The sequence below is a fragment of the Sphingorhabdus sp. genome, from assembly GCF_044239045.1.
Lineage (GTDB): Bacteria > Pseudomonadota > Alphaproteobacteria > Sphingomonadales > Sphingomonadaceae > Sphingorhabdus_B.
Map to the genome: position 1 here is coordinate 57,405 of NZ_JBIICD010000006.1, position 53,939 is coordinate 111,343.

53 protein-coding genes and 1 tRNA gene (1 of these 54 only partly in view) are annotated in these 53,939 nt (G+C 54.6%); 20 read left to right on the forward strand and 34 right to left on the reverse strand.

Annotation, left to right across the window (positions count from 1 at the left end; genetic code table 11):
- The 8 genes from purB to ACILP4_RS03780 form a co-directional block, all read left to right on the forward strand.
- Nucleotides 1-178: the 3' portion of an adenylosuccinate lyase gene (purB, locus tag ACILP4_RS03745; protein WP_395619407.1), read on the forward strand. It extends 1,133 nt beyond the left edge of the window; only the last 178 of its 1,311 coding nucleotides appear in the window; its start codon lies beyond the left edge, outside the window; it ends in the stop codon at nt 176-178.
- 101 nt (nt 179-279) lie between these two features.
- Nucleotides 280-579 carry a hypothetical protein gene (locus tag ACILP4_RS03750; protein ID WP_395619408.1) on the forward strand — a complete coding sequence of 100 codons (300 nt, stop codon included), beginning with the start codon at nt 280-282 and terminating at the stop codon, nt 577-579.
- Nucleotides 576-1,250 carry an orotidine-5'-phosphate decarboxylase gene (pyrF, locus tag ACILP4_RS03755; RefSeq protein WP_395619409.1) on the forward strand — a complete coding sequence of 225 codons (675 nt, stop codon included), beginning with the start codon at nt 576-578 and terminating at the stop codon, nt 1,248-1,250. Before ACILP4_RS03750 ends, pyrF begins: the two co-directional genes overlap by 4 nt.
- Nucleotides 1,251-1,369: 119 nt before the next feature.
- A complete protein-coding gene (locus ACILP4_RS03760; RefSeq protein WP_395619410.1) occupies nt 1,370-2,011 on the forward strand; it encodes a phosphoribosylanthranilate isomerase in 642 nt (213 codons plus the stop codon).
- The gene (gene trpB / locus ACILP4_RS03765; protein WP_395619411.1) at nt 1,998-3,239 is read left to right on the forward strand and encodes a tryptophan synthase subunit beta; all 1,242 of its coding nucleotides are present in this window, start codon (nt 1,998-2,000) and stop codon (nt 3,237-3,239) included. Before ACILP4_RS03760 ends, trpB begins: the two co-directional genes overlap by 14 nt.
- Before the next feature lie 97 nt (nt 3,240-3,336).
- Nucleotides 3,337-4,122, forward strand: coding sequence for a tryptophan synthase subunit alpha (gene trpA, locus ACILP4_RS03770; protein WP_395619412.1), 786 nt, complete (start codon nt 3,337-3,339; stop codon nt 4,120-4,122).
- 2 nt (nt 4,123-4,124) lie between these two features.
- Nucleotides 4,125-4,979, forward strand: a complete 855-nt coding sequence (gene accD, locus ACILP4_RS03775; protein WP_395619413.1) for an acetyl-CoA carboxylase, carboxyltransferase subunit beta — start codon at nt 4,125-4,127, stop codon at nt 4,977-4,979.
- 141 nt (nt 4,980-5,120) lie between these two features.
- On the forward strand, nt 5,121-6,461 hold the full coding sequence (locus tag ACILP4_RS03780; protein ID WP_395619414.1) for a bifunctional folylpolyglutamate synthase/dihydrofolate synthase: 1,341 nt from the start codon (nt 5,121-5,123) through the stop codon (nt 6,459-6,461).
- Here ACILP4_RS03780 and ACILP4_RS03785 read toward each other — a convergent pair.
- Nucleotides 6,446-7,999, reverse strand: coding sequence for an AmpG family muropeptide MFS transporter (locus ACILP4_RS03785; RefSeq protein WP_395619415.1), 1,554 nt, complete (start codon nt 7,997-7,999; stop codon nt 6,446-6,448). The two genes, ACILP4_RS03780 and ACILP4_RS03785, sit on opposite strands and share 16 nt — an antisense overlap.
- 107 nt (nt 8,000-8,106) lie before the next feature.
- On the opposite strand from ACILP4_RS03785, the gene ACILP4_RS03790 reads away from it, so the two are divergent.
- The 5 genes from ACILP4_RS03790 (at nt 8,107) to cysK (ending at nt 14,264) form a co-directional block, all read left to right on the forward strand.
- Entirely contained in the window at nt 8,107-8,952 is an 846-nt protein-coding gene (locus tag ACILP4_RS03790; RefSeq protein ID WP_395619416.1) for a pseudouridine synthase, read from the forward strand.
- A complete protein-coding gene (rsmD, locus tag ACILP4_RS03795; protein WP_395619417.1) occupies nt 8,952-9,500 on the forward strand; it encodes a 16S rRNA (guanine(966)-N(2))-methyltransferase RsmD in 549 nt (182 codons plus the stop codon). Before ACILP4_RS03790 ends, rsmD begins: the two co-directional genes overlap by 1 nt.
- An 89-nt stretch (nt 9,501-9,589) precedes the next feature.
- Nucleotides 9,590-11,893, forward strand: a complete 2,304-nt coding sequence (locus ACILP4_RS03800) for an ATP-dependent helicase (protein ID WP_395619459.1) — start codon at nt 9,590-9,592, stop codon at nt 11,891-11,893.
- Nucleotides 11,894-12,018: 125 nt separating this feature from the next.
- The gene (locus ACILP4_RS03805; protein ID WP_395619418.1) at nt 12,019-13,347 is read left to right on the forward strand and encodes an MFS transporter; all 1,329 of its coding nucleotides are present in this window, start codon (nt 12,019-12,021) and stop codon (nt 13,345-13,347) included.
- Nucleotides 13,344-14,264, forward strand: coding sequence for a cysteine synthase A (cysK, locus tag ACILP4_RS03810; RefSeq protein WP_395619419.1), 921 nt, complete (start codon nt 13,344-13,346; stop codon nt 14,262-14,264). The genes ACILP4_RS03805 and cysK overlap by 4 nt, the downstream gene beginning before the upstream one ends.
- Nucleotides 14,265-14,323: 59 nt before the next feature.
- Here cysK and ACILP4_RS03815 read toward each other — a convergent pair whose 3' ends face one another.
- The 3 genes from ACILP4_RS03815 to ACILP4_RS03825 all read right to left on the reverse strand — a co-directional run bounded on the left by ACILP4_RS03815 (nt 14,324) and on the right by ACILP4_RS03825 (nt 17,491).
- Nucleotides 14,324-16,123 carry an acyl-CoA dehydrogenase C-terminal domain-containing protein gene (locus ACILP4_RS03815; protein ID WP_395619420.1) on the reverse strand — a complete coding sequence of 600 codons (1,800 nt, stop codon included), beginning with the start codon at nt 16,121-16,123 and terminating at the stop codon, nt 14,324-14,326.
- Nucleotides 16,124-16,155: 32 nt separating this feature from the next.
- Nucleotides 16,156-16,608, reverse strand: coding sequence for a MerR family DNA-binding transcriptional regulator (locus tag ACILP4_RS03820; protein WP_395619421.1), 453 nt, complete (start codon nt 16,606-16,608; stop codon nt 16,156-16,158).
- Nucleotides 16,609-16,702: 94 nt separating this feature from the next.
- Entirely contained in the window at nt 16,703-17,491 is a 789-nt protein-coding gene (locus ACILP4_RS03825; protein WP_395619422.1) for a L,D-transpeptidase family protein, read from the reverse strand.
- A gap of 224 nt (nt 17,492-17,715) precedes the next feature.
- Here ACILP4_RS03825 and ACILP4_RS03830 point away from each other — a divergent pair, with 224 nt between their 5' ends.
- Nucleotides 17,716-18,336 (forward strand): murein L,D-transpeptidase catalytic domain family protein, encoded by a 621-nt coding sequence (locus ACILP4_RS03830; RefSeq protein ID WP_395619423.1) that lies wholly within the window; start codon nt 17,716-17,718, stop codon nt 18,334-18,336.
- A 2-nt stretch (nt 18,337-18,338) separates the two neighbouring features.
- On the opposite strand, the gene ACILP4_RS03835 is transcribed toward ACILP4_RS03830, so the two are convergent.
- On the reverse strand, nt 18,339-18,878 hold the full coding sequence (locus ACILP4_RS03835) for a superoxide dismutase family protein (RefSeq protein WP_395619424.1): 540 nt from the start codon (nt 18,876-18,878) through the stop codon (nt 18,339-18,341).
- Between the two features lie 72 nt (nt 18,879-18,950).
- On the reverse strand, nt 18,951-19,841 hold the full coding sequence (gene serB, locus ACILP4_RS03840; protein ID WP_395619425.1) for a phosphoserine phosphatase SerB: 891 nt from the start codon (nt 19,839-19,841) through the stop codon (nt 18,951-18,953).
- Between serB and miaA the strand changes: the two genes are divergently transcribed.
- The 5 genes from miaA to ACILP4_RS03865 all read left to right on the forward strand — a co-directional run bounded on the left by miaA (nt 19,834) and on the right by ACILP4_RS03865 (nt 24,961).
- Nucleotides 19,834-20,760: a tRNA (adenosine(37)-N6)-dimethylallyltransferase MiaA gene (miaA, locus tag ACILP4_RS03845; protein ID WP_395619426.1), complete on the forward strand. Its 927-nt coding sequence runs from the start codon at nt 19,834-19,836 to the stop codon at nt 20,758-20,760. The two genes, serB and miaA, sit on opposite strands and share 8 nt — an antisense overlap.
- Nucleotides 20,761-20,861: 101 nt before the next feature.
- Nucleotides 20,862-22,604 (forward strand): acetolactate synthase 3 large subunit, encoded by a 1,743-nt coding sequence (locus ACILP4_RS03850; RefSeq protein ID WP_395619427.1) that lies wholly within the window; start codon nt 20,862-20,864, stop codon nt 22,602-22,604.
- On the forward strand, nt 22,604-23,119 hold the full coding sequence (gene ilvN / locus ACILP4_RS03855; protein ID WP_395619428.1) for an acetolactate synthase small subunit: 516 nt from the start codon (nt 22,604-22,606) through the stop codon (nt 23,117-23,119). The genes ACILP4_RS03850 and ilvN overlap by 1 nt, the downstream gene beginning before the upstream one ends.
- A gap of 114 nt (nt 23,120-23,233) precedes the next feature.
- Nucleotides 23,234-24,253, forward strand: coding sequence for a ketol-acid reductoisomerase (gene ilvC / locus ACILP4_RS03860; protein ID WP_395619429.1), 1,020 nt, complete (start codon nt 23,234-23,236; stop codon nt 24,251-24,253).
- A gap of 78 nt (nt 24,254-24,331) precedes the next feature.
- Nucleotides 24,332-24,961: a YceI family protein gene (locus tag ACILP4_RS03865; protein ID WP_395619430.1), complete on the forward strand. Its 630-nt coding sequence runs from the start codon at nt 24,332-24,334 to the stop codon at nt 24,959-24,961.
- Between the two features lie 96 nt (nt 24,962-25,057).
- Here the strand turns inward: ACILP4_RS03865 and ACILP4_RS03870 are convergent, their stop codons facing one another.
- The 24 genes from ACILP4_RS03870 to rpsB form a co-directional block, all read right to left on the reverse strand.
- Nucleotides 25,058-26,029, reverse strand: a complete 972-nt coding sequence (locus ACILP4_RS03870; RefSeq protein WP_395619431.1) for an NAD(P)H-dependent flavin oxidoreductase — start codon at nt 26,027-26,029, stop codon at nt 25,058-25,060.
- A gap of 222 nt (nt 26,030-26,251) precedes the next feature.
- On the reverse strand, nt 26,252-27,922 hold the full coding sequence (gene leuA / locus ACILP4_RS03875) for a 2-isopropylmalate synthase (RefSeq protein ID WP_395619432.1): 1,671 nt from the start codon (nt 27,920-27,922) through the stop codon (nt 26,252-26,254).
- 235 nt (nt 27,923-28,157) lie between these two features.
- Complete coding sequence (locus ACILP4_RS03880; RefSeq protein ID WP_395619433.1) at nt 28,158-30,095, reverse strand: potassium transporter Kup; 1,938 nt, start codon at nt 30,093-30,095, stop codon at nt 28,158-28,160.
- A 129-nt stretch (nt 30,096-30,224) separates the two neighbouring features.
- Nucleotides 30,225-30,881 carry a tetratricopeptide repeat protein gene (locus ACILP4_RS03885; protein WP_395619434.1) on the reverse strand — a complete coding sequence of 219 codons (657 nt, stop codon included), beginning with the start codon at nt 30,879-30,881 and terminating at the stop codon, nt 30,225-30,227.
- A complete protein-coding gene (locus ACILP4_RS03890; RefSeq protein ID WP_395619435.1) occupies nt 30,878-31,279 on the reverse strand; it encodes a cytochrome c-type biogenesis protein CcmH in 402 nt (133 codons plus the stop codon). Before ACILP4_RS03890 ends, ACILP4_RS03885 begins: the two co-directional genes overlap by 4 nt.
- A complete protein-coding gene (locus ACILP4_RS03895) occupies nt 31,276-31,806 on the reverse strand; it encodes a redoxin family protein (protein ID WP_395619436.1) in 531 nt (176 codons plus the stop codon). Before ACILP4_RS03895 ends, ACILP4_RS03890 begins: the two co-directional genes overlap by 4 nt.
- Complete coding sequence (locus tag ACILP4_RS03900) at nt 31,803-33,734, reverse strand: heme lyase CcmF/NrfE family subunit (RefSeq protein ID WP_395619437.1); 1,932 nt, start codon at nt 33,732-33,734, stop codon at nt 31,803-31,805. The genes ACILP4_RS03895 and ACILP4_RS03900 overlap by 4 nt, the downstream gene beginning before the upstream one ends.
- Before the next feature lie 10 nt (nt 33,735-33,744).
- Nucleotides 33,745-34,194 (reverse strand): cytochrome c maturation protein CcmE, encoded by a 450-nt coding sequence (gene ccmE / locus ACILP4_RS03905; RefSeq protein WP_395619438.1) that lies wholly within the window; start codon nt 34,192-34,194, stop codon nt 33,745-33,747.
- Nucleotides 34,191-34,322, reverse strand: coding sequence for a heme exporter protein CcmD (gene ccmD, locus ACILP4_RS03910; RefSeq protein ID WP_395619439.1), 132 nt, complete (start codon nt 34,320-34,322; stop codon nt 34,191-34,193). The genes ccmE and ccmD overlap by 4 nt, the downstream gene beginning before the upstream one ends.
- Nucleotides 34,322-35,038, reverse strand: a complete 717-nt coding sequence (gene ccmC / locus ACILP4_RS03915; RefSeq protein ID WP_395619440.1) for a heme ABC transporter permease CcmC — start codon at nt 35,036-35,038, stop codon at nt 34,322-34,324. Before ccmC ends, ccmD begins: the two co-directional genes overlap by 1 nt.
- A 52-nt stretch (nt 35,039-35,090) precedes the next feature.
- Complete coding sequence (locus ACILP4_RS03920) at nt 35,091-36,122, reverse strand: Leu/Phe/Val dehydrogenase (protein WP_395619441.1); 1,032 nt, start codon at nt 36,120-36,122, stop codon at nt 35,091-35,093.
- Nucleotides 36,123-36,232: 110 nt separating this feature from the next.
- A tRNA-His gene (locus ACILP4_RS03925) sits at nt 36,233-36,309 on the reverse strand.
- Nucleotides 36,310-36,404: 95 nt separating this feature from the next.
- Nucleotides 36,405-36,632 (reverse strand): 50S ribosomal protein L31, encoded by a 228-nt coding sequence (gene rpmE / locus ACILP4_RS03930; RefSeq protein WP_125230382.1) that lies wholly within the window; start codon nt 36,630-36,632, stop codon nt 36,405-36,407.
- A gap of 241 nt (nt 36,633-36,873) precedes the next feature.
- Nucleotides 36,874-37,335: a 3-hydroxyacyl-ACP dehydratase FabZ gene (gene fabZ / locus ACILP4_RS03935; protein ID WP_125230383.1), complete on the reverse strand. Its 462-nt coding sequence runs from the start codon at nt 37,333-37,335 to the stop codon at nt 36,874-36,876.
- A 5-nt stretch (nt 37,336-37,340) separates the two neighbouring features.
- Nucleotides 37,341-38,033, reverse strand: coding sequence for an OmpH family outer membrane protein (locus ACILP4_RS03940; RefSeq protein WP_395619442.1), 693 nt, complete (start codon nt 38,031-38,033; stop codon nt 37,341-37,343).
- Nucleotides 38,033-40,654 (reverse strand): outer membrane protein assembly factor BamA, encoded by a 2,622-nt coding sequence (bamA, locus tag ACILP4_RS03945; protein ID WP_395619460.1) that lies wholly within the window; start codon nt 40,652-40,654, stop codon nt 38,033-38,035. Before bamA ends, ACILP4_RS03940 begins: the two co-directional genes overlap by 1 nt.
- Nucleotides 40,655-40,810: 156 nt before the next feature.
- A complete protein-coding gene (gene rseP / locus ACILP4_RS03950; protein WP_395619461.1) occupies nt 40,811-41,899 on the reverse strand; it encodes an RIP metalloprotease RseP in 1,089 nt (362 codons plus the stop codon).
- A gap of 22 nt (nt 41,900-41,921) precedes the next feature.
- Nucleotides 41,922-43,088, reverse strand: a complete 1,167-nt coding sequence (locus ACILP4_RS03955; RefSeq protein WP_395619443.1) for a 1-deoxy-D-xylulose-5-phosphate reductoisomerase — start codon at nt 43,086-43,088, stop codon at nt 41,922-41,924.
- 4 nt (nt 43,089-43,092) lie between these two features.
- Entirely contained in the window at nt 43,093-43,830 is a 738-nt protein-coding gene (locus ACILP4_RS03960; protein WP_395619444.1) for a phosphatidate cytidylyltransferase, read from the reverse strand.
- Entirely contained in the window at nt 43,827-44,543 is a 717-nt protein-coding gene (gene uppS, locus ACILP4_RS03965) for a polyprenyl diphosphate synthase (RefSeq protein ID WP_395619445.1), read from the reverse strand. Before uppS ends, ACILP4_RS03960 begins: the two co-directional genes overlap by 4 nt.
- Nucleotides 44,544-44,583: 40 nt before the next feature.
- Nucleotides 44,584-45,141, reverse strand: coding sequence for a ribosome recycling factor (frr, locus tag ACILP4_RS03970; protein ID WP_395619446.1), 558 nt, complete (start codon nt 45,139-45,141; stop codon nt 44,584-44,586).
- A 3-nt stretch (nt 45,142-45,144) separates the two neighbouring features.
- Nucleotides 45,145-45,870 (reverse strand): UMP kinase, encoded by a 726-nt coding sequence (gene pyrH / locus ACILP4_RS03975; RefSeq protein WP_395619447.1) that lies wholly within the window; start codon nt 45,868-45,870, stop codon nt 45,145-45,147.
- A gap of 143 nt (nt 45,871-46,013) precedes the next feature.
- Nucleotides 46,014-46,940, reverse strand: coding sequence for a translation elongation factor Ts (gene tsf, locus ACILP4_RS03980; RefSeq protein WP_395619448.1), 927 nt, complete (start codon nt 46,938-46,940; stop codon nt 46,014-46,016).
- Nucleotides 46,941-47,084: 144 nt separating this feature from the next.
- The gene (rpsB, locus tag ACILP4_RS03985; RefSeq protein WP_395619449.1) at nt 47,085-47,915 is read right to left on the reverse strand and encodes a 30S ribosomal protein S2; all 831 of its coding nucleotides are present in this window, start codon (nt 47,913-47,915) and stop codon (nt 47,085-47,087) included.
- Between the two features lie 333 nt (nt 47,916-48,248).
- Here rpsB and ACILP4_RS03990 point away from each other — a divergent pair, with 333 nt between their 5' ends.
- Nucleotides 48,249-48,488, forward strand: a complete 240-nt coding sequence (locus tag ACILP4_RS03990) for a hypothetical protein (RefSeq protein WP_395619450.1) — start codon at nt 48,249-48,251, stop codon at nt 48,486-48,488.
- 209 nt (nt 48,489-48,697) lie between these two features.
- Here the strand turns inward: ACILP4_RS03990 and ACILP4_RS03995 are convergent, their stop codons facing one another.
- The 4 genes from ACILP4_RS03995 to ACILP4_RS04010 all read right to left on the reverse strand — a co-directional run bounded on the left by ACILP4_RS03995 (nt 48,698) and on the right by ACILP4_RS04010 (nt 53,756).
- Entirely contained in the window at nt 48,698-48,970 is a 273-nt protein-coding gene (locus tag ACILP4_RS03995; protein WP_395619451.1) for an HU family DNA-binding protein, read from the reverse strand.
- A gap of 188 nt (nt 48,971-49,158) precedes the next feature.
- Nucleotides 49,159-51,558: an endopeptidase La gene (lon, locus tag ACILP4_RS04000; RefSeq protein WP_395619452.1), complete on the reverse strand. Its 2,400-nt coding sequence runs from the start codon at nt 51,556-51,558 to the stop codon at nt 49,159-49,161.
- A 153-nt stretch (nt 51,559-51,711) separates the two neighbouring features.
- A complete protein-coding gene (locus tag ACILP4_RS04005; RefSeq protein WP_295494387.1) occupies nt 51,712-52,047 on the reverse strand; it encodes a YbaB/EbfC family nucleoid-associated protein in 336 nt (111 codons plus the stop codon).
- Nucleotides 52,044-53,756 carry a DNA polymerase III subunit gamma/tau gene (locus tag ACILP4_RS04010; protein WP_395619462.1) on the reverse strand — a complete coding sequence of 571 codons (1,713 nt, stop codon included), beginning with the start codon at nt 53,754-53,756 and terminating at the stop codon, nt 52,044-52,046. Before ACILP4_RS04010 ends, ACILP4_RS04005 begins: the two co-directional genes overlap by 4 nt.
- Nucleotides 53,757-53,939: the final 183 nt, after the last annotated feature.

Consider the following 53,939-nt stretch of genomic DNA (forward strand, 5'->3'; position numbering starts at 1 on the left):
CGTGCAACGCAATGCGATGAAGGTGTGGGAGTCGGATGGCGCAGAGTCGTTGATGGAGCTGCTTAAATCTGACGCGGATGTCACCGCAAAAATGAGTGCATCGGAAATCGAGGATCGCTTCAATCTTGATTATCATTTCAAGCATATCGACACAATTTTCGAACGCGTATTTGGTTAAGTCCTCTTCCCTGTTTGAAGCATATTCGACGAAAAGACACTAACCCCTACCCAAAGGGGTAAAGTTTCCATAAGATATGCTTCAGAAGGAGAAGCCGCACGATGCGATTTCTAAAAACGCTGATTTGGGTGACGATCATTATCGGGTTGATTGTGTTCGCAACCAACAATTGGGCACCTGTGTCGGTCAGCCTTTGGGGCGGTCTTCGCCTCGATACCAAATTGCCGGCTTTAGTTGTTGTCGCATTCCTGCTTGGATTTTTGCCGTTATACCTTTTGCACCGAACACAAGTGTGGCGCCTGAAGCGACGCATATTGACGCTCGAGGGTAACCAGCACACATCATCTTTACCGCCACCAGCCGCTCCTCCCCCTGCTTACACTGCTGTGGATACGATATGACCAACCCGATTTTCGTTGCCATCGATACGCCCTATCTGGACGACGCGTTGGAATTAACCCGCCGTATCAAGGGGCAAGTTGGCGGGATAAAGCTCGGCCTCGAATTTTTCTGCGCCAATGGCCTTCATGGCGTGCATGAGGTTCAAAAACTTGGCCTTCCTATTTTCCTCGACCTGAAATTGCACGACATCCCCAACACGGTTGCCAAGGCGATGCAGGCGATTAACACGCTTGAACCAGCCATCGTAACCATCCACGCCGCGGGTGGCCGCGCGATGATGGAGGATGCCAAGGCGGCTGCTGGCTTGCATACCAAAGTGGTTGCGGTGACGGTACTGACCAGCCTGGACAACCATGACCTAAACCGTGTTGGCGTATCGGACAGCGCCGAGCTTCAAGTGGCCCGCTTGGCGGCACTCGCGCAGGAAGCTGGTCTTGATGGCATTGTCTGTTCAGGACATGAAGTTAAGGCCGCGAAAAAAGCGTGGGACGATGGTTTCTTCGTCGTCCCCGGCCTTCGCCCCGCTGGCGGAACCGCCGCCGACCAAAAACGCACTGTAACGCCCAGAGAAGCCCTTGACGATGGTGCGAGCATTTTGGTTATCGGAAGACCTATTACCAAAGCGGAGAGCCCTGACGACGCTGCACGGGCGATTATGGGCACATTATAGCAGGTACTGAGGAACCGTTACACCGAACTCGTTTCAGGATGACATGCGGCAACAGCCGTTCGCTATAGTAAAACAAGTTCAGCATGACGGGAGTGAAATGGTCGGCTATTGCAACTGGTATGCGCACACAAATCAAAATTTGCGGACTTAGAGACGAAAATGCTGTCGATGCCGCCGCCAAAGCAGGCGCATCGCATATCGGCCTTGTGCATTTCGAAAAAAGCCAGCGCCATGTTGGATTGGAACAAGCCGCCGCGTTGCGGATGCGCGCGCCAGCCTCGCTGAAAGTTGTTCTATTGCTGGTGAACGCCGAGCCCGGCCTTACCGCCAAGGCGATTGAGGTCGTAAAGCCTGATATAGTGCAATTTCATGGCTCTGAAACCGCGCAATGGCTCCGCGAACTGAAAAGCGCGGTGGATATTGAAACTTGGAAAGCCTTGGGCGTTCGGGATACGGCATCGCTCAAAAATGCCGATGAATATGTTGATGCTACTGATCTCATCTTGTTTGATGCGCCCGCACAGACCTTACCGGGCGGTACAGGCACGCGCTTTGACTGGTCGTTGCTCGCCGAGCATAAACATAAGCTGCCTTGGGGCCTTGCCGGCGGGCTGACCCCTGACAACGTAAAGGACGCTTTGGATCAAACGCGTGCAAAATTGGTCGACACATCGTCGGGTGTAGAATCCGCTCCGGGCATCAAGGATGTGGACAAGATTGCGGCCTTCTGCCAAGCGGTGCGGGACCATGACAATCGCTAAACCCATTCCGAACTCCCTTCGCAACCAACCCGACGAACGCGGCCATTTTGGTCAGTTCGGCGGGCGCTATGTCGCCGAAACGCTCATGCCGCTCGTGCTCGATCTGGAACGCGAATATCGCGCGGCGCAACAGGACCCCGCCTTTGCCGCGCAGTTCGATGATCTGCTGGAACATTATGTCGGCCGCCCGTCACCGCTTTATTATGCAGAACGCCTAACCGAAGAAGTCCGCAAGAACGCGCCAGCAGGCAAAGGCGCCCAAATCTGGTTCAAGCGCGATGAGCTGAACCATACCGGCGCGCACAAAATCAACAATTGCATTGGTCAGATTTTGCTTGCCATTCGTATGGGCAAAACACGGATCATCGCGGAAACCGGTGCTGGCCAACATGGCGTTGCCACGGCGACCGTTTGCGCCCGTTTTGGCCTGCCCTGCTTCATCTATATGGGCGCCAAGGACATTGAGCGGCAGCAGCCCAATGTGTTCCGCATGCGCTTGTTAGGCGCTGAGGTCATTCCGGTGACCAGCGGCGCAGGCACACTAAAGGACGCGATGAACGAAGGACTGCGCGACTGGGTCGCCAACGTCCATGACACATTCTACATTATCGGCACCGCGGCAGGCCCGCATCCTTATCCTGAACTAGTCCGCGATTTTCAAAGCGTGATCGGCAAGGAAGCGCGCGCACAAATGCTATCGCGCATCAATCGCCTGCCTGATTTGTTGGTCGCTGCCATTGGCGGCGGTTCAAACGCGATTGGCCTGTTCCATCCATTTTTGGATGACAAGGACGTTGCGATGCTCGGCATTGAAGCGGCAGGTCACGGCCTTGAAAAAGAACATGCCGCGAGTCTTGCTGGCGGTCGCCCCGGTGTACTGCATGGGAACAAAACCTATTTGCTGCAGGACGAAGACGGCCAAATTGCCGAAGCGCATTCAATTTCGGCAGGTCTGGATTATCCCGGCATCGGTCCGGAACATAGCTGGCTTAAGGAAATTGGCCGCGTTCGCTACGACAGCGTGACAGACACAGAAGCGCTGGCCGCGTTCCAATTGCTATGCCGCACCGAAGGCATCATCCCTGCGTTGGAACCGGCCCACGCGATTGCGGCCGTTGAGCGCGAAGCCAAGAAGATGGACCGTGACCAGATCATCCTCGCAAACCTTTGCGGACGTGGTGACAAAGATATTTTCACCGTCGCCGAGGCATTGGGGACGACGATATGAAAACTGCAATATTCGTCATCCCGAACTTGTTTCGGGATAACGTGGCGCCGTCGCGTGTTATCCCGAAACAAGTTCGGGATAACGAAAGGGAGGCAGTATGACCCGCCTCTCCGCCGCCTTTGCTAAATCCCACCCAGCGCTCGTCGCATTCATCACTGCGGGCGACGGCGACACTACAGCCAATCTCGACGCGCTTGTTGCGGGCGGAGCGGATGTGATTGAACTTGGCATGCCTTTTACCGACCCAATGGCGGACGGCCCTGCCATTCAAGAGGCGAATATCCGCAGCTTGAACGCTGGCACCAAAACGGCGGATATTTTTGCCCTCGCCACGGCCTTTCGCAAACGCCATCCCGATACGCCTTTAGTTTTGATGGGATATGCCAACCCCATGACAATCCGAGGCGGCGAATGGTTTGCGTCCGAATGCAACAAGGCTGGCGTCGACGGCGTCATCTGCGTCGATATTCCGCCTGAGGAAGACCCGGAGCTTGGTCCTGCTCTGCGCAATGCCGGCATTGACCTAATCCGCTTGGCGACACCCACAACCGACGCGGCGCGTTTGCCCACGGTCCTTACTGGCGCATCGGGTTTCTTATATTATGTCAGCGTCGCTGGCATCACAGGCCTGCAAGTCGCCGCACAGACGAGCATTGATGACGCTGTAGCACGCCTTAAGGCACATACTGATCTGCCTATCGCCGTCGGCTTTGGCGTCCGAACCCCCGAACAAGCCGCCAGTATCGCGCGCGTTGCCGATGGCGTTGTCGTTGGCTCGGCGATTGTAGAATTGGTCGCCAAACATGGATCTAGTGCCGCTGGTCCAGTTCGCGATTATGTCGCATCCTTAAAGCAAGCCATTGTTGCCGCCAGAAAGGTCTGAACATGAATTGGGTCACCCGCGTCCGTAACGCCATTCCCTTCATAACCAAGCGCGAGACTGCCGAAACGCTCTGGCACAAATGCAAAGGGTGTGAAGCGATGATCTTCCTGCGCGAATTTGAGGAAAATCAGTCCGTCTGTCCCAAATGCGACCATCATGGCCGCATTGGTCCTGCTGCACGTTTTGACGCTTTGTTCGATAACGAGAGCTATGACATTCTCAAGTCACCCGTCGTTGGCGAGGACCCGCTAAAGTTCAGAGATACGAAAAAATATGTCGACCGCATCAAGGCCGCGCGCCTTGCCACGGGCGAAAAGGATGCCATGAAAACCGCACGCGGCGAGATTAACGGACAAACCGTTGTCGTCAGCGTGCAAGACTTTGCCTTCATGGGCGGGTCCATGGGCATGGCGGTTGGTGAAGCATTTATCGACGCAGTAAAGGCCGCAATCCGGGCGAAATGTCCTTATATCATCTTCACCGCAGCAGGCGGCGCGCGTATGCAAGAGGGCATATTGAGCCTGATGCAAATGCCGCGTTCGACGGTCGCCATCCAGATGCTGCATGATGCAGGATTGCCGTATATCGTTGTGCTCACTGACCCAACCACAGGCGGCGTTACAGCTTCATATGCCATGCTTGGCGATGTGCAGATAGCAGAGCCTGGCGCGCTCATCGGTTTTGCTGGGCAGCGCGTTATTGAACAAACAATCCGCGAAAAACTGCCGGAAGGTTTCCAGCGCGCCGAATATTTGTTGGAGCATGGCATGATCGACATGGTGACCCATCGCCATGACCTGCGCGGTGTGTTGTCGCAGCTTATCGGCTATCTCGCGCCGGAGAAGAAGGCAGCTTGATAAAGCAGTTTGCAATGCCGCCCCATCGTCACCCTGAACTTGTTTCAGGGTCTATTTGGACGCATAGGCCGCCAGGTTTTTCCGCACGATGGACCCTGATACAAGTTCAGGGTGACCAGTTGCGATGTTCGGGGAGTAGGCATGCCTGACCACGCCACATCCACTAACCCTGCCGTCCAGGCGCAGCTTGACCGATTGACGATGCTGTCGCCCGGTAAGGACGTCTTAGGCCTTGAACGGATCGCAGCTTTGCTGGATCGGCTTGGCAACCCGCATCTTCATCTCCCGCCAGCCTTCCATGTATCCGGCACCAACGGCAAGGGTTCGACCTGCGCCTTCCTACGCGGTGCAATTGAGGCAGCAGGGTTTACGGCACATGTTTATTCCAGCCCGCATCTGGTGCGCTTTAACGAGCGTATCCGTGTTGCAGGGCAGTTGATTGACGATACCACTTTGTCTGCACTGCTTTCCGAAGTTCTCGACCATGCAGAGGGGTTGGAAGCGAGCTTTTTCGAAGTCACCACCGCCGTTGCCTTCTGCGCCTTTGCGCGAACCAAGGCCGATGCTTGTATCATTGAGGTTGGCCTTGGCGGACGGTTAGATGCCACCAATGTATTGGTTAAACCTGTCGCCTGCGGCATTGCATCGCTTGGTTTGGATCATGAGGCATTTTTGTTGGCTGCAGAGGACGGCGTGCCGGATATGCCGCCGCTGGACCGAATTGCGTTTGAAAAGGCGGGCATTGCCAAGTCCGGCGCACCATTAGTTACGCAAAAATATAGCGCGTCCATGGCAAAAACCGTTGCTGCGCAAGCGTCCTTGCATAACGCAATCTTACATGCGCGCGGCGAAAACTGGGACGCCGCGGTCTATGACGCGCGCCTCCATTACCGCGATGCCATAGGAAAGCTGAATTTGCCGCTGCCCCGCATGTCGGGCACGCATCAGGCTGATAATGCAGCCTTGGCGGTAGCGATGCTGCGCCATCAAACGGCAATCCAGATTCCAGAGGCGGCCTTGTCCGCCGCGATGGAGTGGACACGCTGGCCCGCACGGATGCAGACACTGGCAGCAGGTCCCCTGACCGAAATACTGCCCGAAGGTTCAAACATCTGGCTAGACGGTGGCCATAACCCCGACGCAGGGGCAGCCATTGCCAAAACACTCGAAAACAGTGCGTCCGTGAATGTCATCATAGGGATGTTGAAAAATAAGGATGCGCTTGGCTTCCTTGCGCCATTTGCATCCAAAATTGAAACGCTGACGGCGGTACCCATAGCGGGACATGAGCATCACACGCCAAGCGAACTATGCGACCTCGCGCGTTCCAAACTGCAGATCACCAATGCACAGGCAGCAGGCGACATTGTTGCGGCGCTGGAGTTGATGACTGGGCAGCAAGAACCAGCCCAAGTCCTCATCTGCGGATCTCTATATTTGGCGGGTGAAGTGTTGCGCCTGAACGATCAGGTGCCGGACTGAGGCAAGCGCGTCGCCTGCCCCTTCCAAGCAAGAAATCCGCCTGCCACCAGCAGAGCTGCGAATGACAATGTGATCTCATTTGCGAACTCTAATGGTTGTGAGAGGAGAAGCCCGATCAGACCCGCGACGACGAGCAAGAAGCCGAGGATGCGTATCGGCCCGACCGGGTCCTTCAACGCCTTTTCATCGACCGCTTCAACCTGATGGATGCTCTGGACAACATAACCTTTGCTCCACAACACCCAAAGCAAGATCATGCCCGGAATGGCGGCGACCACGGTAAAGCCCCAAAAGCCAACCCAACCGACATTTTCCGCCACAATGCCCGCTGGCCCCGCCATGAACGTCCGGCCAACGCCCGCAAAAGACGACAGCAACGCAAATTGCGTCGCTGTGTAAGCGATGCTCGACAGGCCCGACAAATAGGTGGCGAATACCGTCAAGCCGATGCCACTAGTAAAATTCTCCGTGCAAATGGCGGCAACCATCATCCAGTAATTATTGCCCGTAGCCGCCAAGATCATGAACATGACGTTGGAAAACATCATCAGCAGGCCCGAAATGAGCAAAGCGCGGCCCATGCCGAGCCACAAGATGAAGGGCGCGCCCAAGGCCGACCCCACAATCAACGCGCCGAAGCCCCATAATTTATTGGCCGAAATATAATCCAGATCAGAAAAGCCGAGATCGACAATCATAGGGCTTAACATCGCCTGCCCCATGGCATCACCCACCTTGTACACAAGGACAAAGCCGAGAATGAGGAAAGCCCCATGCCGCGTCAAAAATTCCCGGAACGGGTTGACGACAGCCTCGGTCAACCACTGCTTCGGCTTCATACCCTCCACATGGGCGAAACGATCCACAAATTTGCCTGGCCCCGCCCACAACGCGCCAATGATAGCTGGAATGATGCAAAATGCGGTCAGGCCATAGGCCGTCGACCAACCCAGACCCAATCCCTCTTGCGATGCAAAATAAATGGTCCCTGCGCCAGCAATCAAATTACCCGTGCGATAGCCGAATTGGTTTGTCGCCGTGCCGTGCGCAAATTCTTCTTCGTCCAGTATTTCGATGCGATAAGCGTCAATAACGATGTCCTGCGTTGCTGATAAGAACGCCGTAATCAATGCCCACACCGCAAACATACCCATGTCACCTGGCTGCGGATTGCTAGCGCCCAATTGCCAGATCGAAACGAACAGCAATGCCTGCACGAAGAACAGCCAGCTTCGGCGTTGGCCGAACAACTTGGTCAAAACCGGCAGATGCAGCTTGTCGACCAACGGCGCCCAGAGGAATTTTATCGTGTAAGGAATGCCCAACGCCACCGCAAAACCGATGGTCGCGGTGTCGATACCAACCTTTGCCAACCAAAATGTCATTGTTGCGACAAGTAAGGTCAGCGGAAAGCCACTCGAAATACCCAGCAGAAAGGTAATGACAGGGTTTTTACGTAAATATGGCCGGAAAGCCGGAACGGTCAGCGCGATCAATGGCAAAGCAAGCAAAATGCCTGCAAAAATAATAAAACGCATTAAATCGACCGACATTTGGACCCCTCCGTCATTATTGCGAAGATGACTAACGGCATTTTCCTGAATGGCCAGTGACTTTTAAAGCAATATGCGTCAAAGGCGCGGACATGGTTAAACCTCCGTCAAAAGCACCTGCCCGTCCTACCAAGCCACCGCGTCTGCGTTGGGACAGCAAACCGTCACGTAAACCCAACCCCAATGCTGGCCCAAGCAAGGGCGCTTTGGAGCGTAAGGATGGTGAAGAACGCATCGCAAAGCTGCTGGCGCGTGCGGGGATCGCGTCGCGTCGCGAAATCGAACGCATGATTGCCGATGGAAAGGTCACGCTGAACAATGAAAAGGTGGAGACACCCGCAACCTTGCTGAAATCGCTGCGCGGAGTCGCTGTGGATGGCAAAGCCGTCGGCCAGCCTGCGCCAACCCAATTATATATGTTTCACAAGCCCGAAGGTTGCTTGACCGCCGAGCGCGACTTTAGTGGGCGCAAGACAATCTATGATGTTCTGCCGAAGGATTTGCCGCGGCTGATGCCGATTGGCCGGCTCGATTTAAACACCGAAGGCTTGTTGTTGCTGACCAATGATGGCGAATTCAAACGCCAGATGGAATTACCGTCAACGGGTGTTGAACGCACCTATCGCGCGCGCTGCTTTGGCGATGTCAGTCAGGAGCAGCTGGAAGATCTAATCCACGGGATTGAGATTGAAGGCGTGAAATATGGCAAGATCGACGCCAATCTAGAACGTCGCACAGGCCGCAATGGCTGGGTCGAAATGACGCTAACGGAAGGCAAGAATCGCGAAGTCCGCCGCGTGCTGGAACATCTGGGACTTGAAGTTAGCCGACTGATCCGTACGCGCTACGGCCCATTCGTTCTAGGCGAACTCGCCCCCGGTAACGTCGGTGAAGTGCGCCGCGTGGACCTTATCGAATTTCGAAAGACGTTAAAATAATGCGTATCATTTCCGGTCAGTGGCGCTCACGGCCGCTGATAGCGCCGAAAGGCGACACAACCCGCCCTACAGCTGACCGCACGCGTGAGACATTGTTTTCCATGCTGACCAGTCGGTTGGGGTCGTTTGAGGATTTGCGTGTTCTTGACCTATTTGCTGGGTCTGGCGCGCTTGGGCTTGAGGCGTTATCGCGGGGCGCGGCGCATTGTACCTTCGTCGAGCAGGACGCGCTCGCACTCGATGCCCTTGCCGCAAACATCCATAAGCTTGGCGCAAAAGACCAAAGCGATGTGCGTAAATCTTCGGTGCTGTCGCTTGGCACCGCAATCAAGCCAGCGGATATTGTCCTGATGGATCCCCCTTATTTGAGCGGCGCGGGTGCAGTCGCATTGGATAAGTTGGTCCGCTTTGGTTGGTTCGCCCCATCCGCCTGGATCAGTGTCGAAACCAGCATAAAAGAAGATGTCGAGGTGAAGGGTTTCACGATCGACACTGTCCGCAATGTCGGCAAAGCCAAACTTACATTATTGCGGCCTGCGGCAGTTTAACGGGGCACGCCCTTTGCGGCGCACCAAAGTTGTACCATGTGACCGAACAGCGCTTGCGGTTCGTCGCGTTGTTCCCTAACTGTTCGCCTATGTCAGAAATTGTGGTCCAGACTGATCCGTCGCAAACGGAACCGCCTTGGTTGCGTGGGTTAAACCCACCGCAGCGTGAAGCCGTGCTGACGACCGAAGGACCTGTGCTTCTGCTCGCAGGCGCAGGCACCGGCAAAACGGCCGCGCTCACTGCGCGCATGGCGCAGATATTATACACGCGCCAAGCATGGCCATCGGAAATCCTTGCCGTCACTTTCACCAACAAGGCGGCACGCGAAATGCGGGAACGCATTGGCGCAATGGTCGGGTCAGCGGTCGAAGGCATGCCATGGCTTGGCACCTTTCACAGCATTGGTGCAAAACTGCTGCGGCGTCACGCTGAAGTCATTGGCCTGCAAAGCAACTTCACGATCATCGACACGGACGACCAAATTAGGCTGTTAAAGCAGCTAATTCAGTCCGAGGATTTGGACGAGAAGCGTTTCCCCGCGCGCGGACTTGCGAGCTTACTCGACAAATGGAAGAATGCAGGCAAATCACCCGCCGATTTGGACGCTGCCGACAATGAGGCTTTTGCCAATGGCAAGGGACGGCAAATGTATGCGCTGTATCAGGCGCGGTTGCTGGCCTTGAACGCCTGCGACTTTGGTGATTTGTTGCTGCATGGCCTGAACCTGTTGAAGAACAACCGAGACATACTCGAAAAATATCAGGCGCAGTTCAAATATATCCTTGTCGACGAATATCAGGATACCAACGCCGTCCAGTATCTCTGGCTTCGATTGCTGGCGCAGAAACGCAAAAACATCTGCTGCGTCGGTGATGATGACCAGAGCATCTATTCATGGCGCGGGGCCGAAGTTGCTAATATTCTGCGCTTTGAAAAGGATTTCCCGGGCGCAAAGACAATCAAGCTGGAACAGAATTACCGCAGTACGCCGCATATTCTTGCCGCGGCATCGGGCCTGATTAATGCAAACAGCGCGCGACTTGGCAAAACCTTGTGGACCGAGCTGGACGATGGCGAAAAGGTTCGGATCATAGGCGTATGGGACGGCCCCGAAGAAGCCCGCCGCGTCGGTGAGGAAATCGAGGCAATCCAGTATAAGGGCGAAAGTCTCGACAGTATCGCCATCTTAGTCCGCGCGCAGCACCAGACGCGCGAATTTGAAGACCGCTTCATACAAATCGGCGTTAACTATCGGATAGTTGGTGGTTTTCGTTTCTACGAACGCGCCGAAATTCGCGATGCCATTGCCTATTTGCGTATCGTCAATCAGCCAGCTGACGACTTGGCCTTTGAACGGATCGTCAACGTGCCCAAGCGCGGCATTGGTGACAAGGCGGTTGAAAAAATCCACATCGTGGCCCGCGCCGAACGGACGCCCTTATGCGTTGCCGCCGCGCGCTTGGTCGGAACCGACGAATTGACAGGCAAGGCACGAAAATCACTTGCGGACCTTGTGGTCGACATTGCTCGCTGGCGTGACGAGGCCGCGACGATGTCACCTGCTAATCTGACGCGCCTGATATTGGACGAAAGCGGCTATACCGCTGTCTTGCAGGCCGAACGCAGTACCGAGGCATCGGGCCGCCTCGAAAACCTCAGCGAACTCGCACGCGCGATGGAAGAATATGAAACTTTGGGCGCGTTTTTGGAGCATGTCAGCCTTGTCATGGACAATGATCGCGGCGACACCGGCGCCAGCGTCACAATCATGACCATCCACGCCGCCAAAGGTTTGGAATATGACAATGTCTTCTTGGTCGGATGGGAGGAAGGCATTTTCCCGTCGCAGCGCGCGCTCGATGAAGGTGGCCTTGCCTCCTTGGAAGAAGAACGCCGCCTGGCTTATGTCGCGATTACGCGCGCCAAGCGCAAATGCACCATCATCCACGCCGCAAACCGACGGATTTATGGCCAATGGACCAGCAGCATTCCCAGCCGTTTCATTGAAGAATTACCCCTGGAACATATTGAGGCCGAACAGACCATGACGGGCGGCGCATCCATGTGGCGGGCGAACTGGAGTGAACAATCCGACCCCTTCGCGCATTTGGCCGCCGCCAATCAAGGCCGAAGCAATGCGCGTGGTCCCGGCTGGCAACGCGCGGCAACGTCAGGCGGGTTCAACCCCCGCCCGCAACGCATAGCGGAAAACACGCGTAGCGCCGTCAGCCTTGGTAACAAGGGCAGAAGCGACCTCAGCATGGGTCTGCGCGTTTTCCATGAAAAATTCGGCTATGGTGCCATTGTGTTGATTGAAGGCAATAAGCTAGAGATCGACTTTGAACAGGCCGGCCGTAAGCGCGTCATGGACAGCTTTGTAAGCATCAGCTGAAACGCCGGATTCTAAGCCTCAATGATGGGGTTGGCTTCTGGTCACCGCTGACAAAATTGCAGTTTGCCGATGGATGATCGTCTGCGCATTGCACTTGGAATGATAAGCCGATAGGCCCACGGGATATGTCCGACACGACCGCTGAAATCCATCCGCTTAAAATTGCTGACTTCCGTTTTTACTGGATGGCGCGGTTTATGGCGGTGCTTGCCACCATGGGGATGGTCGTTGTTATCGGATATCAGGCCTATGACATCGCGCGTAGCGATTATGGCATGTCCATTCGCGAGGCGTCGTTGCAACTTGGACTGTTGGGGCTGGTGCAGTTTGTGCCCCTCGCGCTGCTGACGCCTGTGGCGGGATGGGCCGCGGATCGCTGGGAACGGCGGACTGTGGCGCGGCTCGCCAATAGCATCGACATGCTGGTAGCGCTTGCTTTGGGCTGGTTCACCTTCATTGACGGACTAACCCTCCCCATCCTTTTCCTGTTTGCAGCCTTGCACGGCGTAGCACGTGTATTTGTTGGGCCTTCGATGTCGGCGATTGCACCCAACATCGTGCCGCCCGCATCCCTGCCCCGTGCAATTGCCTTAAGCTCCATTGCTTGGCAAATTGGTTCCGTAATTGGCCCTGCGGCAGGTGGTCTGATGTTTGCTGCAAATCCGTCACTGCCTTATTTTGCTTCGGCTGGGCTCATGTTGATGGCGACCATCAGCCTAAGTTGCGTGCGGCCCGTCTATCCACCGCCAATGGAAAAGAAAATTCACCCGATCCGCCAGATGATCGATGGCATGCGTTATACGTGGTCGGAACGCTTCTTATTGGGCGCGATAACACTGGACCTGTTTGCGGTGTTGTTGGCCGGCGCAACGGCCATGCTTCCCGTCTATGCGCGCGACATATTGATGGTTGGACCAGATGGGCTTGGGCAGTTGCGTGCAGCACCTGCTGTTGGGGCATCTGTGGTGGCACTCATGCTGACCTTCCGGCCACTACGTCACAATGTCGGCGCTAAAATGCTTTGGGCTGTGGTGGTGTTTGGGATTGCGACTATCGGCTTCGGCCTGAGCCATGAAATCGGCGCGCATATATTCGGCGATGCGCGGATTGGCTTCCTAAATATGGGCGCCGGAATGGCCGTTGCTTTGGTCATGCTCGTTGTGCTTGGCGCATCGGACATGCTGTCCGTTTATGTGCGCTCATCCCTTGTGCAGCTTAATACACCGGACGACATGCGCGGACGGGTGAGTTCGGTATCCGGCCTAGCCATTTCCGCATCCAATGAATTGGGTGAATTGCAATCCGGTGTGGCCGCAGCAGTGCTTGGCCCCGTCGGCGCGGTTGTATTTGGCGGCGCGGGTGCCATATTCGTCACAGCCATTTGGGCGGGGCTGTTCCCCGAGCTTAAAAATGCCCGTAGTTTCGAACCACAATATAGAGGAAAAAGTCCATGAAAGCTCAATCAATCCTCGAAACCATTGGTAACAGCCCGCATATCCGTATGGGACGTATGTTCCCGAATGCTGAAGTCTGGATTAAATCGGAACGGTCGAACCCTGGTGGATCGATTAAGGACCGCATTGGCTTGGCGATGATTGAGGCCGCCGAAAAAGACGGCAGCCTTAAACCCGGCGGCACAATCATTGAGCCAACATCTGGCAACACCGGCGTGGGCCTTGCCATGGTGGCGGCAGTCAAGGGCTATAAGCTCATCCTCGTCATGCCCGAATCCATGTCGCTAGAGCGTCGCCGCTTAATGCTGGCTTATGGCGCGACGTTTGACCTCACCCCGCGTGAAAAGGGCATGAGGGGCGCGATCGAACGCGCTCTTGAGCTGGTATCACAAACCACAAACTCCTGGATGCCGCAGCAATTCGAAAACCCAGCCAACATCAACGTCCATGTCCGCACTACGGCGCTGGAGATATTAGAGGATTTTGCTGACACCCCTATCGATGTCATGATTACAGGCGTCGGCACGGGTGGGCATATTACTGGTTGTGCCGAAGTTTTGAAAAAGGCTTGGCCAAATCTGAAAGTATTTGCGGTTGAACCAACACTGTCCCCCGTCATCAGCGGCGGCCAACCCGGTCCACACGCGATCCAAGGAATTGGCGCAGGGTTTATACCGGCAAACTTGCACACCGCCTTGCTTGACGGTGTTATTCAGGTCGATCCCGAAAATGCCAAAGAAACCGCGCGCCGCGCCGCGCGAGAAGAAGGCATGCTGGTAGGCATTTCATCGGGCGCGACACTGGCTGCGATTGCACAGAAGTTGCCCGAATTACCCGCCGGAAGCCGCATACTTGGTTTCAATTATGATACCGGTGAGCGCTATCTGTCGGTTCCGGACTTCTTGCCTGTTGAATAAGCCAAAAATGCCGGGATTCATCATCCCGGCATTTTGTTTTCTGGCGGCGCAGTCGGTGTTTAAGCCGCTGCGAACATTTCGGGCGTAAGTGCCATGATGGCCTCGCTGCCTGCCTCAATCTTCCGGCGAAGCGCGCCGCAGTCTGGCATATGCCGCTCGGCAAAATATCGCGCCGTTACCAGCTTAGTTTGGTAGAATGCTGAGTTTCCTGTGCCTGCATCCAAAGCCTTCTGCGCGCTTTGCGCCATGCGTAGCCATTGCAGACCAAGCGCCACAATGCCCATGATGTGCATATAATGATGCGCGCCTGCGCCAATATTGTTCGGATTGGCCATGCCATTTTGCATGAACCACATCGTTGACGCCTTCAAATCGCCATTGGCCTTCTCAAGACGACCGGCCAGATCTGCCAGCGGCCCATCCTTGGCAGCAGCGCATTCCTCATCCACAATCTTGAAAAGCGCCTGAATAGCGCGGCCACCATTTTGGGCGAGTTTCCGGCCGACAAGATCCATCGCTTGAACGCCGTTGGTGCCTTCATAGATCATCGCGATACGGGCATCGCGGACATATTGCTCCATGCCCCATTCAGCGATGTAGCCATGGCCGCCATATACCTGCTGCGCATTGGTTGCGACTTCATAGCCCTTGTCCGTGCCATACCCTTTGATCACGGGGGTCAGCAACGACAATAGGTCGTCGGCGGTCTGCCGCTCTTCTTCGGTTTGCGCATGATGCAGCAAATCAGCTTGCAACGCGCCCCATAGGCACAAGGCACGCATGCCCTCGGTAAACGCCTTTGCGTCCATCAGCATACGACGCACATCGGGGTGCACAAACAAAGTATCTGCCTTTTGCTCCAAATCCTGCGGTCCCGTCAAAGCGCGGCCCTGACGGCGGTCTTGCGCATAATGAACCGCATTTTGGTAAGCGACTTCGGCGATACCTAAACCCTGCTGCCCGACGCCCAAGCGCGCGATGTTCATCATGATAAACATCGCCGCGAGGCCCTTATGCTCTTCGCCGACCAGATAGCCGGTGGCTCCGTCATAATTCATGACGCAGGTAGCGTTACCGTGAATACCCATTTTATGTTCGATCGAGCCACAGGATAATGCATTGCGTGCACCAAGCGATCCATCGTCATGCACAAGAAATTTCGGCACGATGAACAAAGATATGCCTTTAACGCTGTCCGGTGCGCCTGGAGTTTTTGCGAGCACCAAATGAATGATATTCTCGGTTAGGTCATGTTCGCCTGAAGAGATGAAAATCTTGGTTCCGGAAATCGCAAAGCTGCCATCTCCATTGGGTTCTGCCTTAGTCCGTATAAGGCCGAGATCGGTGCCACAATGCGGCTCGGTCAGGTTCATGGTACCGCCCCATTTGCCCGAGATCATGTTCGGGGCATATTTGGCCTTCTGTTCTTCGCTGCCCTTGACCAAAATCGCGGACACTGCGCCCTGGGTGAGACCGGGATACATAGCAAAGGCCATGTTGGAGCTCGCCATGAGCTCCTCAAAGGCCATGGAGACAATATGCGGCATTCCCTGCCCGCCAAACTCCACTGGGCTCGATAATGTGCCCCAGCCGCCCTCACAATACAACTTATAGGCTTCCTTGAAACCATCGGGGGTGGTTACACTGCCATCCTCATTGCGGGTGCAGCCCTGCAGATCACCTACTTGATTTAAAGGGAACAGCACATTTTCCACAAATTTCGCGCCTTCGGTCAGGATCGCATCGATCATATCAGCGCTGGCGTTTTCAAACCCGGGTAGATTAGCGTAGCGCTCGACACCCAAAACTTCGTTGAGGATAAACTGCACGTCGCGAACGGGGGCGATATAGCTTGGCATTTTCGGTCCTTCAGATAGCGGTGAATGGGGCGTTAAGCCGCAGCAGATTTTTCCGCGGCCTCAACCTGTTCCACCGTTGAAACAAATTCGGTCAGCTCGTTAATCGCACTTTCGATATCATCGCGCTGTGACTTCAAAAGATTGATGCGGTCACGACATTTTTCAATGGTCACGCGCCGTTGAATATTGCGGCCGTCATTAAGGTCATACAGATCAATCATCTCACGGATTTCGGCCAGGCTAAATCCAACGCGTTTTGCCCGCAATATCCATGCCAATCGGGCCCGGTCGCGTTTTGAATAAATGCGCGCCAAGCCCATACGTTCCGGTGAAATCAGACCCTGATCCTCGTAAAAGCGCAAGGCCCGCGCGGTTACCTCAAATTCGACAGATAGGTCGGATATCGTATAAGATTCCCGATTAAATGCGTCGGGCGTGTCGATGGTCGCATCGGCCCGCCTTTCGTCGCGCGTTACAGATTCCATAGCGCCTTCCCTCTTGGTTGCCCTAACGTCACTAGTTTACGTTAGCGTAAACGTCAATCGGGGAAGTGACGGCTGCGGTGTGAAGTATAACGGCTTAAACCGATGGCTCGGGCGGAAAAGCCTCTGCTGGCTTTGGTGCAACAACCGGAGGGGATGGTGCAGGATCCGCGGTCGCATCCGCAGGCGGCTCTGGCCGCTTGATCGGCGTTGACGTGTCTTGAAGGACAACAACCTCCTGCCCCATCTGTGTGACGCCGAACAACACCTTAGCAAAGGGATGCGGCAAACGGATGCAACCATGCGAGGCGGGATACCCCGGTAAATCGCCTCCATGGATGGCAATCCCATCCCAAGTCAGGCGCTGCATAAATGGCATAGGGGCGTTGCTGTAAAGGTTGGATTTGTGATCCACATTTTTCTGTAAGATGTTAAAAATGCCGGTCGGTGTTTCCTTGCCTTTTTTTCCCGATGAAATCGTGCTGAAACCAATTAGCTTTTCATTCTGAAACACGTAAATCCGCTGGGTATCGAGCACGATGACGATTTTCATCGGCCCTGCATACACGTCCTGCTTATCCCAAATAAATTGTCCAGGCTTGAGCGCGTCAACAGGACCATTTTTGCGCGGCTTTGGTGCGGGCGTTGAAATCACGGGTTTGGCTGTGGGTGATGTTGCCGCAGGCAGAGGGGCGACCGATTGCGTTTGCGTAGGTGGTGTGACCACATCCGCATTCACCGGAGCGACTTGAGGCAATTGCCCCTGCTGGATAGGCGCAGGTTGCGCTTGCCCCACCTGTTGCGCAAGAGCCATGCCCGGCACAGCACTCATCAACAAAAGCCCGTTCATGCCCTGCAATCTGCGGATACCCGCGCCGAAACCCATGAAATTGCCCTACCTACCGGATACATCGCTGCTCAAGGCAGCTTCAGATTGAGCATTACCACCATCTATATGAAAATTCGACGTCAATTTTCCCGCAAGCGTGTAAAATTAGGCTGCAGCCCCTAAGTTCCAACATGATGCGCCTAAACGTCCTACTTTTGCGCTCAAATGCTTTTGAAGGCCTGTTTATGTAAAGGATTGGTCCTTATCTGCATGATATGGACATGAAACGCAGGCAATTCATTCATTCGGCGGTTTTAGGGGCGAGCTTGCTCACGGTTCCGTCAAAGGCGGCTGACATCGTCTATCGGCCAGGCACCGGCGCCGCAACAGGCGGCCCGTCGCCCCTATTGCTTGATCGTGCAAAAGCAGCTTTGGAAGTGCATAAAGCGCGCATTCGCAACCATGATCTGCTTGCGATAGCGGACTTTTCCAAGCCGTCGCGCGACCCGCGCTTTTATGTTGTCGATCTGCGCAGCGGCAAATCCGATACCTTCCTCGTAGCTCATGGCAAAGGTTCGGACCCAAGCCACAGCGGCTGGGTGCAACAATTCTCCAACGTGCATGGGTCGGAAGCCACCTCGGCGGGCAGCTATCTCGTCGGCGAGACTTATTTTGGTCAATATGGAGAATCCCGCCGTTTAGTCGGGCTTGATCCGCAAAATGACCAAGCCGAAGCGCGCGCCATCGTCATTCACCCGGCTTGGTATGTGAACCAATCGCTCATTCACGACCAAGGCAAGATTGGCCGCAGCCAAGGCTGCTTTGCCTTTGCCAAGAATGACATCAACGTCATTCTCGAGCGTGTGGCCCCAGGCTGCCTATTATACGCCGGTAAGGTTTGACATCAGCTCCGTTTGCCGGATTTAAAAACGCCACAGATAATCCGCTTACCACTATTGCCGCTCGGGTCGGTTTTATAGTCATCGGCTTTCTCATGAATAACGAGAGCGCCGCCATCAGCATCCAACAGACCATTAGGCCCTGACAGTGCAATATCCGTCAACTTATACTCTAGCGTGATTTTAAGATTGGCGCCCGCCGTCACATTCGGCAAATCGCCATCATGCGCGCCCATAGGGTTATCGTGGCCATGCTGCTTCATATCTGGGTTCCAGTGCGGTCCGGCGCTGGCGAAGTCAGGTGCCTGGCATTTACCAACCGCATGAAGATGCATGCCATATGTCCCAGCGGCAGGCGCTTGGGCAGACAGGCTCAAAAACACGCCATCGCGCCGCTGCGATATTGTCGCAACGCCGGCCCAACTGCCATCGGCACGGGCCAGGTCAGCCGTCAGCACTTCGGACGCCTCAACTGCCTTTGGTGATTGCAGAGTTGAACAACTAGCAAGGATAGGAATGATGAAAATCGTTAGAAACTTGCGCATATTCTACTCCTGAATCTGTGTGTCGGGCAAAGCATAACATGAACCGAGCCGCACTCAATTTGTTTCATGCAATCAATGTGCCCACTCTTGTGGCTTCACGCCTTGCGCAAATAGCAACGCCGTCAGATCATTGTGCCGCACGGAAAAGTTAGCTGCTTGCGCCAATTGCGGGCGCGGATGATAGCCAACACCAAGACCCCCGCCGGACACTGCGGCAGCAATCATCGGCAAGTCATTCGCACCATCACCAACCGCGAGCGCCGATCCGAGGGATAGGCCGCGTGCTTGGGCTGCGGCATGCAAGACCGCACGCTTTGCTGACGCATCCACTATATCGTCCGCCAATGCGCCGGTCAGTCGCCCGTTCTTAATCTCCAGAAGGTTGGCATGCACTTCATGAAAGCCGAGCATCTTTGCCACAGGCCCAGTAAAGCTCGTAAACCCGCCCGATACAAGCACCGCATGCGCGCCCCATCCGGTCATGGTGCGCACGAGGATTTCGGCCCCCGGCATTGGCTGCACGCGTTCGCCTAGGCACTGCGCAATGACATTCTCGTCCAGCCCCGCGAGAAGGGCTACCCGCGCCTTTAACGCCTCGGCAAAATCGAGCTCGCCTGCCATTGCACGCTCGGTGATCGCTGCAATCTCCGGCTTAATGCCGGCATAATCGGCTAGCTCGTCAATACATTCGACCGTAATCATTGTGCTGTCCATATCGGACACCAAAAGCATTTTGCGGCGGCTACCGTCTTCCTGCACTATTATATCGAAACGGTCCTCAAGCGCTGCCAAGGCAGCACGTGCATCAGATACCGCGCCTTCAAACGATATGTCGGCGGCTTTGCCTTCTGCGAGCCAATCAAAAGCCGTTGGGATACAGCCAGCTTCGGCCAATCGATCCTCGGCCTCTGAAAAGTTGCCGCTTTCCAGATTATCTGCTGCTATCAGAGTGCAAATGGGCATATCGAATCCTCAAAATATGGTCGCGCTTATCGCGGGTCCAACGGCAAGCGGCAAGACGGCATTAGCGCTGCATCTCGCCAAATCCGGCAATTTTGTCATTATCAACGCCGACAGCGCGCAAGTATATTCCGACCTACCCATATTGAGCGCCCAGCCCACGCCCGATGAGCAATGCAGCGCTCCGCATCACCTTTTTGGCTATATTGACGGCTTAACACCCTGCTCCGCCGCGCGCTGGGCAAGTGATGCGAAGGTCGCCATTGCGCGGGCCCATGAGGCCGGCGTTACGCCGATATTGGTTGGTGGTAGCGGTCTCTACATCCGTACTTTGCTAGACGGCATTGCGCCCATTCCGGAGGTTGATCCTTTATTGCGTGCCGAGATACGCGCGATGCCAGTGGATCAAGCCTACGCCGCGCTTCAAGCATATGATGCGCAAGTTGCCGCAAGCTTGGCCCCCACTGACGTAAGCCGGATCACCCGCGCGCTTGAGGTCGTAAAAAGCACCGGAAACAGCATCGCAACGTGGCGCGCAACCAAAACGGGCGGGATATCTGCTGACATCCGTTTGCGGCCTTTGCTGCTCTTGCCCCCACGTGATTGGCTATACGACCGCTGCGACAAAAGATTTGAACTGATGATGGAGCGCGGCGCCATTGATGAAGTGGAGGCGTTGCTTGCCCGCAATCTGCCGCAAGATGCTCCTGTTATGCGCGCCATAGGTGTGCCCGAGATTTCAGCCTATCTCAAAGGCACTATGTCGCGGGCTGAAGCGATCACGCTCGGTAAAATCGCCACCCGTCAATATGCAAAGCGGCAGTTTACCTGGTTTCGCAATCAGGCTCCAACGGAATGGCCACGTGAAAATGCAATTGTAAATGATTCAAATATTGATGATATTGAAATAATATTTCAATGAATGTATTTGACAAGTCATTTTCTAATCACTAGCTAGCCCGCTCTTGGTTTCCCTATTGCAGTGCAACATAAGGAAGCCGCTTAACAATTAAGGACTGTCTAGTGCCCGAAAAATCCGGCGCAGAAATTTTGATCGATACCCTGGTTGAACAGGGCGTGGACACCGTATTTGGTTACCCCGGTGGCGCTGTTCTGCCTATTTACGATGCTTTATTTCAGCAAAAGAAAATTAAACATGTCCTTGTCCGGCATGAGGGGGGCGCTGCCCATTCTGCGGAAGGTTATGCCCGCGCAACGGGTAAACCCGGCGTTGTGCTTGTTACATCCGGCCCCGGCGCCACCAATGCTGTAACCGGCATTGCAGATGCCTTTATGGATTCCATCCCGCTGATCGTTCTGACGGGTCAGGTTGCGACCAATTTGATCGGCTCCGATGCCTTTCAAGAGGCCGATACTGTTGGTATCACACGCCATTGTTCAAAGCATAATTATTTGGTGAAGGATCCTGCCGAACTTGCAACAATCGTGCGGGAGGCTTTTGCCATCGCCACCAAAGGACGTCCCGGCCCGGTCGTCATCGACATTCCCAAAAATGTGCAGGTCGCAACGGCTTCAACCGATGTGAAGCGCCCTACCCGATCGCGCTTCACTTATGCGGGCGAAGCTGACTATGCCGAAATCAATCGCGCGGTCGAATTGATTGCCAATGCCAAAGCACCGATATTGTACACGGGCGGCGGGATCATCAATTCGGGCCCTGCCGCCAGCGAAGCATTGCGTGAATTGGCCGAGCTGACCGGAGCGCCTGTGACATCTACCCTAATGGGCCTTGGTGCATATCCGGCCTCCGGCGAGTCGTGGTTGGGCATGTTGGGCATGCACGGCACATATGAGGCCAATATGGCCATGAACCAATGCGATGTCATGGTGTGCCTCGGCGCGCGCTTTGACGACCGCGTAACAGGCCGCTTGGACGCTTTTTCGCCCAAGAGCGTTAAAATCCATGTCGATATTGACCGCAGTTCGATGAACAAAACCGTCCGTGTCGATCTACCTATCGTCGCGGACGTCGGCATGGCCATGCGTCAGATGATTGATGTCTGGAAAGGCCGGAAATACAAAAAACAGCCGTTGACCGAATGGTGGTCCCGCATCGCCGGATGGCGCGCCGTGGATTGCCTGAGCTACCCCGGCAGCACGCAGGAAATCATGCCGCAATATGCGATTGAACGCCTGTTTGAGGCAACCAAGGACAAGGCCCCGATTATCACGACCGAAGTTGGCCAGCATCAAATGTGGGCCGCGCAGCATTTTCATTTTGATGCGCCGAACAAATGGCTAACCAGCGGCGGCCTTGGCACCATGGGCTATGGCCTGCCTGCCGCAATCGGCGCCCAAATGGGGCATCCGGACGCGTTGGTTATCGACATTGCGGGTGAGGCATCTATCCAGATGAACATCCAAGAAATGGCAACAGCCACGCAATATCGCCTGCCGGTGAAGGTCTTCATCCTCAACAATGAATGGATGGGCATGGTACGCCAATGGCAAGAGCTGACCTATGAAAGCCGCTATTCCGAAAGCTATTCGGACAGCCTGCCTGATTTCGTCGCGCTGGCCGAAGCTTATGGCTGGAAAGGCATTCGTTGCGATGATCCGGCGAAGTTGGATGATGCTATCGCCGAAATGCTGGCGCATGACGGGCCTGTTATGTTCGATTGCCGTGTACACAAAACGTCGAACTGTTTCCCGATGATACCATCTGGCGCAGCCCATACGGACATGATCCTAAATGCAGACCAAGTATCGGGCACCATGGATGACGAAGCAAAGGCGCTCGTATAATGCATATTAAGCAGGAACTTACCGAACGGCACGTACTGACGCTCACTGTTGATAATGAAGCGGGCACCTTGGCGCGGATTGCGGGCATGTTTACGTCGCGCGGCTATAACATCGACAGCCTTACCGTGGCCGATATCAGCGAAGACCACACCACAAGCCGGATAACGATCGTCACTAAAGGCCCGCCGCCGGTTATTGACCAGATCATCGCGCAATGCGAGCGACTGATCCCGGTGCATAAGGTCACGGATCTCACCGAAGCTGGGCCACATGTAGAGCGGGAATTGGCTTTGGTCAAAGTCCACGGCACCGGTGACCAACGCGTGGAGGCCATGCGTCTTGCCGACATTTATCGCGCACGCGTGATTGATGCGACCGTCAACAGTTTCATTTTTGAAATCACTGGCGGCCCTGAAAAGATAGACACATTTGTAAGTTTGATGCGCGAAGTTGGGCTGGTCGAAGTTGGCCGCACGGGCATTGTCGGGCTAATGCGCGGAGCAGACGCGAGTTAACCTCTATATCACTACCCTATATGCATTTGACCAAAGGTCACTGTTATTATTGCGCCGTTGAAAGTAAGGCCCTGAAACACGTTCAGGGTGACGGCAACGAAGAAGGACGGAAGAATGAAAGTATATTATGACGCAGATTGCGACTTGGGCCTTATCAAAGACAAGAAGGTCGCGATTGTAGGCTATGGTAGCCAGGGCCATGCTCATGCGCAAAATCTGCGCGACAGCGGCGTTGCGGATGTCGCTATTGCCCTTCGCGCCGGGTCGGCAACCGCGAAAAAGGCGGAAGCTGCTGGTTTTAAGGTTTTGGCTAATGCAGACGCGGCCGCTTGGGCCGATATCCTCATGGTATTGGCACCCGATGAGCATCAGGCTGCAATTTACGCCGACGATCTGCACGCAAACATGAAACCAGGTGCGGCGCTCGCCTTTGCCCATGGTCTCAACATCCATTTCGGCTTGATTGAGCCGCGTGCCGACATTGATGTCATCATGATCGCGCCAAAGGGCCCCGGCCACACAGTGCGCAGCGAATATCAAAAGGGTGGCGGCGTACCTTGCTTGATTGCTGTTGCACAGGATTCCAGCGGTAATGCCCATGACATCGCGCTTGCTTATGCCAGCGGCGTTGGCGGCGGACGCAGCGGCATCATCGAAACCAACTTCCGCGAGGAATGCGAAACCGATTTATTCGGCGAACAGGCCGTCTTGTGCGGCGGCATCACGCACCTCATTCAGGCCGGCTTTGAGACATTGACCGAAGCTGGCTATGCGCCGGAAATGGCCTATTTCGAGTGTCTGCATGAAACCAAGCTGATTGTGGACCTCTTGTATGAAGGTGGCATTGCCAACATGCGTTATTCGATCTCGAATACCGCAGAATATGGCGACATCACCACAGGGCCACGTATCATTACTGACGAAACCAAGGCCGAAATGAAGCGCGTTCTCGCGGACATCCAATCGGGTCGTTTCGTCAAGAATTTCGTGCTCGATAACCGCGCTGGTCAGCCTGAATTGAAGGCCGCACGCAAGGCCGCTGCGGCGCACCCCATTGAGGCAACGGGCGCAAAGCTGCGCGCGATGATGCCTTGGATTGCAAAGAATAAGCTGGTGGATCAGGCGAAGAATTAATCGCTTTTTCCTAGCTTGACTCATTTGGGGGAGGCATCGACACTGATGCTTCCCCTTTTTGCTGTCTGGAGCCAAGTTATGCGTAAGCTTTTATGTGCCCTTCCTCTCTTATTTGCTGTACCTTTGATCGCGCAGAGCGCGCCGCAAATGCCCGGAACGATGGACGTTGCCCGCGTCACCGCTGGAACCTACAACACCGACCCCGGCCATACACTGATCGGCTGGCGCGTGAGCCATTTTGGCTTCAACGATTATTTCGGCATTTTTGGCGATGCGACTGGAACGCTGACGCTTGATCCAGCCAATCCGAATGCCGCCAAAGTCGACATCACTATTCCGATTAGCAAGGTTACAACGGCAAGTGCAGGCCTAACGGGGCATCTGCTGCGCGCTGGCAAGGACGGCGGCAAGGCTGACTTTTTTGGACCTGCCCCAGCCGATGCCAAATTCGTTTCAACCCGTGTCGTGACATCTGGCACCACCGCCAAAATCACGGGCAATCTAACGCTAAATGGTGTGACCAAGCCAGTCGTTCTGGACGCAAAATTTTCTGGCGCGGGCAATAATCCGTTTAACAAGAAAGCCACCGTCGGCTTTCACGCCACCTCGGTCATCAAACGCAGCGAATTTGGCATAAGCTATGCCGTTCCGATGATTTCGGATGACGTGACGTTGGACATCAGCGTCGCGTTCGAAAAGGCAAGCTAAGGATCAAAAACATCATCATGCAAAGCCGTAAAGATTAGAAGTTAAGGAAAATTTCTCTTCTTTGCGGCTTTATTTGAAGAAGACGAGCCGGGATACTTACCCCAAATAGCGCGCATCAAGGCTGGCTTTCGCCGCGCGATACTCGGCTTCAAGCTGGTCAACAAATTGCGCGACGGTTTGCACTTCCTTGATCGCGCCAATACCTTGGCCTGAACCCCAAATATCTTTCCAGGCCTTGGCTTCACTGTTTCCGCCAGAGCCAAAGTTCATCGTCGAAATATCGCCCTTGGGCAGGTTGTTCGGGTCCATCCCTGCCCGCTCAATGGACTGGCGCAGATAGTTCCCGCTGACGCCCGTGAAGAGGTCGGAATATACAATGTCGGCAGCCTTCGCCTCGACGATATTGTCTTTGTAACCGTCAACTGCGTTCGCTTCCTTGGTCGCGATGAACGCGCTACCGATATAGCCGAAGTCGGCGCCCATGGCCTGCGCCGCAAGAACCGAGGCACCATGCGCGATAGAGCCGGACAGAGCGACAGGGCCGTCAAACCATTCACGGATTTCGCGCATCAATGCGAAAGGCGACGTCACGCCCGCATGGCCGCCAGCACCTGCAGCAACAGGGATGAGGCCGTCCGCGCCCTTTTCAATCGCCTTGTGCGCGAACCTGTCGTTGATGACGTCATGGAACGCAATGCCCCCCCAGCTATGAACGGCTTGGTTGAGTTCTTCCTGCGCGCCAAGCGAGGTAATAGTAATCGGCACCTGCCATTTGGCGCAGACAGCGAGATCCTCCTGCAGCCGGTTATTTGACTTATGGACAATCTGGTTCACCGCATAAGGCGCGGCAGGACGGTCAGGATTATCCCGGTTATGCGCGGCCAGTTCTTCGGTAATCTGATGCAGCCATTCGTCCAGCTGGCTTGCAGGGCGGGCATTCAGCGCCGGAAACGACCCAACCACACCTGCCTTACACTGCGCGATGACCAGTTCTGGCCCGGATACGATGAACAGCGGTGAGCCGATCACTGGAAGCCGAAGATTATCGAAAATTGCTGGAAGTGCCATATGTCGAATCCCTTGTTAATTCATCAGTTAAATGCGGGTTAGCCACAGCCTATCGCAGCTGTCAAATGCGCCTTTTTGAAGGGGCCGTTCCGTAGGGTAAGCTTCTGCAACGACCGCCTTGCCCCCTTCAGTCACTGCTCAACAGTATAAAGCGTTGTCCATATTAAACGCCCCTAGAACGCCATCAGGGCGCGTAATTGGAATTTGGCAACCTCTGGCACCCTAAACCCCGTTAGCAGCGCTTAGAATGGCTCTGACGGACGCCGTGGCCACATCCGGACTGATACCAACGCCGAATAATATAGGGCCGTTGCCAACGCGGCATTCGACATAAGCAGCGGCGCGTGCATCGGTGCCATGGCCAATAGCGTGCTCGCTATAGTCGATGATGTCCAGCGGACCGCCCAGCGCGTCTTGTAATGCGTTAGCAAGGCTGGAAATCAGGCCGTTGCCGCGTCCGCTGACGCTCTGTTCGACGCCATCAATGCGGATATTTCCCGCAAAGATGCGTTCTTCCTTTTGCCGCTGACTTTGCGTTTCGTGGAAATCGATTAACCGGAACCGGCCATCACCCTTGAGATGGTAACGATTTTCAAACGCCTCCCAAATGTCCGCACTCGTCAGTTCGCGCCCGGTCGTGTCGGACAATTCCTGCACGGTGGTCGAAAAATTCGCTTGCATCCGTTTAGGGAGTTTTAAGCCTTGGTCCTGCTCAATCACCCAAGCCACACCGCCCTTACCGCTTTGCGAATTCACACGGATGACGGCTTCATAATTTCGGCCCAAATCGGCGGGATCAATCGGTAGATAAGGCACGCGCCAAATTTCGTCATTCTGTCGTTCGTGCGCCGCGAACCCTTTTTTGATTGCGTCCTGATGCGATCCTGAAAAGGCGGTGAATACCAATTCGCCAGCGTAGGGATGCCGCGGGTGTACGGGCAATTGGTTGCAGTATTCGACGGTCTGAATGACTTCGTCAATGTCGCTGAAATCAAGGCCGGGGTGCAAGCCTTGGGTGTACATGTTCAACGCCAGCGTTACCAAATCGACATTGCCAGTGCGCTCGCCATTGCCAAAGAGGCATCCCTCAATACGGTCGCCGCCTGCCAGCAAGCCCAGCTCGGCGGCGGCGATACCACTGCCCCGATCATTGTGCGGATGCAGGCTGATGACCACATGGTCGCGCGCGCTAATGTGGCGGCACATCCATTCGATTTGGTCGGCATAGACGTTGGGCATTGCGGCCTCAATCGTTGCGGGCAAATTGAGGATCAATGGCTTTGCTGCCGATGGCTGCAGCACGTCCATCACCGCTTCGCACACCTCAAGGCTGAATTCGAGCTCAGCCGTCGAGAAAGTTTCGGGGCTATATTCAAAATGCCAATCGGTTTGCGGATATTTGGCCGCCTGTTCTTTCAGGATATTCGCGCCTTCAATAGCAATCGCCTTCACGCCTGCCTTGTCAAGGTTGAAGACGATGTCGCGCCATGCTGGGCTGACCGCATTGTAGACATGCACAATTGCGCGCGGCGCGCCGGCCATGCTCTCGAATGTTTTTTCAATCAGGTCACGCCGGGACTGCGTCAGGCTTTGGATTGTCACGTCATCCGGAATGCATCCGCTGTCGACTAATCCGCGAATAAAATCAAAGTCGGTGGCGCCCGAACTTGGAAAGCCAACCTCGATCTCTTTCACGCCGACCTTCAATAGCAGATCAAAAAAGCGCTTTTTCTTCTCTGCCCCCATCGGGTCAATAAGCGCTTGATTTCCATCGCGCAGATCGGTGGAAAGCCAGCGCGGTGCGCGGTCTATGGTCCGCGTCGGCCATATACGGTCGGGCAGATCCACTTGGGGGAAAGGTCGGTATTTACGCGATGGGTCGGAAAGCATCATGATAATTGGCAACTTCGCTGAAACGCCCAGCTTAGGGGCTAAATTTGGCGGGGATGTGGCCCTTAGGCGGGTTGCCGAATAGGATCGACAAAACAGGCACGCCTAAGGGCGTGTAAGTCGTAGTAGGAGAAGCGAAAGGGCGTTGCGCGATTTCATTACAACTTTGCGATAGCCAATTCGTGCAACATTCGTCCAGTCTTAAAATGCGTTACGGTTATATTGTTACCATTGCGCATTAAATTTCGACCTGACTGCCCAGCTCTACTACGCGATTGCTTGGCAATTTGAAAAACTCCATCGCATTGGCGGCATTACGCAGCATCCAGGAGAAAATCTTTTCCCGCCAGATCGCCATTCCGGGCATTTTGGAGGCGATCAATGTCTGACGCGACAGGAAGAAGCTGGTGTGCATCATGTCAAATTTAGGACCGCATAAATCAACCAAGTCGAGGGTTGCTGGCACATTGGTTTCTTCTAGAAAGCCAAAGCGCATTTTGACACGATAAAAACCTTCACCCAAATCCTTAGAGATAATACGGTCCGTGCTGACGACATAGGGCACATCCTCAATCTGCACCGTCAAGATGATGACGCGCTCGTGCAGAATGCGGTTGTGTTTAATATTATGCAGCAAAGCCGAAGGCACACCACTTGCAGCCGATGCCATAAATATTGCCGTGCCTGGCACGCGTGTCGCGCTATGGGCGGCAGACTTTATGAAAATCTCCATGGGCATGGTGCTTTCTGCCATGCGCTCACGCATCAAAGCGCGGCCACGCGACCAAGTCGTCAATAATGTGAAGATCACCAAACCAATGACTAAAGGCACCCATCCGCCCGATGGCACCTTCAACAAATTGGCACCCAAATAGGCAAAGTCGACGATGAAGAATAAAGCGAGGATTGGCAGTGCTTTCCACTTTGGCCATTTCCATAGCGACAGCAGGACAACCGCAATCAAACAGGTGTCGATGAACATCGCGCCGGTCACCGCTATACCATAAGCGGCGGCAAGGTTGGACGATGATTGGAAGAATAAAACAAGCAGCAATACCATTACCGCAAGGCCCCAGTTAATCGCCGGAATGTAAATCTGTCCGGCTGCTTTCTCGCTGGTGTGCAAAATGCTCAGCCGTGGCATGAAGCCCAACTGAATGGCTTGCTGCGTCAATGAGAACGCGCCAGAAATAACCGCTTGGCTGGCAATAATTGCCGCCATAATCGTGAGGAAAATGACTGGCGTGCTGATCAGTTCGGGGACCATCAGGAAGAATGGGTCGCGAATGGCAATCTGGGCCTCAGCTGGCGTCATGGACAAAATCATTGCCCCCTGCCCCATATAATTGAGCATCAGCGCGGGCAGTACGAAGAACAGCCAGCTAAATTTAATGGGCCGCCGTCCGAAATGCCCCATGTCGGCGTAAAGAGCCTCCGCACCTGTCACGGCCAGAACAACGGTACCCATAGCCACAAAGGCCCGAAAACCGTCAATATAGAAGAAATAGAACGCATTCATCGGGTTCAAAACGTCGAGGATGATCAACGGCATCTTGGTCAGATGCATCAGACCCAAGCCCGCCAGTGTCGCAAAATACACCAGCATGATTGGCCCGAACCAAGCACCCACCTTCGCCGTGCCGCGTGATTGGAACGCAAACAACGCGCCAATAATCACAACAGATATCGGCAATATCCAGGCGCTAAAGCCCTCATTCACATATTTCAAACCTTCTGCCGCTGACAAGATCGACATGGCTGGCGTAATCATGGAATCGCCGTAGAACAGGGCGGTTGCAAACACCCCGAGCATGACAAAAGGCGCAGTCCATTTCGCGCCAGCCGTCTGCCGGTTGATGAGCGCCAAAAGGGCAAGGCTTCCGCCCTCGCCCTTGTTGTCGGCTTTCATGATGGTGAAGACATATTTGAACGTCACCACAATCATCATCGACCAGAAAACAAGGCTCAATACGCCTTTGATGTGCATCGGGTCAGGGGTTATTGGGTGATGCCCGGCAAAGGTTTCACGGAACGCGTAAATCGGACTGGTGCCAATGTCGCCGAAGACAACGCCAACGGTGCCAAGGCATAAAGCCAGCAGCGAGCCTTTTGGGGCGTGGCTGTGATGATGATCCTGATCACTGTGACCAAAATCGTCTGCTTGCGGTCCAACCATAATGCTTCCCCGGCTTTCGTCCCAAATGCCATGTTACCCGTGGCTGGGGCGCGGGCAATAGCATGGTGCACTGCGGTTCACAACACAGCAATACAAAGACTAATTGTTATAAAAATACAATAATTACAGCTATTTAATTGGTGCAATTGATTCTGTTTGTGTAGCTTGCGCTCGCAAGGCTTTCGCCGCCAGCAGTTGCGACTCAATCCGAGTTTTCCATTTGGCATTGGGTGTCGCCAGTGAAACGGTTTTTTCCCAGAGCAAGATAGCACCATCAAGGTCACCAGCAAACAAGCGCGCTAGCCCGTCAAAATAATAAGGCGCAGGATATTTAGGGCGGATCGTCCGCGCTTTATCGAATGCCAATTTCGCAGCTGGGGACATTTGTCCCTCACTTGCCAGCATCAATTGCAGCCCAAGTGCGGACCATAAATCGGCATTCTGCGGGTCAGTACGTAAGCCTGATTGAATATAAGAGGCCGACAAAGGATAATCGCCTTGCTTGGCAAAGGAATCGGCCGTCACGAGCCAACGCTGAGCACTGCCAAAGCTCTGATCCATATCCGCACGGATTTCGACCAACTGTGTCGCACCAACAGCACTGGCTTCTAACGGCTTTGCGGGTGCTGGAGGTAATGAGGGACGTCCTTGCAACGCGTATCCGGCCATACCCAACAGTACGGTTGCGGCAGCAACCTGCCATAACCCCTTTGACGAGCGCACGAAAAAAACCAACACAGATAGGCTCAGGACCGATAGCAGCCCGAGTGCAAACCAACCGTTCATGTGCGCCTCCGAAAAAGCCCGCGGGCCAGCCAAATTGAGGCTATGAATATCAAGAAAGGTGCGACCCAGAGCAAAAGTCCGACGCCCTTCATTTCCGGCTCAAAACTGACCCATTCACCGTAGCGATCAATCATCCAACTCCGAATGGCTTGTGGTTTCTCGCCAGCCGCGATTTGTTGCCGCACCTCGGCGCGCATCGTGCCTGCCATTGCGGCATCGCTATCTGCAATAGACTGCCCCTGACACTGAATGCAGCGCAAACTATGCATCAGACGCATGGCTTGCGCCTCCTGCGCCGGATCAGCCAGTTGTCGGTTGGCCAGCGGCGGCGGCGGGCCACTGCCTTGCGCAAACACAGGCACGGAAAGTGCAAGCAAAATGAAGGCAAAGGCTCTCATTTCGCGGCATTCACTTTTTCAATCAACATCGGCACATGTTCTGCCCTGATGTCACCAATATGCTGAAACAATATCGTTCCGTCGCCCCCAATGACATAGGTTTCAGGAACGCCGGATGAGCCAAGCATTAGCTGCACCGCCATTTCGCTGTCTGAACCAATGCGCCGAAACGGATTGCCGAACTCGGCCAGAAAGGCAGCCACATCTTCCGGCCTATCACGAATGGCGATGGCATCAATCTCAACCCCAGCGGCCTTCAATGCCTCCAGATGCGGGGCCTCCGCTTTGCAAGGCAGGCACCAGCTTGCAAAAATATTGAGCAAACGCGGCTTCCCATCGGCCATGTCGGTATTGGATAAAGCTGGAACGCCAGCGGTTGCAGCAGGCAGGGCAAATGCGGGTAGTTTTTTACCAATCATTGCGGAATGGACTTGATCATCCTTCGGCACTGCAAGGCCGTAGATTGCAAGCCCGCCAATAAAGGCTAAGACCGCAAGCGGTATCCATAAAAGCCATGGCCGGTTCATGCGCGCTCCCACTTATTGATTGCAGGTTTCTTGGCGCGCCGGAACATGCGACCGAACAGCGATATCGTACCGCCAAGGGCAATTAGGATCCCGCCATACCAGATGAATGTCACATATGGCTTCCACCACAAACGAACTTGCCATCGGCCGTCACCCTCTTGATCCGGTTGCGCGATTACGGCGTATAATTGGCCGTTCCAGCGGGTAAGCAATGCGGCCTCACTAGTCTGCATTTCGGGTTTGAAAAACTGCCGCGACTGCGGACGAAGCATAAACGTACCGCCATTTTTACTAGCGACCATCTCTCCTTCGACGGCAACCCAATTGTCACCGACAACTGGCTTTACGTCATCAAGTTTAACCTTCCAGCCAGCTATCTCCGCGCTTTCACCTGGCGCAAGCGCCGTCAGAGTTTCTTTAGAAAAGCCGGATTCCGCCGCCATGCCAAAGACACTGACCGCTATTCCGAAATGCGCGATGACCATCCCGAAAATCGGTAAAGGCGTCCGCAGCAATTTGCGGCCGCGCAGCGGCAGCCACGCAGCCACCGCAAGCGCCAAAGACAATGCGATACCGAGGAGCGGGAACAAGCGCGTATCGGGAGCCACTTTCCAAGCAGCCAATCCGCCGCATACCAAAATCGCTGCCGCGCCAATCAGCCAATATTTGATCCGCATCAACGCGTCCCGCCGCCACCGCAACATCGGACCAATCAACAAGGCGACCATCAATAGCAGCATGACAGGCACGGTCGCTTTGTTGAAATACGGCGGACCAACCGAAATCTTGTCCCCCATCGCCTCTGCAGCCAACGGGTATAGCGTTCCTATCAGAACGATCGCCAAAATGACGCTGAGGAAGATGTTGTTCGCGACGATACCGCCCTCACGGCTAACCAATTGGAAGGGCTCGCCTTGCTTCACCGTGCCGATACGAAGGGCAAAAATGACGAAAGCGATGCTGGTATAAATTAGCATGAGCGCCAGAATGAACGCGCCACGTTCCGGATCAACAGCAAAGGCATGAACACTGGTCAATATCCCCGACCGTACGAGGAATGTGCCTGCCATCGACATCGCAAAAGCGACCAAGGCAAGCATGATGGTCCATGCGCGCAGCGCGTTACGGGTGGCAAGAACGCTAACCGAATGCAGCAAAGCCGTCGCGGCGAGCCATGGCATCAGTGAAGCATTTTCAACGGGATCCCAAAACCACCAACCGCCCCAGCCGAGTTCATAATAGGCCCAATAGCTGCCCGCGGCGATGCCGATGGTAAGGAAAATCCAAGCGGTTAAAACCCACGGTCGCATAGCGCGCGCAAATGCTGGCCCCACTTGATTTGTCAGCAAGGCGCCAACCGCAAAGGAAAATGCAATCGATAGCCCGACATAGCCCATGTAAAGCGTTGGCGGATGAAAGGCGAGACCAACATCTTGAAGTAACGGGTTAAGACCTGCGCCCTCCATTGGCGCAGGCACGAGCCGTTCAAATGGGTTCGACGCAAATAACAAAAATGCAAAAAAACCGAGCGCAATAAAACCCTGCACCGCGAGCGTCGCATATAATGTCTTTGCATCAATCCGTTTTTCAAAAAACGCGATGGCCGCGCCAGATACCGACAGCACCGCAACCCACAGCAGCATCGAGCCTTCATGATTGCCCCAAGTGCCAGCAAGCTTGAAGATCATCGGCTTGTCGATATGGCTATTGCTTGCAACCAACAGAACTGACAGGTCGGTCACATAAAATAGCCACATCAGCGCAAAAAAGGCGAAGGCGCACAGTCCGCCCTGCACATAAGCCGCTGGTTTAATGAGCGGCACCAACTGCCCTGCGCCACCGCGCAACAATGTCAGGCCGCCGACAAGCTGCAGCAACGCCATAGCCGCCGCCAGCCAAAGGGCGGCCAATCCTGCCTCTGCGATCATGTCAAAGCTTTCATTGAGAAACCGTGTTTTTCGTATTTTCTGCCGCGGTCATATCGATATCGGCCAGTTCTTTGGGAACGTAATTTTCGTCATGCTTGGCTAGTAAGCCTTCGGCAACGAACACGCCGTCTGGCCGAAGGCGGCCATCGGCAACAACGCCGGAGCCTTCCACAAACAAATCAGGTGTAATACCGCGATACGCAACCTTTTGGGTGCGCTCTTGGTCTTGCACGATGAAAGTTATGGAAACACCGTCAGCGGCGCGCACAATCGAACCCTTCTGCACCATCCCGCCAAGCCTGATGGCCTTTCCGGGCTCGACATTAGCGGCCACCAATGTTGTGGGCGTATAGAAATAGGATGCTTCCTCACGCAAGGCGGAGGCGGCAATCAGTCCCGCTCCAATCAATGCCACCACGGCGATCAAAGCTAATAACAAACGTTGATGTTTAGGTTTCATGGCTGTTCCCGCAATGCGTCTGCCGAAGCCTCAGCCCGGCGCATGGAAAAATAGCTCGAAATTATAAGCCAAAGCATGCCGATCCCAGTAACCGCGAAAGACGCGATAATGAAAGGTGCGTGAGGCATCAGCCTTGCGCCATCCGGCGCATCCGCGCTTCAATCCGCATTTCCGCCAGTGCTGCACGCATCCGCATCAGGACGAGCGCCCCGAATAACAGACTGAAACCCGCGACAGCGACAAACAAAGGCACCAGATAAGCCGTATCGATGGTTGAACCACTTAAGGTAATGCTCGCCTTTTGATGCTGGCTTTCCCACCAGATAACCGAGCGGTTGATGATCGGAATATTGATCGCGCCAATGATACCAAACACGGCGGCAACGCGGCTGGTGTCGCCTTTCTCGCTTGAAGCATTAGAAAGCGCGATATAGCCGAGATACAGGAAAAAGAGCACTAACATAGACGTCAAGCGTCCATCCCAGACCCACCAAGTGCCCCATGTTGGCCTTCCCCAGATGGAACCTGTAATTAGGCAGATTGCCGCGAAGGTCGCACCGGGAACGGCAATGGCACGCGCCGCAACGCCCGCCAACGGGTGTCGCCATACCAATTGCACGATGCTGGCAATCGCAATGCCGGTCCATCCCCCCATACCAAGCCACGCGGCGGGAACATGGACGAAAAGAATTTTGACGGTATCGCCCATCAACCGTTCGGTCGGGGTAAAAAACAAGCCCCATATGCACGCAATGAGTGTCAGCAACAGCCCCGGCCAGAACAATGCCGGGGTAAGCGGCTTTGCAATACGCAAGAATCGGGCAGGATTGGCAAAGCGATGCATGATTAGGCAGCGCCTTTAGCACCGCCAAAGCGTTACGCCAATGGATTTGCGATCATCTGCCAATAAGCTTTTGTGCCATATTGTCGGCAACTTCGGCTGGCGTCTGGCCAGTTGAATCACTTTCGGACCAAATGGCGGTCAGGCGCCCCGGAATGGCATCAATGCGGCGATTTATTTCTGCATCGTCAGCATTTTCAATGTGGCGTAAAACATTGATAATGCCGCCTGCGTTGATGACATAATCTGGCGCATAAAGGATACCGCGATCCGCCAAGATCTGGCCCTCTAGCCCTGTGGCCAATTGGTTGTTCGCGCCGCCAGCAACGGCCCGCACTTTTAGGGCGCGCACGCTCGCTTCTGTTAGGATAGCGCCCAAAGCACATGGGCTAAAAATGTCTGCGTCGATGTTCATGATTTCGTCCGCAGTGACGCTGGTGCCGCCAAGTTCCGCGGCGAGGTCGGTGGCACGTTGCGCGTTGACGTCGGCCAATGTCAGCTTTGCGCCTTGTTCTGCAAGGTAACGCGCCAGACCGCCGCCGACACTGCCTACGCCTTGAATAGCGACGTGAACGCCCGACAGGCTATCGGTGCCAAAAGCATGCTGTGCAGCCGCTTTAACGCCTAGATATACACCGCGCGCGGTATAGGGACCGGGATCTCCACCTTGCTCCGGCAAGCCGGCAACGTGCGCTGTGACCTTCGACAAGGAAACCATATCGGCCTCTGACATGCCGACATCCTGCGCCGTGATATATTTCCCGCCGAGCGAATCAACAGCTCGCGCAAAGGCATCCAGCATAGCCTGCGCTTTGATGCGTTGCGGATTAGCAAGAATGACCGCCTTGCCACCGCCAGCCGAAAGCCCAGCCATCGCATTTTTGTAGCTCATCCCGCGCGACAGACGCAGCGCGTCGATAATCGCGGCTTGGGAATCGCCATAATGCCAAAAACGTGTTCCGCCGGCTGCTGGCCCCAAAAAAGTAGAATGCACAGCGATAACGGCCCTTAGCCCCGTCGCGCGGTCGTCAAAGACGTGCACCGCTTCATGCGAGTCAAAATCAGGTAGGTCCCAAATGGCGGGCATGATATTTTTCCTTGTGCGAAAATGCCCCTCAGGCAATTGGAATCATATTACGATAAAACGTAATAATATTACGCAAAGTAAATGTCACACAGATTTTGGAGCAGAAGAAATGGGGCGACCGAGGGGTCTTGAACCCCCGACCTCTGGTACCACAAACCAGCGCTCTAACCAACTGAGCTACGGTCGCCATAGCGCCACTGAGGCAGGCGCGATCCCGTTATTCGGTCTATCCTTAGACCTCAAACTTATAATGTGCCGAGCCCTAGCCCGGCACATGAAATTTTACTTTTTGAGGCTGAGGCCACCAAAACGCTTGTTGAACTGAGCCACACGGCCACCAGTGTCAAGCATACGGCCCGAACCGCCGGTCCATGCAGGGTGTGATGTCGGATCGATATCCAGAGCAAGCGTGTCGCCTTCCTTGCCCCAAGTGGAGCGTGTTTCGAAGACGGTGCCATCGGTCATCTGCACCTTGATCATGTGATAATCGGGGTGAATGTCGGCTTTCATACATAATTCCTTTCTTCAGTCACCGGTTTCCGACCGGCAACCCTAAATTCGGAAGCGCCGCGCATAGCGGTGAGCGGATAAGATAGCAACATGGAAATATCACAGAACGCGGCTGTGCCGGATTTATAGCGTCGCGCTATTCAAGCCCAAGCCGTATACTGCTGACACTAAAACGCGTTGCTCCCCCGGTCGTAATCCTAACCCCAAGTTCAGGATGACGCAAAGTCCTGACGCCAATAAATCAAGCAGGTGGTTCGGCAATCATTGCCATAAATTCGGCCTCAGCAGCGATTTGGTCGCCAACCATGGCACGTCCGGCAAATTTGCACACACGGGCACGCTTCTGCACAAATTCCACGTGCAAATGCATCAGACATCCCGGTTCAACCGGGGCTCGGAACTTGGCATTGTCGATTGACATGAAATACACAAGCTTACCCGAACCGATCAACCCGAGGCTTTCCATCGCCAAAACGCCGGCCGCCTGGGCCAGCGCCTCAACAATCAGAACACCCGGCATGATGGGCCTTCCGGGAAAATGCCCCTGAAAAAACCCTTCATTCATGGTTACGGCCTTAACCGCGCATATACGCTCGTCGACGACAAGCTCCTCTACGCGATCGACCAAAAGCATGGGGTAGCGGTGCGGAAGCACCGCCATGACCCGCCGCACGTCATAATTGCTGAAATCGCCCCCCGACATAAAGTCTAGCGGCTTTCTGGCTGCGCTGCGGGTGTGGCGGTACGGGCTTGAGCCGCCGCAGCCGCTTGTGCTTGCTGGGTCGCGGCGTTGATCAGTTGCTGAATCTGCTGATACAAAGCGCCAATCTGGCGCGACGGACGCCAACCAGCAGGTGGCGTTATCGTCACCGATGGGACAGCCTTGTCAAGTTCAGCCGTAATCGCAGGGGTAACGTCAATCGCTTCTGGTGCCCACACGAACGAATCAGGCGTAAGGATGACATTGATTTTCTTTGCGGTAATGACTGCTTGCTGTGCAGCGTCATATTTCAATGCAATCTGCTCGACGGCATAAAGCTGCGCCAGCACGATAGGGTCCTGAAGTGTATTAATTTCAGACTGTTTTGTGTCGATTTGCTTCAGCAAGGGGCTGTTCGCCTTAACCGCGACGTCAATCTCCGCCTGCGTCAGTTCCTTGTCCTTGTTGATATCCAGCTGCGCATTCAGATTGTTGATCTCAACGCGCTTGGCTTGCAATTGCTGAGCTACGCTCGCGTATAGCGTTCCGATTTGCTGATAAGCAGTCCCAAGGGCCTTTGAACGGGTAATGGCAACGGCCGTATCTGAGGTAGCGATACCTGATACTTGGGCAGATGCTGGGACCGAAATGGCAGCCGCCGACATAAAGGCAGCGGCGATAATGTTTTTACGAATTTTCATTAGAATTGCGTTCCTACGTTGAATGTGAATAATTTTGTGTCATCACCCTCCTGCGTTAGGAGAGCGCGGGCGATATCGATCCTGAACGGACCAAAAGGTGAGTTCCAGTTAACGCCAAAGCCAACCGACAAACGCGGCTTCCAACTGTCACCGAAAAAGCGTTCTTCGAAACGCAGCGCGGCAACCCGGGCCGAACCATCGGCATTGGTAGCTGTGGTTGATGTTTGAAGCGTACCAGCGGTATCTACGAAATAATATAATGGCGCGCCTTGCGTGCCGTTCGACAGCACTTCACGCTGGGGCACCGTCTGCAAAATAGGTCGTGTCACATCAAACACAGACCCCACATCGACGAACATGGAAGGACGCAAGCCCAACTCTCTGGCGCCGCTACCCAGCGGAATTTGAAGTTCAGCACGGCCAAGATAATAGAAACGTCCGCCGATAGCATCGTCCTGAATCTGGTTGCGATCCGTCAGCGGTGTATTCACCGCCACTCCGTTTACAACCTGACTTTCGAAGAACACACGCTGCACGCGTGGACCGATGCCGCGAATGTCGAACCCGCGCATTTGCGGTTCACCCAGATAAAAACGGTCGGTCAGCCGAACATCGTCAATACCCTGCGAGGCCAAACCGCGGTCTTCCAACGCATGGATATACCCACCTTCAAACGACAATCCGAAAACGAAGTTACCGAATGGCTTCCAATATTTGTCGGCGTTAATGCGCGTTTTCACATATTTTACGTCACCGCCAAGTCCGGCAAAGTCTTGGCTTATACCAAAGCTTTGGCCGCGTGTCGGGCGGATACGGTTGTCGCGATCATCATAAAGCAACGTATAACCAATGGAGGACGTGACACGCTTGCCGATCGCATCGCACAGAAAACGTCCGGCAATGATTGGGTCGCATGACGGTAGAAGCGGGCCTAGGCCATCGGGGTCGGAGAAGAAGGTGTTCTCATCCAGTGAAATATCATCCTGGCTCAACCCATAACGTGCCTGAAAGTAAATATATTCATTAACAGGCACACCAACGCGCACTTGCAGACCTGTTGTAGCTTGCTCATATGTCGTGTTGCGTTGGTTATTGAAGAAGTTGAAGCTGTTTAAATCACGACGGAAAATGTCGCCCGATATGGCTATGGAACGATCAAACAAATAGGGCTCGGTAAAGCCAATTTCCGCTGATTTCGAATAAGATGAATAGGAAATGTTCGTCCGCAATTCCTGCCCCAAGCCACGGAAATTTCGCTGCTTGATCGCACCTTGGAAAATGAAATTTTCAATCGATGAAAATCCAGCCGATAAAGACAATTCGCCGGTCGCTTTTTCTTCGACATTGGTGCTCAGGATGATGCGGTCGGGGCCACTGCCCTGTTCCTGCTCAACTTCCAGGTCTTCCTGAAAATATCCAAGAGATTTGATACGTTCGGCGGTCCGCTTTACCTGAATACTATTAAAGGCATCGCCTTCGTTCAGGCGGAACTCGCGACGAACGACCTTGTCTTGTGTCAGCGTGTTGCCGTTAATGTTTATCCGTTCCACAAACACGCGCGGAGATTCGGCGACATTAAACGTGATGCCCATGGTCAGCGTATCTTTGTCCCGCTGGAAATCTGGGTTTACGTCGGCAAAGGCATAGCCAAACAAACCTGCGGTCTCCGACAGGCTTTCGACGGTGTCTTCGACCATTTTGGCGTCATACCAGTCGCCTTTTTTCATACGCAAAGTCGCTGTCAGGCGATCTGAATCAAAATCACGGATTTGGCTCTCAACCTTGACGTCACCAAATTTATACCGGTCACCTTCTTCCACCACATAAGTGATGATGAAGTCCTGCTTATCAGGCGTCAATTCGGCGACTGCGGAAACAACACGGAAATCGGCATAGCCCTGTGTCAGATAAAATTGACGCAGCTTTTGTTGGTCGAACGCTAAACGGTCTGGATCATAGCTGGTGCCAGAGCTAAAAAACCGGTAAAAACGCGCTTGCTTGGTGACCATCTCACCGCGCAACTGACCATCGGAAAACTTATCATTGCCGATAATGTTGATCTGCTGAACCTTGGACTTGGGCCCTTCGGTAATTTCGAAAACAATATCCACGCGGTTCTGGTCGAGTTGAACCAGCTTGGGTTCTACAACAGCGGCAAAGCGCCCTTGGCGCTTGTACAGCTCCACAATGCGCGCAACATCAGCGCGTACCTTGGATCGCGAATAAATCTGGCGCGGTGCAAGTTTAATTTCTGGTTCAATTTTATCATTCTTGATGCGTTTATTGCCTTCAAGAATGATGCGATTCACCACGGGGTTTTCGCGCACCTCAATAACAACGGCGCCGGCGTTATTGCGGACAGCAACATCCGCGAACAATTCCGTCGCATAAAGGTCCTTCAACGCCTGGTCACCCGCAACCTGCGTCCACGCCTGCCCCGTGCGCAAGCGAATGTAGGACCGCACAGTGTCACCCTCGAGTCGCTGCGTACCAACGACAGTGATAGATTGAATGGTTTCAACGGGCGCAGCTAACTCCGGCTGCGCAGCGGGCGTCGCCGGCGCAGTCTGCGCAAAAGCGGGGGCCATGGATCCCGTCGCGGCAAGCGCCGTCGAGCCCATCAAATATATGCCAAAGCTTTTGAATTTGCCGCAAGGTCTACTTTTCATTGTCATCCGATCTGATGTCCGGTCCCCACAGGGCGTTGGCAAACTGCCACTAAAATAATTTTGCGTTCCCTGCCCGATGCAGCGCGCGCAATCAAGTATGCAATGCCCTCAACCGCTTCCGAAAAGACCGAAAGACGCTAGGTCGTTGAATGTTACCATGATCATAAATGCCGCCAGCATCGCAAATCCTGCACGAAACGCCCACTCCTGCACTACTGGCGTGGCTGGACGCCGACGCACTGCTTCGACGGCATAAAGCAACAAATGCCCTCCATCGAGCATTGGGATTGGCAGGAGATTGATGAACCCTAAGTTAATTGAGATCAAAGCCGCAAGGCTAATGAATGTCAAAATGCCAAGACTCATCGCCTCGCCCGAAACTTTCGCGATTTTCAGCGGACCACCGAGTTCTGAAATGGGCCTGCGACCGGAAATAATCTGACCAAGACCAATGACTTGTTGGCGCAATATATTGCCCGTTTGCACCACCGCAGCCCAAGGTGCTTCTAGAAGGCCGACTTCACGGACTTCCATTTTACTGGCTCCAATACCTAGGCGACCAATGCGGTATTCATTACCGAAACGATCCACTTCGATAACCTCAGCTACTGTGGCTTCTTTCACCATATGCGCGCCGTCGCGTTCGATTTCCATCACGATTTTTTCGCCTGGAATCATAATGACTTCGCTTGCCATAGCGTCGAAGGTTTCGACTGTGCGATCATTCAATGTCAGGATACGGTCACCTGTTTGCAAACCAGCAACAGCAGCCGCGCTATTCGGTTGAACGACATCAACCACCGGCGGCGTCACCGATTTACCAAACGCCAACAGGAAACCCATCGCGATGAGGATGGCCAAGATGAAATTGACCGCAGGCCCAGCGAAAACGATCAAAGCCCGCTGCCACAATGTTTTGGATTGGAACGTCTGGTTGCGCTCATGTTCCGGTAATTGCTTCCAATTTTCGTCAGCTTGGCTCGCAGGATTCATGTCGCCTGCAAATTGGACAAAGCCGCCCAAAGGCAGCAAGCCAATGCGCCACAGCGTGCCGCGTTTATCGACCCTGCCCCATATCTGCGGGCCAAAGCCGATGGAGAATTTCTCTGCCTTTACGCCAAACCACCGGCCCATGGCATAATGACCAAGTTCGTGCACGACGACCAGCGAACCGATCAGCACCAAAAATGCAAGCATCGTCAAAAGAATATGGGGTGATTCAGTGGCCACTCGTCAGTTTCTCCAATTCGACACGCGCATATTGCCGCGCGTCTGCATCAACGCTGAACAGATCTTCCAAATTTGCGGGCGCATCTGGCACATATGCCGTCAACGTCGCCTCAACTAAGGCCGCAATATCCAAGAACGTAATCTGGCCATTCAAAAACGCCGCAACGGCAATTTCATTAGCGGCGTTCAAAATGGCTGGCTTTGCCCCGCCCTCGGCAATCGCAGCGCGGGCAAGCCGAAGCGCCGGGAAGCGCGTGATGTCTGGCTTCTCAAACGTCAACTGCCCAATGGCGGCTAAATCCAGCGGCTTGCACGTTGTCTCTATGCGCTCCGGCCATGCCAGCGCACTGGCAATGGGAATACGCATATCTGGCGATCCAAGCTGCGCTAAAGTCGAACAATCGACATATTCTACCATCGAATGGATAACCGATTGGGGATGGACGAGGATATCGATCTTATCCAAGCCCACAGGAAACAAATGATAGGCCTCAATCAGTTCAAGGCCCTTGTTCATCATGGTCGCAGAATCGATACTGATCTTTGCGCCCATGTCCCAATTGGGATGCGCCACAGCCTGTGCTGGCGTTACGCCCCGCATCTCCTCAAGCGAGAACGAGCGAAATGGCCCGCCACTCGCGGTCAGGGTTATCTTGCGGACCTGGTCAATCTTACCGCCCGCTAAGCACTGAAATATCGCGTTATGCTCGCTGTCGACGGGCAAGAGAGCTGCGCCCGAACGGCGCACCGCAGCCATCATCAATGCACCTGCGGAGACCAATGCTTCTTTATTGGCCAAAGCGACCGTCTTTCCAGCCTCGATTGCAGCCATCGTAGAGGGCAATCCAGCGCAACCGACGATAGAGGCCATTGTCCAGTCTGCATTGCGCCTGGCGGCCTCCACAAGCGCCTCTGCGCCTGCTGCGGCTTCTATCCCCGTCCCTGCCAATGCGTCTTTGAGGTCGGCATAGGCCGCGTCATCCGCAACAACCGCCAGCTCAGCATCAAATTCCTGCGCCAATTGCGCAATAGCATTGGCATTGCCGTTTGCCGTGAGCGCGACCACGCGATATTGGCTACGATGCTGGCGAATGAGATCCAGTGTCGACAGTCCGACCGAACCAGTGGCGCCAAAAATGGAAACGCTGCGGGTCATGGGGTCAACTAGCCGCCACAGTTTGATACAGCGTGACGACACCAGCGGCGAAAGCGACGGCGATAAGCCCGTCCGTCCGGTCAAATAAGCCGCCATGGCCAGGTATCAATCGTCCGGAGTCCTTCACCCCTGCCCGTCGTTTCATCCAGCTTTCGAAGAAATCGCCCATTTGCGCGACCACCGCCAACGCGGCCCCCGTTAGCATGAGGCGGAACCAACCATATGCCAGATAGACATCGCCGTCGCCCGCATCACCGCCCCTGAAGGTGTAGATGCCTGCTTGAATGATAACCATCATAAGGCCCGCACCAATCATGCCGCCCAAAAGACCGGACCATGTTTTGGACGGACTAATCCGTGGCGCGATTTTGGGTCCGCCGATGCTGCGCCCTGCGAAATAGGCACCGACATCGGTGCCAATAACAGCTGCGATCAGCATGATTGCCGGCGTCATGCCAAAGACAGGCGCGCTGAACAGAATCAAACTAAAACATGCAAGACCGACATAGATCGCGCCGCCCAATAGCCAAAACATCCGCGCCTGCAGGCTATGCGCAAAACCAAGCACCAATTTGGCAAATTCAAAAAGCACGCCAAGGCCAATGGCAATTACCAGAGCCATAAAGGCAAAACCGCCCAGCCAGATCGCAACTATCGCAACCGACATCATGGCGACGCTCGACAATGTCCGTATGCCCAAGTCCGAGCGGGGTTTCAGAAGCGGCACAACCTTATCGTTCATCGACCACCATAGCGCCGTTCGCGGCGGGCAAATGCGTTCAGCGCGGTCGCAAGTTCATCCTTGTTGAAATCCGGCCATAAGGTTTCGGTAAACCAGAATTCGGCATAAGCCGCCTGCCACAACATGAAATTGGACAGCCGTTGTTCCCCCGATGTACGAATAAGCAAATCCAGCGGCGGCAGGTCCGCCGTGTCCAGATTGGCCTCAATGCTCGCCGCGCTAATTTCGCCTTGCGCAGCAGCAGCACGGGCGGCGCGGACCATCTCATCTTGTGCGCCATAATTCAGTGCGACCGCCAAAGTCGTGCGGCTGTTCTTTGAAGTCCGCGCGATAGATTCCTCAAGCATCTCCACAATATCTGGCGCTAATGCTTTGTAATTTCCAATAATTTTAAGGCGCACATCGTTAGAGGCAAATTCATCAAGATCAGATTTGATAAAGTCGCGCATCAGGCCCATCAGGTCGCTGATTTCATCCTCCGGCCTTTTCCAATTTTCGCTGGAGAAGGCGTATAAGCTCAATGTTTCCAGCCCAAGCTCACCCGCCGCGCGGACGATATTGCGGACAGTCTCCACCCCCCGCTTATGCCCCATCGCCCGCGGCAACATGCGCTTTTTCGCCCAGCGACCATTGCCATCCATGATAATCGCGACATGGCGCGGCATTTTGCCGGTGCCCGCGGCAATACGCTCTTGAGCTTCAGCGACAGCCATCAGTTACCTAAACCCGATGCAGTTAAAAGGTTGGCCAAAATCACTGGCTCAGAATTTCCTTTTCCTTATGCGCAGCCGCGTCATCGACGGCCTTGATCATGTCATCGGTCATTTTCTGGACTTCAGTTTCCAACCTTTTGCGCTCGTCTTCGCTGATTTCCTTCTTGTTTTCATCGGTCTTCAGCCCGTCATTGGCATCTCGACGGACGTTGCGAATCGCGATTTTCGCTTTCTCCGCATATTGGCCCGCCAGCTTTGCAAGCTCTTTGCGACGATCTTCGGTAAGGTCGGGAATAGGCAAGCGCAGTGTCTGGCCATCAGTGATCGGGTTCAAACCAAGGCCTGCTGAACGGATGGCCTTTTCCACCGGCGTAACATTTGACCGGTCCCATACTTGCACCGAAAGCAAACGCGGCTCTGGCGCGCTGACGGTTGCAACTTGGCTCAACGGCATGTGTGATCCATACACTTCAACCACAACTGGATCGAGCAAGGTCACATTGGCGCGGCCCGTGCGTAAGCCCGAAAGATCGCTTTTGAGTGATTCTACAGCACCCTTCATGCGGCGCTCTACATCGGTTTTGTCATATTGCGGCATGGATCAGTTTCCTTCGCTTGTTACCACAGTTGAAGTGCCGCTTCCGTCGAGCACTTTCAGAATATTGCCTTGTTCGCGGATTGAGAAAACCACGATAGGAATGTTGTTGTCACGGCATAAAGATACCGCGCTGGCATCCATAACCTTCAGATTATCTGCTAAGACACGGTCATAACTTAATGTTTCATAACGTTTTGCAGTTGATACTTTTTTGGGATCAGCATCGTAAACGCCATCGACCGAGGTGCCTTTGAACAATGCATCACACTGCATTTCCGCCGCGCGCAATGCCGCGCCACTATCGGTTGTAAAGAATGGCGCGCCAACGCCAGCGGCGAAAATGACAATCCGCCCCTTCTCCAAATGCCGTTCCGCACGGCGGCGAATGACCGGCTCGCACACCTTATCCATCTCAATCGCGGATTGGACACGGGTGGGGACACCAAGTTGTTCCAGTGCGTTTTGCATCGCCAGCGCGTTCATGACGGTGGCAAGCATGCCCATATAGTCGGCCTGCGCGCGATCCATGCCCTTGGCCGCACCGGACATCCCGCGGAAGATATTGCCCCCGCCGATGACCAAGCACAATTGCAGCCCCGTATCCTGCGCCGCCTTTACCTCTTCGGCCACGCGAGCGACCGTGTCGGGGTCAATGCCATAGGCTTGGTCGCCCATAAGCACTTCGCCTGATAACTTCAGAAGAATGCGACGATATCCGTGCGCGCCCATAATATCCCTCACCCTGATACGATAATGGCGCCCAGCTATAGGAGCCGCGCGCCACATCGCCAAGTGCTTATGCCGTATTTTAATAGCGGCAAATAAACTCCGTTCGCACCCCGCTTATCGCGATGCGAACGGCGGTTTTATTGTTACGCGCCAACCGCAGCAGCCACTTCGGCTGCAAAGTCAGACACTTCCTTTTCAATGCCTTCACCCAGCTGGAAGCGGACATAGTCCTTCAACACGATGGGCTTGCCAGCTTCTTTACCAGCGGCGGCCACAACATCGGAAATCGGTGTCTTGCCGTCCATGACAAATGGCTGGCTCAACAATGCATTTTCCTTGGCAAATTTCTTCACAGCGCCTTCAACCATCTTTTCGACGATATCAGCAGGCTTGCCGCTTTCCGATGCCTTTTCACGGGCAATGCCGCGCTCACGCTCAAGCGTTTCAGCATCAAGGCCGGTTTCGTCAAGCGATAGCGGGAAGGCAGCGGCGATGTGCATCGCCAATTGCTTACCAAGACCATCGAGCGTCGCAGCGTCTGCTTCGCTTTCAAGCGCCACCAGAACGCCGATGCCACCCATGCCAGGCGCGGCAGCGTTATGGACATAAGAAACAACACGGCCATTGCTGACCGAAAGCGACTTCACGCGACGGATAACCTGGTTTTCACCGATGGTTGCGATATTGTTGGTCAAACGATCCTGAACCGTCTCACCACCGCCATATGGCGCGGCCAAAACAGCATCGGCTTCGTTAGCAGCCAAACCAAGCGCAACTTGGCTAACGGCAGCAACAAATTCTTGGAACTGTTCGTTCTTGGCGACGAAGTCGGTCTGGCTATTGACTTCGATAGCCGTGCCCTTGGTACCTTCTACAGCAACACCTACAAGGCCTTCAGCCGCCGTGCGGCTGGATTTCTTAGCAGCAGTTGCAAGGCCCTTGGCGCGCAGTAAATCTACTGCGGCTTCGATATCGCCATTGGTTTCTTCAAGCGCCTTTTTGGCGTCCATCATGCCAGCGCCGGAAAGCTCACGCAGTTCCTTGACGGCTGAAGCAGTAATTGCAGACATAAATTTGTCCTTTCGAATGTGCGGGAGGCCAATCGACCTCATTAAAGTTCGTCCCCCCGCAAAACCGGGGATCCAACACCTGAGCTTACAATATATGCAAATGTCAGGGTCGCCCCCGCTTACGCGGGGGTGACGACAAATTGATTACGCTTCTGCGGCAGGCGCTTCGGCGGGAGCTTCTTCCGCAGCAGGCGCTGCTTCTTCGGCAACTGGCGCAGCTTCTTCAACCAAATCTGGTTCAGCCGCTGGCTCAACTTCCGCGCCAAGGTCAACGCCCTTGGCAACCTTAGCGTTTACATTGCCCTTGGTTGCCGCAGTGGCAACGGCGTCGCAATACAAACGAATGGCGCGTGCGGCGTCGTCATTTGCAGGAACAGGGAATGCAATGCCGTCAGGCGATACGTTTGAATCGAGGATCGCGATCACTGGAATGCCCAGAACATTGGCTTCCTTGATAGCAAGCTCTTCCTTGTTGGCGTCAACAACGAACATGACGTCAGGAATGCCGCCCATGTCGCGGATACCGCCAAGGCTCATTTCAAGCTTGTCGCGCTCGCGGGTCATTTGAAGAATTTCCTTCTTCGTGAAACCGTGCGTGTCACCCGAAAGTTGCTCTTCAAGGGTCTTGAGCTTCTTGATCGAGTTTGAAATGGTCTTCCAGTTGGTGAGCATGCCGCCCAACCAACGATGGTTGACGAAATGCTGACCTGATGCGCGGGCCGCATCGGCGATTGGGCCTTGGGCCTGACGCTTCGTGCCAACGAACAATACCTTGCCGCCAGACGAAACGCTCTGCGCAACGAAATCAAGCGCACGTGCGAACAATGGCACGGACTGCGACAGATCGAGAATGTGGATGCCGTTGCGCGCGCCGAAGATATACGGCTTCATACGCGGGTTCCAACGGTGTGTTTGGTGGCCGAAATGGGCCCCAGCTTCAAGCAATTGCTGCATGGTAACGACAGGTGCCGCCATGGTACTTCTCCTTCCGGTTGAGCCTCTGGGAAACTAGAACTTCACTAATGCCTGAAAGACATAGATCAGCACCGGTATGTGCGTTTCCCATGTGGAATGTGGGGTCCGTTATAGTTCGTGAGAGGATTCGTCAAGCACCATTGGGCGGTTTACGGCCTAAAGCGGGCATTGCGGTATTAACAACTGGTTCGCCCTCCATTTTATCCCGCGTTGTTCTTTTTACGAGATATCGCTTGACATAAGAGAACAAATAGTGAACAAAGGCTCAAATCCGGTGTAAAGCCGAATCAGCCCTCCGTCCAATTTGGGGTGTAGATCAAAAAGGATAATGCCATGACAATCATCGCTTCGCTTCTCTTCCTCACTGCCCTGGGTGCGTCCATTGGCGTGATCACTTTATCCATTCGCAACGCCATGCCGCGTATCCAAGAAGTCATCGATATGGAATTTGCGCCAGCGACGCAGCGGGAACGCCGGATCATCTTGGGCGATATGCGGCGCCTAGCACCTGCAACAATCATTGCCTTTTCGAGCACAACCCGCGTTCAAAACGGCAGCCGTTTGGCGGCTTAAAAAAAACGCGCGCGGTACGATTAGCCGCCCACGGCAATCGCCATCAAAATGGATTTGCTTTTATTTTGAACCATAGAGGTGCCCGCAATGCGGGCACTTTTTTGTGCGGATCATTTGCGCATGGGAGCGATAATTATGGCTCGTCCCCCGATACAAAAAAGGGCGGGTGCTTTCGCCCCGCCCTTTTTACCAATTTCTTGGCGTGTGTCTTAGTTGACAGCGTCCTTGAGCGCCTTGCCAGCTTTGAACTTTGGCTGAGTCGATGCCTTGATGGTCATTGGCTCACCGGTGCGTGGGTTACGGCCGGTCGATGCCTTGCGCTTTGCAACGCCGAAAGTGCCGAAACCTACGAGACGCACTTCGCCACCGCTCTTCAGAGCGCCAGTGATGGCTTCAAATGTTGCTTCAACGGCTTTGGCAGCGTCAGCCTTGGTCAAACCGCTTGCTTCGGCTACTGCACTAACGAGATCTTGCTTGTTCATGTGGGAACCCCCTCTAAAAATTATATGAGACTCACTAATTGCTTAATTGAGTCGCGGCCCAGGCCGGTTCTCGGATAATGAGGAGATTGTTGACACTGTCAAAGGAAATATCGGCCTAAAACGGTCATTTTCTGTGAAAAACAGCGCGTCCTGCGAATTACATACAACTAAAGGCAGAACGCGCCGGCTTAATGTGTCACCGAAGCCCCATTTTCTCCACCGATTCCCGCTGGCAAAGCCGCCGCCAGATCATCGGCCTCGGTCCACTCAACCGCGACCAATGGTGCCACAAGTGCACGGGCCAGAACTTGGTCAACATGGCTGACAGGAATGATTTCGAGACCATTTTTGATATTTGCCGGAATATCTGCGAGGTCCTTCTCATTCTCTTGCGGAATGAGAACGGTTTTGATCCCACCGCGCAAGGCCGCCAGCAATTTTTCCTTCAAGCCGCCAATAGGAAGCACCCGACCGCGCAAAGTCACTTCGCCAGTCATGGCCACATCACGGTGCACCGCAATACCCGTCAGGGTCGATACGATGCAGGTGACCATGCCGATACCAGCCGACGGTCCATCCTTTGGCACGGCGCCTTCGGGAAGGTGGATGTGCACATCCTTGCGGGCAAAAAGGCTGGGCTTGATGCCATAGCTCGGTGCACGGGCCTTCACATAGCTCAAGGCGGCCTGAATAGACTCGCTCATGACTTCACCAAGCTTACCCGTCGTTTTAATCTGCCCCTTACCGGGCACCGTAACGGCCTCGATTGTTAGCAATTCGCCGCCAACTTCTGTCCAAGCTAGGCCCGTCACTGCGCCAATCTGGTTTTCTTCCTCGCCCATGTCATGGCGATATTTGCGGACACCCGAAAAATCGGCCAGATTTTCCGGCGTAATGGCAATGCTTTTATCTTTGCCTTCCAAGATGCGGCGCAGCGCCTTGCGCGCCAGCTTTGCAATTTCGCGCTCCAAAGTCCGAACACCCGCTTCACGCGTGTAATAACGGATGACGTCACGCATCGCGTCGTCGCTGATGGAAAACTCATCTTGCTTCAAGCCATGGGCTTCGATTTGCTTTTCGATCAAATGCCGCTTGGCAATTTCAAGCTTCTCGTCCTCGGTATAGCCTTCCAGACGAATGATTTCCATCCGGTCCAATAAGGCTTGCGGCAAGTTTAAGCTGTTTGCAGTCGTCACAAACATGACGTCCGACAAATCAAGGTCGATTTCGAGATAGTGATCGTTGAACTTATTGTTCTGTTCAGGGTCAAGCACTTCGAGCAAAGCCGACGCGGGGTCGCCGCGGAAGTCCTGCCCAAGCTTGTCAATTTCGTCGAGCAGGAACAACGGGTTCATTGTCCCCGCCTTTTTCAAGTTTGCCGCAACTTTACCGGGCATCGAACCGATATAAGTCCGACGGTGCCCGCGAATTTCCGCTTCGTCACGCACGCCGCCCAAGGATTGGCGGATGAATTCACGGCCCGTGGCCTTAGCAATCGACTTACCCAACGACGTCTTACCCACGCCGGGAGGGCCAACGAGGCACAATATTGGCCCCTTCAGCTTGTTGGTGCGGGCTTGCACCGCCAGATATTCAATGATCCGGTCCTTCACCTTTTCCAATGCAAAATGGTCGGCATCCAGCACGCCTTGCGCCTTGGCGATATCCCGCTTCAGCTTTGACCTTTTGCCCCAGGGTATACCCAGCAAGGTATCGAGATAGTTACGGATCACGGTCGCTTCTGCCGACATGGGCGCCATACCGCGCAGCTTTTTCAATTCTGCATTGGCCTTCGCCTTTGCTTCCTTGGACAGCTTCATCGTGTCAATCTTGGATTGAAGCTCGGCAACTTCGTCGCCGCCTTCGCCATCATCATTGCCAAGCTCGCGCTGAATCGCCTTCATCTGCTCATTCAGATAATATTCGCGCTGGGTCTTCTCCATCTGCCGCTTCACGCGGCCACGGATTTTCTTTTCAACCTGCAAAACGCCAAGTTCACCCTCCATGAAGGCAAAGGCCATCTCAAGGCGGCGTAGCGGGTTAGCTTCGACCAACAAGGACTGCTTATCCGAGACTTTCAATTGTATGTTCGCCGCCACCGCATCAGCAAGCGCAGATGGTGTGCTGATCTCGGTCAGTTGCACCGCCGTTTCGGCCGTCATTTTCTTATTCAGCTTCGAATAGCTCTCAAACTGCTCGTTAACCGACCGCATTAACGCAGTGGCCTCCGGACCTTCGACATTCGCTTCGGTGATCAGGCTGATATTGGCCTCGACATGATCACCACCGCGGTCAATAAGATCCCGCAATTCTGCCCGCTGCTTGCCCTCGACAAGCACGCGCACGGTGCCATCAGGCAGTTTCAACAACTGCATGATCGTGGCAGTAACACCGATAGTATACAGATCATCCTTGTCAGGATCATCCTCCGCAGGGTCAAGCTGGGCGACAAGGAAAATTTCTTTGTTGGCTGCCATCGCCTTTTCAAGCGCAACCACAGATTTGTCGCGTCCGACAAACAACGGCACAACCATGCCTGGAAAAACAACAATGTCGCGCAACGGCAATAATGGAAGGTTCAGATCCATAGCTACTCCAATTGGCGGTCACCCAAAACGGCAACCCACCTGTTCCCCCTCAATATGAGTGCTTTGCGCATGCTTTCAATGCATGAGCATCACTTGCACGCATTTAACTGGGGAAAACCGAGGAGATTTAGGCCATTACCGCCTTTAACCTTGTTAAAAGGGTAGCTTGAACCCTGGAGGCAGTGGCAAGCCGCTGGACATCTTACCCATTTCGGCGTTGCTGGCGGCATCCGCCTTTTCGCGGGCGTCGTTGAAGGCGGCGGTAATGAGGTCTTCGAGCATCCCTTTGTCAGCTGGCACGATGAGGCTGTCATCCAGTGCAACGTTCAGAATGCGGCCTTTTGCAGTCGCACGGACTTTGACAAGACCGCCTCCGGAAACGCCTTCCACTTGAATAGTGTCGAGTGTCGCCTGCGCTTGCTCCATCTGCTGCTGGATGTTTTGGGCGGCTTCCTGCGCGGCCTTAATCATCTCTTCCATGCTTTTCATGCGCTTTTGCTCCATTTCATGTCATTCTCGTCGCTGTCGAGCAGCTCCGCCTCTGGAAACGCGGCAAAAGCCGCTTTGACCAAAGGTGACTCCAATATAATTCGTTTAGCCGCCTCGGCTGCCGCTTGCTCTTGCTCGAGCAAGCTTGGCTGCGCTTCCCCGGCGCGCTCCTCGAGGTCCCAGCGTGTGCCGGTGACCTTAGCCAAGGCATCGCGCAATTCCGCTACGAAGTTCGGCGCAACTGGCCCCGCCAGTTGATAGGCCAGCGAAGGCGGCGCGTAATCCACGATACGCATCACATCGCGCAAGGTCATTTCAAGGCTAACAAAACCATCCCGCGCTAATCGTTCCAACAGCGCAGTGAAATTCGCCGGCATCAATGTCTGCACATTTGCCGTTGGCGGCGCATCGCTTGCAGTGGGCGCAGACGAGGGCGCTGAAGCAAGAGTTGGAGCCGTAAACGCACCTTCGCCGATCATCTTAGCTAGCTCGCCAGGGTCCGGCAGCGTTGCGGCATGAACCACACGCAGTAGTGCCATGTCCGCCGCATCAAGGGGAACAGAAGCCCGGGCGACCTCCTCTTGCCCCTTCAACAACAACTGCCATAAACGGTGCAAAACTGGGAAGGATAAACGGTCGGCGTGATCTTCGACCACAGCCGCAGCGGCGGCATCCAAGGCACCATCACGCGGCGCGCCAACCTTGGCGAGCGTGAGCCGATGGACCTCGGACAAAAGGCCGGCAAACATCGCCAGCGGTTCAACGCCCAAAACATACTGGTTCTTTGCCTCGGCCAGCATCGCTTGCGCGTCGCCTGTAAGTATAAGCCCAAACAGACGGCGGATTGCGCCACGGTCGGACAGGCCCAACATGTCGCGGACTTGCGCCGCAGTCACCTGCCCGTCGCCTTCCATGTCCGCATGGGCAATGGCTTGGTCGAGGATGGAGAGGCCATCGCGCACCGAGCCCTCGGCCGCTTGCGCGATTAGGGTCAATGCCTCCACTTCGGCCGCGACGGCTTCCTTGGCAGAGATTTCCGCAAAATGCGCCGAAAGCATCTCGGTCGGTATCCGCTTCAAATCGAAACGCTGGCACCGCGACAATACGGTGATTGGAACCTTGTTCACCTCGGTCGTGGCGAACAGGAATTTAACATGCCCGGGCGGTTCCTCCAAGGTCTTCAACAACGCATTGAATGCGTTTTTCGACAGCATATGCACTTCGTCGATGATGTAAATTTTGTACCGCGCAGACACGGCGGAATAGCGCACAGCCTCAATAATCTCACGCACATCGTCAACACCGGTGTGGCTTGCGGCGTCCATTTCGATAACGTCAATATGCCGCCCCTCGGCGATAGCAACGCAAGGTTCGCAGGTGCCGCAAGGATCAATAGTTGGCCCACCCTGCCCGTCGACTCCAATGCAGTTTAGCGCTTTAGCAATTAGCCGCGCGGTAGAGGTCTTTCCCACCCCGCGCACGCCGGTCATCAAAAATGCATGCGCCAGCCGGTCCCGCTTAATCGCGTTGCCCAGCGTCTGCACCATGGCATCTTGCCCAATCAGCTCGGCAAAAGTCTGTGGCCGATATTTGCGTGCCAAAACGCGGTAAGCCGCGCCGCCTGTCGCCGCAGTAGGTTGGGCGGCGGCGACTACTGGCTTGGCAGCTGGAGGCAAATCCAGCCCCAGGCCCAATGCGTCATCGGGCATATTTGGATCGCGTGTCGCGAAATCTGGGCTGTCGGAGTCGGGCATTATCATCATATTAGATTGGTCACCGACCTTTGTCGAAGCCTTCTCCACCGAAACACGGGGAAAAGTAGGAGCCGAATGACCCGCAGCGAATTCGTTGTGGCTGCTTCCGTCAGGATCTGACCAGGTTGGCGAGTGCCA

Excerpts from the sequence above, each read along its gene's own strand:
- ACILP4_RS03760 (WP_395619410.1), top strand. The coding sequence starts at position 1,370 with ATGCGCACACAAATCAAAATTTGCGGACTTAGAGACGAAAATGCTGTC.
- fabZ (WP_125230383.1), bottom strand. The coding sequence starts at position 37,335 with ATGTCGGGGGGCGATTTCAGCAATTATGACGTGCGGCGGGTCATGGCG.
- ACILP4_RS03940 (WP_395619442.1), bottom strand. The coding sequence starts at position 38,033 with ATGAAAATTCGTAAAAACATTATCGCCGCTGCCTTTATGTCGGCGGCT.
- ACILP4_RS03835 (WP_395619424.1), bottom strand. The coding sequence starts at position 18,878 with ATGCGCAAGTTTCTAACGATTTTCATCATTCCTATCCTTGCTAGTTGT.
- trpB (WP_395619411.1), top strand. The coding sequence starts at position 1,998 with ATGACAATCGCTAAACCCATTCCGAACTCCCTTCGCAACCAACCCGAC.
- ACILP4_RS03805 (WP_395619418.1), top strand. The coding sequence starts at position 12,019 with ATGTCCGACACGACCGCTGAAATCCATCCGCTTAAAATTGCTGACTTC.
- ACILP4_RS03825 (WP_395619422.1), bottom strand. The coding sequence starts at position 17,491 with ATGGGTTTCGGCGCGGGTATCCGCAGATTGCAGGGCATGAACGGGCTT.
- rpmE (WP_125230382.1), bottom strand. The coding sequence starts at position 36,632 with ATGAAAGCCGACATTCACCCCGATTATCACATGATCAAGGTGCAGATG.
- ACILP4_RS03865 (WP_395619430.1), top strand. The coding sequence starts at position 24,332 with ATGCGTAAGCTTTTATGTGCCCTTCCTCTCTTATTTGCTGTACCTTTG.
- ACILP4_RS03960 (WP_395619444.1), bottom strand. The coding sequence starts at position 43,830 with ATGAACGATAAGGTTGTGCCGCTTCTGAAACCCCGCTCGGACTTGGGC.
- ACILP4_RS03900 (WP_395619437.1), bottom strand. The coding sequence starts at position 33,734 with ATGATCGCAGAGGCAGGATTGGCCGCCCTTTGGCTGGCGGCGGCTATG.
- lon (WP_395619452.1), bottom strand. The coding sequence starts at position 51,558 with ATGGATCTGAACCTTCCATTATTGCCGTTGCGCGACATTGTTGTTTTT.
- trpA (WP_395619412.1), top strand. The coding sequence starts at position 3,337 with ATGACCCGCCTCTCCGCCGCCTTTGCTAAATCCCACCCAGCGCTCGTC.
- leuA (WP_395619432.1), bottom strand. The coding sequence starts at position 27,922 with ATGATGCTTTCCGACCCATCGCGTAAATACCGACCTTTCCCCCAAGTG.
- ACILP4_RS03800 (WP_395619459.1), top strand. The coding sequence starts at position 9,590 with ATGTCAGAAATTGTGGTCCAGACTGATCCGTCGCAAACGGAACCGCCT.
- ACILP4_RS03820 (WP_395619421.1), bottom strand. The coding sequence starts at position 16,608 with ATGGAATCTGTAACGCGCGACGAAAGGCGGGCCGATGCGACCATCGAC.
- tsf (WP_395619448.1), bottom strand. The coding sequence starts at position 46,940 with ATGTCTGCAATTACTGCTTCAGCCGTCAAGGAACTGCGTGAGCTTTCC.
- ACILP4_RS03920 (WP_395619441.1), bottom strand. The coding sequence starts at position 36,122 with ATGCCCGCCATTTGGGACCTACCTGATTTTGACTCGCATGAAGCGGTG.
- ACILP4_RS03870 (WP_395619431.1), bottom strand. The coding sequence starts at position 26,029 with ATGGCACTTCCAGCAATTTTCGATAATCTTCGGCTTCCAGTGATCGGC.
- ACILP4_RS03895 (WP_395619436.1), bottom strand. The coding sequence starts at position 31,806 with ATGAACCGGCCATGGCTTTTATGGATACCGCTTGCGGTCTTAGCCTTT.
- accD (WP_395619413.1), top strand. The coding sequence starts at position 4,125 with ATGAATTGGGTCACCCGCGTCCGTAACGCCATTCCCTTCATAACCAAG.
- ccmE (WP_395619438.1), bottom strand. The coding sequence starts at position 34,194 with ATGAAACCTAAACATCAACGTTTGTTATTAGCTTTGATCGCCGTGGTG.
- ACILP4_RS03750 (WP_395619408.1), top strand. The coding sequence starts at position 280 with ATGCGATTTCTAAAAACGCTGATTTGGGTGACGATCATTATCGGGTTG.
- ccmD (WP_395619439.1), bottom strand. The coding sequence starts at position 34,322 with ATGCCTCACGCACCTTTCATTATCGCGTCTTTCGCGGTTACTGGGATC.
- rpsB (WP_395619449.1), bottom strand. The coding sequence starts at position 47,915 with ATGGCGGCACCTGTCGTTACCATGCAGCAATTGCTTGAAGCTGGGGCC.
- ACILP4_RS03990 (WP_395619450.1), top strand. The coding sequence starts at position 48,249 with ATGACAATCATCGCTTCGCTTCTCTTCCTCACTGCCCTGGGTGCGTCC.
- ACILP4_RS04010 (WP_395619462.1), bottom strand. The coding sequence starts at position 53,756 with ATGCCCGATGACGCATTGGGCCTGGGGCTGGATTTGCCTCCAGCTGCC.
- rsmD (WP_395619417.1), top strand. The coding sequence starts at position 8,952 with ATGCGTATCATTTCCGGTCAGTGGCGCTCACGGCCGCTGATAGCGCCG.
- ACILP4_RS04005 (WP_295494387.1), bottom strand. The coding sequence starts at position 52,047 with ATGAAAAGCATGGAAGAGATGATTAAGGCCGCGCAGGAAGCCGCCCAA.
- miaA (WP_395619426.1), top strand. The coding sequence starts at position 19,834 with ATGGGCATATCGAATCCTCAAAATATGGTCGCGCTTATCGCGGGTCCA.
- ACILP4_RS03885 (WP_395619434.1), bottom strand. The coding sequence starts at position 30,881 with ATGAACGGTTGGTTTGCACTCGGGCTGCTATCGGTCCTGAGCCTATCT.
- pyrF (WP_395619409.1), top strand. The coding sequence starts at position 576 with ATGACCAACCCGATTTTCGTTGCCATCGATACGCCCTATCTGGACGAC.
- ACILP4_RS03955 (WP_395619443.1), bottom strand. The coding sequence starts at position 43,088 with ATGACCCGCAGCGTTTCCATTTTTGGCGCCACTGGTTCGGTCGGACTG.
- uppS (WP_395619445.1), bottom strand. The coding sequence starts at position 44,543 with ATGGCTGTCGCTGAAGCTCAAGAGCGTATTGCCGCGGGCACCGGCAAA.
- bamA (WP_395619460.1), bottom strand. The coding sequence starts at position 40,654 with ATGGGCTCGACGGCGCTTGCCGCGACGGGATCCATGGCCCCCGCTTTT.
- ACILP4_RS03880 (WP_395619433.1), bottom strand. The coding sequence starts at position 30,095 with ATGGTTGGACCGCAAGCAGACGATTTTGGTCACAGTGATCAGGATCAT.
- ilvN (WP_395619428.1), top strand. The coding sequence starts at position 22,604 with ATGCATATTAAGCAGGAACTTACCGAACGGCACGTACTGACGCTCACT.
- frr (WP_395619446.1), bottom strand. The coding sequence starts at position 45,141 with ATGCCGCAATATGACAAAACCGATGTAGAGCGCCGCATGAAGGGTGCT.
- ACILP4_RS03890 (WP_395619435.1), bottom strand. The coding sequence starts at position 31,279 with ATGAGAGCCTTTGCCTTCATTTTGCTTGCACTTTCCGTGCCTGTGTTT.
- ACILP4_RS03815 (WP_395619420.1), bottom strand. The coding sequence starts at position 16,123 with ATGCCAAGCTATATCGCCCCCGTTCGCGACGTGCAGTTTATCCTCAAC.
- ACILP4_RS03780 (WP_395619414.1), top strand. The coding sequence starts at position 5,121 with ATGCCTGACCACGCCACATCCACTAACCCTGCCGTCCAGGCGCAGCTT.
- ACILP4_RS03785 (WP_395619415.1), bottom strand. The coding sequence starts at position 7,999 with ATGCGTTTTATTATTTTTGCAGGCATTTTGCTTGCTTTGCCATTGATC.
- pyrH (WP_395619447.1), bottom strand. The coding sequence starts at position 45,870 with ATGGGCGCGCACGGATATCGTCGCATTCTTCTGAAGTTATCAGGCGAA.
- serB (WP_395619425.1), bottom strand. The coding sequence starts at position 19,841 with ATGCCCATTTGCACTCTGATAGCAGCAGATAATCTGGAAAGCGGCAAC.
- ACILP4_RS03830 (WP_395619423.1), top strand. The coding sequence starts at position 17,716 with ATGAAACGCAGGCAATTCATTCATTCGGCGGTTTTAGGGGCGAGCTTG.
- ccmC (WP_395619440.1), bottom strand. The coding sequence starts at position 35,038 with ATGCATCGCTTTGCCAATCCTGCCCGATTCTTGCGTATTGCAAAGCCG.
- ACILP4_RS03995 (WP_395619451.1), bottom strand. The coding sequence starts at position 48,970 with ATGAACAAGCAAGATCTCGTTAGTGCAGTAGCCGAAGCAAGCGGTTTG.
- ACILP4_RS03790 (WP_395619416.1), top strand. The coding sequence starts at position 8,107 with ATGGTTAAACCTCCGTCAAAAGCACCTGCCCGTCCTACCAAGCCACCG.
- ilvC (WP_395619429.1), top strand. The coding sequence starts at position 23,234 with ATGAAAGTATATTATGACGCAGATTGCGACTTGGGCCTTATCAAAGAC.
- rseP (WP_395619461.1), bottom strand. The coding sequence starts at position 41,899 with ATGCTTGCATTTTTGGTGCTGATCGGTTCGCTGGTCGTCGTGCACGAA.
- cysK (WP_395619419.1), top strand. The coding sequence starts at position 13,344 with ATGAAAGCTCAATCAATCCTCGAAACCATTGGTAACAGCCCGCATATC.